Source organism: Streptomyces sp. NPDC005878 (assembly GCF_040629815.1).
GTDB lineage: Bacteria > Actinomycetota > Actinomycetes > Streptomycetales > Streptomycetaceae > Streptomyces.
The window spans coordinates 1-57671 of record NZ_JBEXWK010000023.1 but is presented as its reverse complement, the minus strand read 5'-3'; the positions used below and the strand labels follow the sequence as shown (position 1 = coordinate 57671).

Here is a 57671-nt window from a genome sequence, read left to right as displayed (position 1 = left end):
TGTGTCGCTTGGCTTGTCGCACCACGTTCTCGGCGGCGCGTACCACTACCCGACCTCACCCTTGCAACGGATCTCTACCCCCCTCAACCGGTACCACCCCCTCATCAACCCCTGAGGCCTGCAGTTGCAAGGTGTCGCGCAGTCGGATCCGTCACCCAGTCCGGCCGTTGGTCTCATTCCTGTCCCGCTTGCCCAGGGAGGGCGCCCAGCGCCCGAGCGGTGCGTCGGCGACGTTAGGAGCCGGCGCAGGGCATGCGGGGTGGGCTGGTCCAGGCCGCCAAGGGCCTGGCGCTGGGGGTCTGGGGGGCGAGTAGGCCCCCAGGGAGGGGTGCAGGGGGCAACGCCCCTTGCCGGGGTCGGGGGCTGGCCCCCGCGATGCGGGTCCAGGGGCCGCTCGCCCCTGGCGGGGTCCAGGGGCAGCGCCCCTGGGATGTACGGCGCGTAAGTCGACCGCCTAGAGATGCGTCGATTTCGCAAGCCGTGACGTTGCCCTTCGGATACCTCGGGTCCGCGCTGCGGACCGCTGCAACAGATCCCTCCGTCTTTGGTCCCGCTCGACGGGATCGCCCAGCTCAGGCCCGTTCTGGGGCGCTCTCGCCGCCAACTATCGGTTGCTGGCGGCGTAGGAGGAGCCTCTCTTAGTCCTTGATCGTTCTGCGCTGCCCACCGGACGTGGGGAGTGTGGACGTGAATCAGTACGGGCGGCGCGCGCAGCAGCACTGGCATGAGTTCCGGCCCGGGCGCATCTCGGAGATCGATGACCCCGAGGCCTTCTTCACCGAGCTGGGCACCGATGTCCAGGACGAGGTGCGGGTCCGCTGGACCGCTGGGCGTCTGAACGTGTCTTCCGCCGTGGGGGAGTCCTTCCTCGAGCGGGCCGGCCGTCTCCAGCAGCTGCGCCACGACGCCGAGCGCGAGGTGCTGCGCGAGCTCGTGCTCCTGCCTGCCGAGAACGACGTCGACCTGGGGGACGACCCGCACCTCAGCGAAGCCGAGGCGGCCGAGGAGCAGTGGCGTGAGCAGCACCTTCACGACCTGCTGGCCGGCCGGAGTCGGCCTGGGGACTTCAGCGCCGCGGAGCGTGAACGGCTTCGTGCGGGTGCTGTGCCTCGTCTGCTGGAGCTGACCGGGCTCTCGGATGAGGCCCTGTCCCGTCAGGGGCTGCTGTAGATGGCGGCCCAGGAGGGGGCGTTCCGCCCCGAGGACCAGAACGATCTCGCGCCTGCATCGTCGATGCCGCGGCTGGAGGCCAACCTCGCCGCGCTGCGGGTTCTGCGCCAGATCCAGGGCGAGGAGCGGGAAGCGACCGACGAAGAGCGTCGAGTGCTGGCCCGGTGGTCATCCTGGGGCGCTCTGCCGAACGTGTTCGACCCGTCCCGGGAGCGGACCAAGGCCCGTCGTGAGAAGTACGAGGCGGCGCAGGGGGAGCTGCGGGAGCTGCTGAGCGAGGCGGAGTACTCGGCGGCGCGGCGGACGACGCTGAACGCGCACTACACGGACGCGGCGTACGTGCGGATCATCTGGCGGGCGTTGCAGGCGCTCGGGTTCAAGGGCGGCCGGGTTCTGGAGCCGGGCTCCGGGGTCGGCACGTTCATCGGCATGGCCCCCGAGGGTGCCGAGATGACCGGCGTCGAGCTCGACCCGGTGACCGCGGCGATCAGCCAGGCCCTGTATCCGCAGGCCCGGATCCTGAACGAAGGCTTCGAGAAGTCGCGGGTCAAACCCGGCGAGTACGACGCGGCGATCGGAAACGTGCCGTTCCACTCCGCTCGGCTGACCGACCCCCGGTACAACCCGGGGAACTTCCCCATGCACGACCACTTCATCATCAAGGCCCTCGAAGGCGTGCGGGTCGGGGGAGTGGCCGCGTTCATCACCTCCACCGGCACCCTTGACAAGTCCTCCAAGGCCGCCCGAGCGGAGATGGGCGAACTCGCGGACCTGGTGTGCGCGATCCGGCTCCCCAACGGCGCGCACGCCGCGGCCGCCGGCACCGACGTCGCGACCGACTTGCTGGTCTTCCGCCGCAAGGCGCCCTCCCACAAGAAGCAGGGCGCGGCCTTCGCGAAGACCGAAGAGGTCAAGGCCGCCGACGACAAGCGGATGGACGTCAACGAGTACTTCCAGGCCCATCCGCGCAACGTGCTGGGCACCCTGGTCCCCGGGCGTGCCCGGGGCGGTAAGCACCGCCCCGAGGTCCTCGCCGGCAGCGGGGACACGGCTGCCCGCCTGGACAGGGAGCTGCAGCGGGAGATCGCGGCGGCCGTCGAGGCCGGTCTGGGGATGACCGAGAACCCGGCCCGGCGCGAGGAGGAGGTCCAGGGCCCCGACGCGCGGGAGCTGTTCGGCGAGAACGCCGAACGGTTCGACGGGCGGATCATCGAGTTGCCGGACGGCAGCTTCTGGTCGGCGCGGCTGGAGGACAGCGAACCGCACCCCTGCCCCAAGACCCAGCGCGACGAGCTGCGGGCGCTGCTGTTGATACGTGACGCGGTCTCCGAGCTCCTGGACGCCGAGACCTCGCCGGATGCCGATGACGCCTGGCTGACCTTCCTGCGCTCGACCCTGAACGCGCACTACGAGGCGTACGTCCAGAAGTACGGGCCGATCAGCCGGTTCACCCGACAGGAGCGTACCCGCAAGCTCACCTGGGACGACGTGCCCGAGGAGCTGTCCGAGCAGCTGATGGACGCCGCCCTGGAGGTGACGGGCCGGCTCGGCTCGAAACAGCAGGCCGCCATCGACAACCTCGGCGACGGCGTGATGACCGAAGCCGACCTGCAGGTCCTGCTCGGCTGGAACGCCACCAAGGCCCCGGCCGCGCTGCGCGAGGCGCTGGCCGCTGTGCAGGCGGTGCGCGATGAGATGCGCGACGCCGGCAAGCTCAAGGTCTGGGCGCGGGTCCCCCCGAACCAGGGCGGCTTTGCCGATGACCCGCACGCCCCGCTGGTGTACGCGCTCGAGGACTACGACGAGGAAACCGGCACCGCTCGCAAGTCCGAGATCTTCACCCAGCGCGTCGCCGCCCCGCGCACCCTGCCCGAGAAGGCCGAGACGCCCGAAGAGGCCGCCGCGATCAGCCTCGACCTGCACGGGAAGATCCGACTCGACGTCGTCGCCCGGCTGCTCGAGCTGAACAGCGAAGCAGCGGCGCGGGACGCGCTGTTCGGGGTGGTGTTCGAGGAGCCCCACACCGGGCGCCTGGTGCCGGCCGCCGAATACCTGTCGGGCAACGTCCGCCTCAAGCTCACCCAGGCCCAGGACGCCGCCGCTGTCGACCAGCGGTTCGTCGCGAACGTCGCGGCGCTCACCGAAGTGCAGCCCGAAGACGTGCCGCCCGGCGAGATCCGCGTCAAGCTCGGCGCCCCCTGGGTGGACGCCTCCTACGTCCAGGAGTTCCTGCGCGGCCTGCTGCGCGATGAGTCGATCAAGGTGGAGCGGGCCGCCGGGTCCACGTGGACGGTCGACTGCCGCAACGAGAACGACGTCATGATGACCGCGGTCTGGGGCACCCAGGAGATGAACGCGGTCCAGATCGTGCGTGCCCTGCTCAACCAGCGGCCCATCCGGATCGTCCCCAGCTTCCCCGACGAGGCGACCGCCGCGGAGAAGGCCCAGATCCGGGCCGAGGCGATGACCGCGACGACCGTCGCCAACAAGTACGCGGAGAAGATCAACGAGGAGTTCCGCAACTGGCTGTGGAAGGACGAGGAGCGCGCCGAGCAACTCGCCACCCTCTACAACACCCGCTTCAACAGCTTCGTCCTGCGCAACTACGACGACGCCCCGAAGCTGTCCTTCCCGGGCCTGTCCACCGAGTTCACCCCCCGCCCGCACCAGCAGGCGGCCGTCTCCCGCATCCTCAACGAGCCCAGTGCACTGCTCGCCCACGAGGTCGGCGCCGGCAAGACGCTCGAGATGTCCATGGGCGCCATGGAACTGCGCCGCCTCGGCCTCGCGCGCAAGCCCGCGATCGTCGTGCCCAACCACATGGCCGAGCAGTGGACGCGGGAGTTCCTGCAGGCCTACCCCGGTGCGAAGGTGCTGACCGCCTCCACCAAGGACCTGTCCACCCGCCGTAAGCGCAAGCGGTTCGCGGCCAAGGCCGCCACCGGCGACTGGGACGCGATCATCATGACGTACGGCGTCATGAAGGCGATCCCGCTCTCCGCGGCCGAGCACGAGAACTACATCGCCAACCAGCTCGCCGACTTCGAACGCGACCTCCAGCGGCGCCGCGCCGCGATCATCGCCAAGGGCGAAGACCCCGAGAAGGACGACACCGTCAAGGAGGTCGAGGGCAAGAAGCTCGTCCGCGAACAGGCCCTGCGCGCCCGGATGCGCTCGATCCGCGAAGGCGGCCTGTCGTGGGAGCAGCTGGGCATCGACTACCTGTTCGTCGACGAGATCCACAACTTCAAAAATCTGTACAACCCGTCCAACAACGCCGGGTTGAGCATTGCCGGGTCGATCCGCGCGACCGACCTGCACATGAAGCTGGAGTACATGCGGGCCAAGTACGGCGCCCGCGTGATCACCGGAGCCTCCGCGACCCCGGTGGTCAACAGCATCGCCGAGGCGTACGTGTGGATGAAGCTGCTGCGCCCCGACATCCTCGAAGCCGAGGGCCTGGAGAACTTCGACGACTGGGTCGCCAACCACGCCGAGATCGACACCAAGATCGAGATCGCCCCCGAGGGCGGCCTGCAGACCAAGTCCCGGTTCGCGCGCTTCACCAACATGCCCGAACTGCTCACCGCCTGGTGGGTGCCCACCGACGTCAAGACCGCAGAAGACCTCGGGCTGCCGGTCCCCGATGTGTACAAGGGCGGCCCGCAGATCATCAGCTGCCCGCCCACCAGCGTGAACGCCGAGATAGCCGAGAAGGCCCGCAGCCGGGCCCGCGCGATCCGCTCACGCGCGGTCGACCCCAGCGAAGACAACATGCTCAAGCTGGCGTCCTGGATGCGGCAGGCCGCCCTCGACCCGCGGCTGATCGGCTACGCCCTCGAAGAGGGCGAGCAGACGAAGATCTCGATCGCCGCCGACAAGATCGCCGAGTTGTACTTCAAGCACAAGGACGACGTCTACCAGGGCCCCAAGGACGCGGCGCCCGACGAACTGCCCGGCAGCCTCCAGTTGGTCTTCGCCGACCTGGGCACCCCCTCCAAGGACGCCCTCAAGCAGGGCAAGTGGACCGTCTACGACGGGCTGTTCATGGAGCTCGCCGCCCGCGGCGTTCCCACCGACGGCATCCGCTTCATGCAGGAAGCCCAGAGCGACCGGGAGAAGGCCGCACTCTTCCGCGACGCCCGCAACGGCAAGATCTCCGTCCTCATCGGCAGCACGGAAACCATGGGAACCGGGACAAATGTGCAGCGGCGCGCGATCGCCGTGCATCACCTGGACTGCCCCTGGCGCCCCGTCGACCTGCACCAGCGCACCGGCCGCGTCGTCCGCCAGAAGAACCTGAACTACGACCTCCAGCGCGAGGTCCACGTCTACAACTACGTCACCGAGAACAGCTTCGACGCCTACGTGTGGCAGCTCGTCCTGGGCAAGGCCAAGTTCATCCAGCAGCTGATGAGCGGCAAGCTCACCGACCGCACCATCGAAGACATCGCGATGGACCTCAACGAGTACATGGTCGAGGCCGTCGCCATGGGAGCCGGCGACCCGCGGCTGCAGGAAGTCGGAACCCTCCAGAACGAGATCCTCGGCATGGAGGCCGAGAAGCACGCCCACAACGCCGCCCAGTACGGCCTGCGGCACACCATCGACACCGAGACCCTGCGCGCCGAGCAGCTCGAAGCCAGCATCTCGCTGCTCACCACCATCCTCGGCGACGCCACCACGCCCGGCACCCGCCGCTCCACCCGCGACACCGACTTCTCCATGACCGTGGTGGGCCCCACCGGCACCACGCGCACCTACACCAAGCGCAAGGAGGCCGCAGCCGCCCTCCAGTTCCGGCTCGTCGACGCCATCGACGAGCTGCGCGGCCAGCGCAACCCCCCGCCGCTCCAGGTCGCCGAACTCGGTGGCGTGCCCATCTTCGCCCGCCTGGACTTCCTCGACCTTCACCTCGACTTCGGCGCCGGCCAGCCCGTACCCGTTGACCGCAAGAAGCTCACCGCCGATCCGGCCGCCGTCTCCGGCACGATCCAGTCCCTGGAATACCGCCTCGCCCACCTCGAAGACGACCTTGCCCTCGCCCAGGAGCAGCACGCCCACGCGCTCGCAGAGGTTGCCAACGCGCAGTCATACCTGGGCACCGTCTACCACGACGACGACAACCTCGTGGAGGCCAAGGCGAAGCTGGCCGCACTGATGGCCGAGCTGGAGACCGAAGCCCCGGTCCAGAGCAACGGGCCCGCCGGTGGGGTGCCCAGCTACGCGGGCGGCGCCGAGGACGGGGCGGTCATGGCCCGCTCCGGCGGGGGAGGCGGGGGCGGTGGACGCTCCCGCAGCCGCTCCGGGGCAGGCAGTGGCGGCGCCGGAGCGTCCGCCGACGGCCCCACGGCAGCCGACGAGAAGCAGGAGGACTTCCCGCACTACACCGACCGTCTCGGCACGTGGATCGCCGAGCGGCTGATGGCCGAAGCCCTGCGCGCGGTCGTCGAATCCCACCCCGACGCGGCCACCAGCCCCGGCGCCCGCAAGCTCACCAAGGCCCTCGCCCAGCTGCACGAGGAAAGCCGCAGTCTGCGCGAAAAGCGCCTGGCCGGCGAGGTGCTGGCGCCGACCGCCGCGATCGTGCCGCCCGAGCTGTGGCGCACCGCCATCGAGGACGCCACCAAGGCGCTCGGCAGGAACAACCCCATGGCCACCGACCTCAAGCGGCTCGGCCGCCTGGCCGCCCTGCACGAACAGCGGTGGACCGCCACCCTGAGCAGCCCCGTCGTGCTGGCCCAGTGGGAGGACTCCGACGAACCCCGCCCGGACCAGTCCGGCGCCGAGGACGGCCGCGAGTACGTCCGCCTCGACGACCTGGGCCTGTCCGCCAAGTACACCGTGGGCACCGAAACCCTCGCCGCCCACGCCCTGCTGCGCCGCCTCATGCAGGACAGCCCCGTCCTGCACGCCGTTACCAGCGAAGGCCGCCAGCTCATCGCCCGCCGCCGCGACAGCTCCCGCCTCGAAGCCGTCTCCAACGACGCCCGCCTCACCGGGCTGGCCCGCCGAGCCGCGCCCTCCGCCCCCGAAACCCCCGACGCCGCCGGGACTCCCGTGGCCGAGAACCCGGCCGGCGGCCCCGCGCAGGCACCCACCACGACCAGCACCCCGCCCGCGACAGCCCCGTCGACGGCGACCGGCGAGCCCGCGCCCGCCCCGGCCGCCACCGGCGCGCCCGCCCCGCCGCCTGCCGCCGTGCCCTCGCCCGCAACCGCGCCCGTCTTCGCCACCCAGCGGGAATGGAACCAGGCCTTCGCCGAGCTGGAAGCCACCGAGATCGACCTCAGCCGCGCCGCCGGCCAGACCTGGGACCGCGAGAACATCCCGCGGGCCTTCACCCAGCTACGCCACGACCTGTTCCAGGCGGTCGCCGCACACGAGGACCGCGACGGCCACGACACCGAGACCGCCCTGACCAACTCCCTCAACCAGGCCGAGCGGCTCCTGCGCTCCCTCAAGGGCCGCGACCGCGCCACCATGCAAGCACCCCTGAGCCACTTCACCCGCCTCGCCCGCACCTTCCTCGACCGGCACCGCGCCACTCTGGCCCAGCACGCCGGCGAGAACGACCTGGCCCGCACCATCGAGGCCCAGGCACGCGCCCAGTTCGAAGAGTTCATGGCCACCTGGAGCCAGAACAACCAGCCCCTCATCCAGGCCATCCGCGACGGCGACGAAGACGCCGTGCGCACCCTCGCCGCAGCCGACCCCACCGCCAACGCCGCCCCCGCCCCGGCCGGGGATGCAGCGGAGGAGCGCGCGGACGAGCCCGCCCAGAACACCGGCACGAGCGACGGCTCCGCCACCCAGGAGCGCTGGATCCTCGGCGAGGACCGCCCCGCACCGTACGCCACGGACAACGAGCACGACTCCGCTGCCCGAGCACGCGAGGCCCTGCACGCGCTGCACGACCAGTGGCAGGAAGACTTCGGACAGGAGCTGCCCGCCGAGCCCGGCGAAGAACTCGCGTCGGCCATCGCGGAGTTCACTGAGTCATGGGACCAGGCGCAGCAGACCCCCGCCGCGGACTGGGGCCTGCAGCTCCAGGCGTACACCCGGGTGCAGATAGCCGCCGAAACGCTGGCCGGTCAGCTGCACGGCGCGCCCACCGACCGCCGCGCCACCGCCGATCAGGCCACCGGCCGGCTGCGCCACCTCGCGCGCACCGCCGCCCTCCACGTCGACCGCCTCGCCCACACACCGCCGTCCTCCCCCGACGAAACGTGGCTGCGCGAGACGGCCCGCCGCTTCGAGACGCCCTATGCGGACGCGGCCGAGGTCCAGCAGGCCCTCGACGCTCTGACCGAGGCCGCCGCGCAGCCCACCACGCCCAACGGATTCGAGCGCACCGAGGCGCAGAGCACTCTGCTGAAGGCTCGGATGGCCACCGCCCGGATCCCGGGCGGCGCGGCCGCGCACCTGCACGCCCTCTACGGCCTCGCCCGCGCCACCGGGACCACGGACCTGACCCGCGCCACCGGCAAACTCCCCACCCACCTGGGGCGCCTGGCCCGCACGGTACTCACCGACGCGGACCTGGCCGACACCCTCCTCGCCCCCGGCCCGCGCCCGCTTGAGGTCGCCGCCCGCGACCTCGACCCGGCAGCGCCCTACGCAGACACCGACGGCCGCTACGACTACGAGGAGCTGGAGGGCTACTACGGGCCGCACGGCGGCACCGTCGTGCGCAGCATCCGCAACCAGCTCAGGCCGGCCAAGGCGGCCACCGAACGGCGCCTGTCCCAGGTCCTGGAGGACCTCGCCCGCCGCCCCCTGACCGCGCCCGATGGCCACATCGACCCGGCCTGGCCCCACCTGCTCGACGAAGCAGCCCACCTGGCCCGCCGGGTGATCCGCGAACACGAGGACGAGGGCTACCACCACTCCCGCAGCAGCGACTTCCGCGACTTCGCAGCCACCGCCACCCACCAGGCACGCAGATTGCACTCCACCCTCATCGAGACCGACGGCCGACTCGACGACGAGCTGGACGCCCTCACCCAGCAGGCACTCGCCGACCCCGAACTGCTCGCCTCGGCTCGCATCCCCGCCCACCCACTCACCAGCCACGCCCCAGTGCCGTTCGCACCGGCCCTGCTGGACTGGCTGAGCGCCCGCGCCGAGCAGATGAGCCCAGCCCTGCGGCACACCCTGCACGCCGACTTCACTCCGCGCGGCTTCACCGGCGCCTTCGCCCGCCTGGCCAACACCGTCGCGCAGCACGCCACCGAAACCGGGCCCGCACCCACCGGTGGCCGGCTCCCGGTCCCGCCGCAGTGGCAGCAGCACGCCGAACTGATCGACCAGCTCCTGGACGCCGCCGCCCAAGACCCGCACACCGTCGGTCTCACCGTCAGCAACGACCCCAACGAGCATGTCGACCTGTTCCGCGACTGGATTCTGGACCAGGTCATGGACGAGGCCGACCGTGCCGACGACGACGCGCGCAAGACCGCGCTGCTCCACGCGTTCTTGGGTGACGACGCCGCCCTCGACCTGCTCGCCGCCCACGTCACAGCGCAGACCGCGCAGAGCGCCCGGCTGGCCCTGCAACCGCAGGACGACACCCTGTATGCGGTGCAGCTCGGCCATGAGGTGTTCGTGTGCCGCGGCGCAGAGCTGCACGACCGACTCGGCGCCGACTCGGGCCTGCGGATCTCCTGGCAAGGCGACGGCCCGTGGGTTGTGTGGGCGCGCGAAGGCGGCCATTCCGGCACCCTCCAAGCGGTGCCCGCGCAGGAAGATGCCGCCCGGTTCATCTCGATGGCCAAGGGGCTGACCACCAGCGACGCCCGGGCGCTGCTGTCCAACCACCCTGACAGCTGGCCCGGCCTGTTCGGCCACGACATCGACACCGACACCTTCAGGGCACTCATCGAGTACGCCGCGACCCCGCAGGCGGACACCGACACCCCACTGCCGGACGCCGCCGTGCAAGAGCCGGACACCGGCACTCCCGTGCGCGCCGACCAGGCGGGGGAGTGGTCCCTGGAGATCCTTCACCCCGCCCCCTTCCCAGCGGGACCGGAGGCTGTCCAAACCGCCGACCAGCTCCTGTCCGACCTCGGGCAGTGGCTGGCCGAGCACCGCGCGCTGATCGAAGACGTCACGCCGTGGCACGCCCAGGCCACCGAGGACGCCCTGGCCGCCGCCGCCGCGAGCCTGCCCGAACCGGGCCAGAACGGCGGGCCGGCCGAGCACTGGCGGGCCATGTCCGAGGCCCACCAGCACCTGCTGCTCCTGCGCGCCGAACTGACCGACAACGGCGAAGCCCGCCCGCTGCACCAGGCCCTCACCCAGCTCACCACCCTGCTGCGGCACAGCGACAACTACCTGGACCGTGCCGCCGCCCGCGGCATGCCCGAACTGCGCCGCTCCTCCCTGCGCCGATCCGCCGGCCAAAACGCGTACACGAGCCCGCAGCAGGCGGCCACCGCTTTGGCTGGCCTGCAGGCCGCCTGGCGCGAGTGGGCCGAGGAGGTCGGCTCGATCGATCAGCTCCCCTCGGCGGAGCGGACTTCCGTCATCGCGCTGTCCGCCCTGCTGGAGACGCCCCGGCCCGGCGCGACCCCGGCCGGCTGGGTCGCCCTCCTCGACCAGGTCATCGACATCACCCGCCCGCGGGCCGAGGAGGTCTCCGACCGCATGCTCGGCTGGCAGGCGCTGGACAGCGTGGCCACGGACATGCGGCGGCAGTGGACCGCCACCGTCGTCAACGAGCCCGACCTCGCCGCGGCCGCCGCGCGCCAGAGCGGCATCCTGCAGCTGACGCGGCCCGAACTCGATCCCGCCAATCCCCCCACCAGCCACGAGGACTTCGCCGCACGCCACAACTACCTCATCCGGCTCGCGCAGCGGGCGACGGAATCCGGCGCGCTCACCCCCGACAACTCGGCCGCCGAGCGCACCCTGCTGCGCCTGCTGGAGCACCTTGCCGGAGAGCACGGCGACCTGACAGAGGGCGTCTCGCCGGTCCTGCCCGCCCTGTGCCACCAGATCAGCGACCTCACCAAGCAGGTGTGGCACGAGCAGTCCGAGGAGGGCCAGTTCGGCCACGGCGACCTGCTGATGACCCTGGGCAGCACCGCGGCCTCGCACGCCAAGCGCACCCAGAGCCTCGTCGACGAAGCCGACCCGCACCTCCAGCGCGAAGTCGAGGCCCTCACCGCGCAGGCCCGCACCGACCACCAGCTGCTGTCGGCGATCCACTACCACGCCTCCTCGACGGCCGAGGTGCCACAGGCGCCCGCCCTGTGGGCATGGCTGGAACAGCGCGAGCAGGACATGTCGCCTCGCCTGCGCCGCGCCCTGCACAGCGACATCGGACCCATGGGCGACTTCGTCGGACTGTTCGGCACCATGTGGCACACCCTGCGCGAAGCCGCTCCCGCTGGCGCGGCAGCAAAGTTGGCCCCGCTTCCCGCCGCCGGCACCGACCTGCCGGAGCGGTGGCAGCCGTGGGCCGAGCAGGTGGCTGAGATCGCGGACGCGGCCAGCAGCGACATCGACCTGCGTCTGCGCTTGACCGGCAGCCTGGGCGATGACGCGGACGACCTGATCAGCCGCTTCACCGAGGCACATCTCGCCTCGCTCCAGGACCATCTTCCGGCCGGGCTGCTGAGGCTGTACTTCGGCGCCGACGACGCGCCGACCACCGCTGCCGAGCTCCTGCACACCTATCTGGTCCGCGAGGTCACCGCGCGCCTGGACACCGCGACCGCAGCCCCCGGCGCCCCCCTCCCGGCGGCCGCGCTGGCTGCCTGGCACCTTGCAGACCCGCAGGGCGTGGGGGAGGGCGAGGAGCCCTACCCCGACCAGGCCGCCGCCCGCACCGGCGCCTTGCAACTCATCGCCGCGCTCGGGGAGTTCACCCGGACCTGGAGCGGATCCCAGTACGTCAGCGAGAAGGCGCTCAAGGACATCGCCGACGAAGCGGCCATCGCACTGTGGCAGGACGCGACCGCCGAACAGATCGGCACCCACCCGGAGGCCGCGCGCTGGTGCCGCACGCTCGCCGACCTCGCCCACGCCTTCGCCATGCGCCTGGACGACGACGGGATCCACGACCCCAGCATCAGCAACCTGGCGGCGGCCTCCTACGAGCACGCCGCCCGCATGCACGTCACCACCGAAACCCTGGCCGCCACGGAGGAGGAGACCTGGCCCAACGGCGCCGAGGATGGCGAGCAGCAGCATGCCCGCGTCCAAGCCCAGACCATCGCCACCCACCTTCCCGCCTCGCACCTCATGCGGGCCGCCGGCTCCGCGACCTGGGACGACACCGTCACCTACACCGCGGCCGAGCTGTACGCGCTCGCCCTGCGCACCGGCGCCCAACTCCCGGTCTGGGACAACGGCGTCCTCACCGTCACCGGGAGCGACAGCGCGCCGCTCCTGTTCACGCCGGTGGGCGAGACAGCCGGCGACACCATGCGCCTGGCCCTGCGCCGCCCCGTCGGCGCTCCCCTGGAAGAACGCAACCAGAGCTTCGAGGCCACCCTCACCGAGCCGATCACCATCGAGGCCGAACTCGACGAGGCCGGCGCCGCGCTGTATGCCCTGCACAAGGACGCGGTGCGCCACCTGCGCACCGTACTCACCGACAACGAGACGATCACCGCCTTCGACCAGGCCCTGCCGTTCATCGGCGGCGCTAGCCACTGGCACGAACAGGCCGCCCAGGCAACCGAACTGGCGGCGCGCACCGCGCAGACGCTGCGCGCAGTCGAAGAGGTGATCGGGCGGCACAGCGGGCGCCATACGACCCAGCCTGCCCATCACGCCCTGCGCCTCGTCCAGCAGGCCGCGGAACGGCTCGCCGAGCACCTGGTGCCCGACCGCGTCAACGCCACCGGCGAGACCTACCCGGCCGAAGAGCTGCAGCAGGACCGGGACCGCATCACCGCCCTCGCCTACCTCCTTGACCACCTGCCCTTCGACGACAACATGCCGGCCGAGGCGGGCCACGCCCTTGCCGCAGCCGTGCGCCTGCGCGACGGGCACCGTGACGTCGGTGGACTCGCCGGAGAGATGCACCGCCACCACAAGGTCGCGGAAGCCGCCAAGACCGTGCTCAACAACAGCGGCCCCCAGCGCGGCTTCTTCGCGCTCGCGCTGCACAACCTGGCGCGCCACCACGTCGACCGGATTGCCAGCCATCTGCTCACCCTGCCCGCCGACGCAGCTTCCGCCGCCCCGGCCGCCGCGAGCGTGGCCGTGCCGCCGGGCGCGCAGCCCTACGCCGATGCCGCCCGCGGGCTCGCCGCCCAGGACAACCTTGAGGAACTGGTGCGCGACGCAGTCCTGGAAGGCCAGCGGCCCCTCACCCACGGGCATGCGCCCATCGTGCTCGCCCACCTGATGCAGGCCCGCGAGCACGGAGTCGTCTACAGCGACCACCAGGCCCTGGCCGCCTTCGCCGAACAGGCCCGCGAACAGGCCCACCTGCAGCGACTCGACAAGACCGGCGACGGGAGCGCGCTCGAGGCCGCGGCCCAGGCCGCCGAGAGGCACGCCGGGAACCTGGCCGCCACCGAGCGGGACGCCGACCCCCGACTGCACCTCGCCCTGCTCGAACTGCGCCGCCGGGCCGAGAACGATGCCGCGCTCGTCGCCCACGCCGAACCCGGCGCCGAGCCCGAGGCCGCCCGGCAGGCCGCGGCCGACTGGCTGTCCGGCACCGCTTGGCAGCACGACCTGCCCGCCGAGCAGATCACCCTGCTCAACGACCTCATCGCCCGCAGCGGGGCAGACGTCCTGGGCGACGGACCGCTCGCCGCCTGGTGGCAGACCCTGAAGGCCACCCGCCCGGCCGCCGTCACCGCGGCACTGCAAGCCGAGTTCCCCGGCGGCACGGTGCGCCGGTCGATCACCGCGTTCCGCACCCGGCGCGCCCCACTGCTGGACCAGATCGAACAGGTCCTGGCCCTGAACGCGGTCCGCGAGAAGCTCGCCAGCCCGCACACCGACGACCTCGGCGCGGCGGCACTGCGCCGCCCGGCGCGCAGCCTCGCCCGCAACGAGAACCTGAACGATCGCGAGAGCGCCTACCGGGCCACCCTCGACGTGGCCCGGGCCGCCCGCTACCTGGCCGAGCGCGCCGCTCACCACAAGCTCCCGGCCGCCGACCAGGAAGTCATCGCCGCGCTGGCGGCGTCCGCTCAGGAACTGGCAGCCGACTGGATCGCATCCGCCGACGAGCCCCGCATCTTCCCCGACGGCGCGCAGGCACCGCTGTGCCCGCCGACGGCGGCCACCGCCCCCACCGGCACCGTCACCGAGGCCGAACGCGCCATCGCCCAGCTCCTGGACGCCAGCGCCCTGGTTCCCGCCGCATGGGGCGGCGGCGGATACACCCTGGCGGCGAACCCGGACGGGACCGTCGCCATCACTATGACGATGATGCCGCTCGAGGCGCCCAACGTGCGCGATGCCCGCATCTGGACCCTGCACGACCTGGGCTGGCAGCCCGTCACCGTCGACGAGAACAACCCGCGCAGCGCCCACAGCGGCGAAGCCCGCCACGTCACCGTCACCCCGCCCCGCGGCCTGGACGCCGAGCGCCACCACCTCGCCACCGAGGTCCGCGCCGTCCTGGACGCCCACCGCCGGCGCGGCGACCGCACCGAAACCTTCCAGGTACGCCCGGCCACCGAGCGGGACTTCCCCGGCGCCGCCACTACCGCGGCCGTCATCGCGACCGGACGCCTCACCCTCGACTCCGACCTCAAGCGCGCCGGATACACCACCGAACGCCTCGGCGCGCGCGCCGTGGTGGTGCGCCGGCCCCAGGGCGCGGTGCCGATCGGACCGGACAGCCCCGCCCACACCACCCGGCCCGACGCGGTGCGCCTCGCCGCCGTGCACGCGGCCCTGCTCCCGCTGCACGCACACCTCACCGACCTGCTGTCCGCCGTCCACGACACACACCCCGGCCTGACCAACCTCGACGAACTCAAGGCCCTGGACGCCGAACTGGCCGCGCTCGATGAGGACTTCCCCCTGGCCAGCAACCCACCCGCCGTCCTGGACCAGTCGCCGCGCCGCCACGCGCTGCAGGACACCGCGGTCTACGGCCTCCTCGACCGGCTGAAGCGGGAGGCATCGCCCCGCAACGAGGCCCTCGACCGTGCCCTGGTCGACGTGCACGGGCAGGGCGCCGACCGGTACGTCCACGGTCTCGCCGGCGTACTGCAGCACCTGCTGCACGAGTACGCCAGCGGCCGCGACGACTTCACCCGCACCCGGCTCACCAACCCCTACCCCACCTGGGCGGAAGAGCAGCGCGCCCGCACCGCCGAGGCCACCGTGTCCCCGGCGGCGGCCGTGGAAAGCGCCCCGCCCGTCCAGGACGCGACACCGTCCGCCGAGCCGTCCCCGGCGGCGGAGGACGTCGCACGCGACGCGGCCCCGGGGCCGGTGGACGACCAGCAGGGCGCCCTCCCGCCGGCCGCGGGCGGGGGCGCCGGTCGCGACAACACACCGCCGCCCGCTCCCGGCGGCAACGACGAGCCGGACCAGCCCGACGACCAGGCTGCGCCCCAACCCGCTCTGGCCGACGGCGGCTCGGCCCCGGCCTTCACCCGTCTCAGGGAGATCAGCGCGCCGCGCCGTGCCCTCAACCAGGCCGTACGGACCCTGGCCGCCACCGACCACTTCAAGGAGCGCGCCGCCCAGGACGGTCCCGAGACCGCGCTGAGCGAGGCCCTGGCCACCTTCACCCGGGTCTCCCTGAACAACCCGACGGAGTTCCACACGGCCGTCGAAACCCTCCAGGCGGCCGTCACCTCCGTCAACGACACCTGGAGGAACACCGGCGTGCCGGGGGAGGCCGCCCAGGCCCTGGCCGAGCTGGTGCGGGCCGCGAACACGTTCACCAACTCGTGGCGGGCCACCGTCGCCTCGGCGGACTGGGACACCCTCTTCAAGGGAGCGCCCCGCCCAAGCCTTGTGCAGCCCTCCGAAGCCGCCGCACCGGCAGCCCTGGAGATCAACGATGCCGCCGTGCCCGGCCTCACGCTGGCCGAGCAGCACGCCGCCATCCGCACTGTGATCAACACGTTCGGTGCGCTCGGTGCGAGCGTCTCCCCGCCCACCGAGCGCGGATCAGGGCTCGCGGCCTTCGTGCGGCGGATGGACGACCCCACCCAGTGGCGGGCCTGGCGCGAGGAACTGGTCACGTCCGGCCGCGGCCTGTGGCTCGGCGGCCCCCACCTGAGCGAGGACCTGCGCGAGCTGGGGCGGCTCGACCCCGCCCCCGACGGCATCCTCATCACCACCCAGGGCGGCCGCAACCGGCCCACGATGCGCCTGGTGATGCGCTGGGAGGAACTGCCCGCCTGGATCCACCTGGGGCTGGACGAGCAGACGCGCCACGAACTCCTGGACGCCGACGAGGCCTACGTCACCGCCCTCGCGGCCAGCACCGACAGCAGGGTCGACCGGAGCCGGCTGAGCACTGCCGAGCAGACCATCTGGAACGCCCTGCGGGCCGCCGGTACACCGACCGCCCAAACCCTCGCCGCCTCCTGGAACCGCTACCGAGCCGACGCGGTGCCCACCGAAGCGGACGCACTGTTCGATCTGGACTCCGCCACCCCACAAGACGGCCCCTACACCAGCCTCGCCGAGTTCACCCGCGCCACCGAAGAAGTGATCACCGCAGCTTGGGCGCTCACCGCCCACCCGCAGTGGCCGGCCGCCGACCCGCGCGCGGCGCGGCTGCACGAGGCGAGCGCGGCCGTGCGGGCCTCCAGCCCTACCACCATTACCCCCTCCGACGCCGTCCGCGCGATCCTGTCGCTGGCCCGGGCCGTGCAGGACCACGACGTCCTTCAAGTCCCGGGGCCGCCGGACGTTCAGGGCCTCTTCGCATCGCTTGCCACCCTCGCCCGTCAGCATGCTGACCGGGTCGCGGCCACCGCATGGAGCGAACAGGCATGGCGGCACGTGTTCCCCAGCGCGGGGGAGATTTGGTCCGAGGACCCCTTCCTGCTGCCCCGCCTCGGCTACCCGGACCCGCGCCGGCGCCCGCTCGCCGCCGCCCCCGTGGAGCAGCTCGGCGAGTACGAGGCGTTCGGCAACCAGGACTACGAGCAGCTCACCCACCGCGGCCACCCCGACCGGCTCGCCTACCGAGTCCCGCACACGGACGGCTTCACCGTGCTGCAGGAGGGCAACTGGAGCGGCCCCGCCTACACCCTGCGCGCCCCCGACGACACCATCGTGGCCACCCTCGTCAAGGAGGGATCGGGCTGGCACACCGTGATGGGCCACCAGCTGCCCGGCCACACCAGCGAGCCGCTCACCATCCTTCCCCCGCAGCCGTACGGTCCGGACAACTTCCACCACGCGGTCCTCAACGCTCTGCGCGTGTGGGCCCAGGAGACCGGCCAGCCGCTGCCCGGCCACCCCACCTACCCCGACGCCATGCGCGTGTCTTGGGCTTTCGCCGAGCTCGAACCCTTCACCAACGCCCTGCACACCGCCGCCCGCCACACCTGGCCGCTCACCTACACCCAACAGCCCGCCCTCACCCGCGTCCTGGACGCCCTGGAGCAGATCCAGGCACACGAGCGAATCCAGCTCGACGACAACCAGCTCCGCAGCAGGGCCGACGCCATCGAGCACCTCGGCGCCGCCGCGGCCGCGCTGCGCACCCAGCTCGAGAACGAGTACCTGCACGCCAGCGACCTGTACGGGCTCGTGCGGGTGCTGGCTGGACACGCCCACGAGATGCCGCAGCGCCTGCGCACCTTCGCCGACAGTCGCACCACCCCCGCACCCGAACCCGCACCTGCTGTTACGCCGACGCCCGAGACGGCAGCCCCTGCACCGGAGGCCTCGATGACCACCGCCCCCGCACCCGGCGACGACATTCCGGTAACGGAGGGCGGGGTCTGGGAGCCCGATTACCCGGTCCCCGCCACCGTCGAGGAGCTGTGGAAGACCGCCCGGGCCCGCGGGTGGAGCATGACGCGCGAAACCATCCCCGGCAGCTACAGCACCGACCGGTTCAAAGTCGTCCTGGAGGCCCGCACCGTTGTCGGGCACTGGAAGTTCGGCCTGGAATGGGGGCTGCGAAAGGGCCGCTACGCCGCCGACAAGGAGCGGTCCTGGGCCTGGTGGCCCGATGGGCGCACCGGACCGCGCGGTGGAGAAGTACACCCGACCGTGGCTGATGCCCTCAACGCCATGCGCCGCTACGAAGCCGTCCCCGCCCTGGCCGAACAAGACTCGCCTGGCCCTGCCGAACAGGCCGCTGCGCAAGCTACGGATCAGGTCGCCACGTCGTCCGCCGACCCGAGCAGCGAGGCTGCATCGGACGTCACGCCGGCCCCGACGGCCGACAGCCGCTACGCCACCCAGGAAATCGAGGGGATGCCCGGCTACTGGTGGCGCGAGGAGCCTCCCCGAGCCACCGACCGCTACACAACCGAGCGTGTCACCGTCGGCTTCGGAGACGAAACGATCGGTGAGGCACACGGGCCCGGGTGGCAGGGCAGAACCGGCTGGACGATCCCCGACGGCACCGAGCCGGTGCACGGCGGGCAGACGTCGGCGGAATGCGCGAAGCTGCTCGCCACACGCCACCAGGCTCAGCAGCAGGCCGCACCCGTGGCTGCGGCTCCTGCCACCGTGTCTGGCGGGCAAACGGACGAAAGCCCCGGCATCCCGTTCGACGCGCAGGAAATCACCGGCATGCCCGGCTACTGGTGGCGGCTGGAGCCGCCACGCGAGGGCGCCCGCGACGACGTTGAGCACATCACCGTGGGCTACGGCAGCGAGCAGATCGGCCACGGGCACGGCCCCAACGGTTGGGACGGCAAGACCAAGTGGACGGTCGCGGTCGGGACTGACTACATGCCCGGGGAGCGCACTCCCTTCGCGAGCGCCAAGAAGATCGCCGAACGCCATCAGGCCCTGCAGGAAGCCGCTCAGCTCACCGGTCCCCGGCCCGCGGAAACCGTGTGGATCCGCCACGACCGCGAGCACGGCGGGGAGAACCGTACGTGGGTGTTCGGTGTCGCCGACACCGACAAGGACGCCCTGGCCGCCCTGGAGGCGGAGGACTTCATCCGCAAGCCCAGTGCAGGCGCCTGGGTGCAGAACCCGCGCATCCGGCCCGAGACCCGGGCCTACAAGACTGGCCTGTTCGTCCGGCGCATGCTCAAGCACGGCCGCTCCATCGCGGTCCACTACCACCGCGACGGCGCGCCCGCCGACACCACGCTGCCCGAACTCGACGTCACCCGGCGCAGCGAACTCGACGCGCTCACCGAGGAGGAGCGCAGGGACTGGAGCCCGATCGAGTTCCAGGCAGGAGACCAGGTCCTCCTCAAGGGCTTGCACAGTTGGTGGCACACCGTCACCGACGTCCAGCCCGGACAGCTCACCGTCGAGCTGGAGAGCGCCGACTACGGCGACGTCCTGGCCCGCCGTCGCGGCCAGGACCTGCTCACCGCCGCCGACCCGGTTGGTGAGATCACCACCGCCCGCCCCGGCACGCGCAACCTGCGGGGCGAGTCTCCCGAGGTCCTGGAAGCCGAAGAGGCTCGCCTGAAGCTGCCGTTGGCCGACACCGCGCACGCTCCCTTCGTTGAAGCCCGCCGCGCCCAGGTCACCACCGAGCGGGAGCGGGTCTCGGGCAACCTCGCGGCCATGGAGAAGCGGCGTGCCCGCCTCCAGGCGGTCCTCGGCAACCCCAAGGCGCTCAAGGAACACGGCGGGAAGCTCCTGGCCAACGAGTGGGGCGAACCGCTCGGCGCCGTCGTCAAGAGGGAGTCCATCGAGAACCTGCCGCGCCTGCCCAGCGCGTACAAGTTCTGGTTCATCGACCTGGACGGCAACCCCCTTATCCCCTTGGAGCGCAAGGGCGATGCCCAGGGCGACGCGATCCGCCGTGAGGACCGGCTGAGCGGCAACGCGCCGGCCGGCTGGCGGCGCAGCTATTGGTCTCAGGTCGAGCCCGGCACCGTCATCCGCTTGCCCGAGTCCCCTGAGAAGGGACTCTCGCCGGAGAACTGGTCCCAGCCGCTCACCCTGACCGGCATGCACCGCGGTGCCGACGGCTCCCTAACCGTCGAGGGCACCCGCGACGGGCGCCTCGTCCGGCACGAGTTCAACCGGGTCCACGCCCTGCCGGGCCCGCTGCGGGAGGCGGTCGGACAGTGGGCGGTGCGCCCCGAAACCGTCGTCGCCCGCGCCGCCCGCCCCGCGCTGATCGAGGCCCTGCGGCACACCCACACCAACATTGTGCTCCCCGGCAGCAGCCTCGAGCTCACCGACGCGCTGGACGCCGTCCGCAACGCACTGGCCGCGCTCTACGCACGTCCCACCCCGATTTCCGCCCTGCGCCGGCAGATCGCGGACGCCCGGGATGCTGCCGCCCGCCTGGCGGCCGACGCCGAGCGGACCGGATGGCCCGAGGTGGCCCAGCGGGCCCAGGCAGCCCACGCGGTGGCCCAGCAGTGGGCCGACGCCTTCGAGGACGTCGAGACCTCCGCCCAGCAACTGCAGGGGATCAGCACCGCCCCGGCACCGGAGGCGGAGCCCGCCCCGGAGCCTGCGGCAGTCGCACCCTCCGCAGCCCCGCCGTCCGCCGAGCAGACGCCGGTCGGCCGGTCCTGGACGCAGATGCGCCCCGAGGACTTCGACAGCGCCCCGGCTCCCGCCGCACAGGACAGCGGGGCAGTGCCGGAAGGCCAGCTGAACCTCGACACCTCCGACGCCGGCCTCCCGCGCGAGGACAACCAGCCCGAGAGCGAGGCCGCACCGGCCGACGGCGTCTCCGAGACAACCGCACAGGAGCTGACCCAGCCGGACGAGCCGGCCGCCCGCACCGCCCCGGCTCAGGAGCAGGCGGACGACAAGCCGGTCTCGGTCTATGACGCCATGCGGCTCGGCGGCCAAGAGGTAGCCCGTGCCCTGCTCGCACGCGTCACAGTCGGCGAACTTGCGGCCGACGGCCAGTTCCTGCGTGCCCCGGTGCTGCTGGACGGTGAGGCCATCGGCTCCGTCGTCACCCGCCCCGACGGCGGATACGCTGCCACCACCATCGAGAACTGGACGACGAGGCATCCGTTCGAGACCGTGGCCGGCGCCGTCGCCCAGGTTGTCCAGTCCTACGACGAGTGGGTGGCCACCGGCCAGGAGCGCCAGGACCGCGCCCGCGCACTCGGCCTCGACCAGCCGCCCGCCGTAGCAGAGGGCGAACTGCCTGAGAACGCCGTACCCGTGCCCGGCTACCCGGGATACCACCAGGTCAGTGCCTACCCCGGCACCGTGGTGTACGGACCGGGCAACAGGAAGATCGGCTCGGTCGAGAACCGCACTTACAACCAGGGCAAGCACAAGACCCTGTACGGCGAGGACAGCCCCATCAAGGGCCAGGACACCATCGAGGGTTCCGTCCGTCACCTGGTGCAGGTGCACGCCGAACTCAACGACGTGCCCGACAACCAGACGTGGCTGAACGTGTGGATCGAGCACCACCCCGACCACACCAACGTATGGGGAGCCTCTGAGCAGTACCGCGAGCTCGTCTCCGCGCTCGAAGTCGCCGGCGGCCCGCGCGGCTTCAACCGGCGCAACGGGGTGGACGTCGCGCACCGTCAGCACGGCACGTCCCAGCACAGCATGCCGAAGAACCTGACGTACGAGACCCGCACCGAAAAGGTCAACGCGTTGCGGGCGATGCTGTCGGCTCGCGGCCGCGACATACCCGTCTTCGAGAGCCTTGAGGCCAAGCAGGAAGCCGAAGCCGCCGACAGGGCACAGACGGCTGCCCCGGCCCCCACGGCACTTGGACACGCGGCCGGCGCCAGTGAGGAGGACGGTGCGGCACCGACGGCGCAGAGGGAGCGCCCCGCCCCGGTGCGCGGGCCCTCTGGCCAGACGCCCCAGGACGAGGCTGCGCACGGCATGGCGATCGAGGCGATGGACATCGACGACCTCGACGAGACCCTCGATGCGCTCAGGGACGCCACCGATCCGCTGTCGCTGGCCTACCGGCTGCGCGCCGAACGGCGCCGCTGGGCCCTGCTGCGCCAGGAGGCCGAAGACTGGGTCCCGCAGCCGGAGTACGACGCCGAGGGCAACCTGGTCGAGCCGTCCCGTGGGCAGATCCTGCGTGAGCGGGCCGACGGCTACCGGCTCAACCCCAACGAGGCCCAGGGCGCCGTCACCAGCGTGGACGACCTGCCACCCGCGAAGCCCGGCGGGTACAGCGATGCCCGGTGGGCGGAGATCGTCGCGGCCGCCGCAGCGGCGGAAGAATTCCCGCCCACCGCTGAGCAGGACATCATCATCGAGGCCGCGGCCCGGCGCGGCCTGGACCTGCGGGTGATGGCCCTGGCCGGCACCGGCAAGTCCACCACCTTGAAGATGCTGTCGCGGCGCATGCCCGACAAGCGCATCCTGTACCTCGCCTTCAACCGGTCGGTCGCCGACGAAGCGATCGAGGCCCAGCAGCGCGGCGAGTACAGCGACAACCTCACCCCGACCACCGCGAACGCCTACGCCAACAGCATGGTCGACGAGGCCCTGCTGACCCGGCTGAACTGGCCGAAGCTCAACGAGCAGCAGATCGCCGACCGGATGCGCTGGCGCTCCCGGATCCCGGCCGGAGGCGAGTCGCTGACCCCGCAGCGTGCCGCCTACCTGGCCAATCGGCTGCTGTCGGAATGGGTGAAGTCCGCAGACAACGACTTCGCCGTCCACCACCTGCCGGACGGCATCTCGCACAACCGGGATGAGATCTTCGCCGCGATCCGGCCCCTCGCCGAGGAGATGTGGGACAACCTCACCGATCCGAAGGCCATCGACAAGGACCGCGACCTCCCGCTGTCCTTCGACCACACCGTCAAGATGTGGGCGCTCTCCGGCCGGGTCCCCGACACCGACGTGCTGATGTGGGACGAAGCACAGGACGTCAACCCGGTCATGGAGTCGATCGTCGCCAACGTCCGCGAAGCCGGCATCCAGGTCGTGGCGGTCGGCGACAGCAACCAGGCCATCTACGGCTTCCGCGGAGCGACCGACGCCCTGGGACGCCTGCCCGCGGACGCGACCGCCACGCTCACCCAGACCTTCCGGTTCGGCGATGCCGTCGCCGACATCGGCAACCGCTTCCTGCGCCTGGGAGGCACCCGCATGCGGCTGGCGGGCTGGGACCACAAGTCCTCCCGCCTCGAAGAGATCGACGCCGGCGACGAGACGATGCTCATCGCCCGCACCAACGCGGGCGTGGTCCTCGGCGCCGTCGAAGGCCTGCGGGCGGGCCGCAAGGTCGCAGTGTCCGGGGGACTGGCTGACCTGCGTAAGTTCCTCGAAGCCGCGGAAGCCCTGCGCGAGGGTGAGCGCACCAACCATCAGGAACTGGCCCGCTTCAACGGCATGGCCTGGGACGAAATCCTGGAGACCGCCGAGAGCGAGCCCGAGCTCAAGCAGCTCGACTCCATGTTCAAGCTGATGGAGCGGCACAGCGAAGAGCTCGACGCGCTGCTGGAGTCCGTGCGGATGCCGCGCCCCTTCGTCGAGGACGACGGCGAGCGCCTTCACGTCAAATTCGCCCACGGAGACGGCAACTTCCGGACCACGAAGGAGTGGCTCAAGAGCAAGGGCGTCGGCTTCGGATGGGACGGCGACGCCAAGCGGTGGACCTTCCCGCCGCCCAGGAAGCCCGCCACCTCCGCGACCGAGACCCAGCGCCGCCAGCTGCGCGAGCGGGTCGAGCAGTACATCACCGACCACTACACCGCCCCCGCCAGCGACAACGGCGGGCAGGTCGTCGACCAGTCCGCGCCGCATGACCTCCTGGTGTCCACCGCGCACAAGGCTAAGGGCATGGAGTCGCCGCGCGTCCGGATCGCCAGCGACTTCAGGGGCCCCAAAGAGAGCGCCAGCGGCGGCATCGACTGGGACACAATTCCCGAGGACGAGGAACTGCGCCTGGCCTACGTCGCGGTCACCCGCGCCACCGACATCCTGGATGCCGGCTCGCTCGGCTGGATCTTCGACGTCACCCGCGACGACGACCCGATGCAGGAGCCGGACGGCATCTACCGGCGCGCATGGCAGGTCGACGACTTCCAGCCCGGCAACCGCCTCACCTTCTGGAGCGAGGACGGAGAGAGTCTCCTCGACGGTCATGTCGCGGAGATCGACGGCACCGCGCTGATCGTCCGCACCGAGGACGGCAGCGCCCAGACGGTCGTCACCGGTCAGATCGTCCGCCGTGACGGGCAGGACCGCCCTCTGCTGCCCGTGGCCAGCGACGAGGAACTGGACGAGGCGCTGGCCAGCGGATTCGTGCCGCTGACGGCACCGAGCCCGAACGGCGCGGCCTCACCGGACCCGCAGATCTCACCCCGTCCTGCCGCCGCGCCCAGCGCCGGTGACCAGGCACCGCAGGCACCGAACACGCCGTCCTCCGCAGACGGCATCGTGGAGGAAGCCGCCGTGAACACACCGGACGCGACCGAGCAGCAAGCTCAGAATGCGCCCAACACTGCAGACGGCACGACGCAGACGGCCCCTGACCGGGAGACGTTCACCGCGCTCAAGCCGCCCGAGACCAGTGCCCTGACCCGGGCGGACGGCACCCTGTGGTGGGGCGGCCGGGCAGCCGGACGCAACAAGGCGATCACACAACCGATCCTCGTCCGGCTGAAGTTTGGGCCGCGTGGAGTCGTCGACGTCGAGGACGCCGTCACCGGAAAGCACGTCGACCGCATCCGCACCGGAACGCCGTTCTTCGCCGCCGCCCCGCTCCTCAACGAGCAGCAGGAGCCGTCCACCGCCGTGGAGGCCGGCCAGGACGCCACCGTCGACGGTGAGCAGGCCCCCGCAGCGGCGCCCGCCGCCACCGATGACGCGGCCCCAGCGGCCGAGGCCACGGCCCCCGCTGCGGCGGCGCCGTCGTACAAGGTGATCGCCCAGGCCACGGACGCCGGCCGTCGCTGGGCCGTCGTGGACCGCACAAGCGGAGACGTCGTCTGGATCCGCAACCAGGACCAGGACCCCGCCGAAGCCGTCTTCGCGGCCAAGGAAGACGCCGACCGCATACGCCAGCGTCTCGGCAGCGAGCCCGGCCTGCGTGTCCCCGCCCCCCAGGCGGCAACCCTCGCCCCGGACACCAGCAGCGCGCAGCGGCATGAGGCGGGCCCGGCCCTCGCTCCGGTTCTGGGCAAGGTCATCGCCAAGGACACCCGCGGCACCGACCAGCTGGTAAAGGTCCAGGTCGGCGACGAAGCCAGCGGCCTGCGGGTCTACGTCGCCTGGAACCCCGTCGGCGCCGACCAGGTCCAACTCCACCAGTCGGTCTACCTCTCCGGAACCCTGGGCGCGGAGACCGCCTTCCACGGACGGCTCGAAACCTCCGTCGAGGGCGGCACGGTGGAAGGCGAAGCCGCCGCCCACGACCGCCGCAACCTCACCCAGCCCGCCCCCGAGGGCTGGATTCCCGCCGACCCGAGCGCCTCTCCCACCCTCGACGTGGGCCAGCAGGTCCGCATCCTCGACCCGCACCACCCTGCGCACGCAGTCGGCCAGCCTGTCACGCAGCAGCTGTACAGCACGGTCACCGTGGAGCTGGCCGAGGCCGACAACAGCTCGTACGCCGGAACCAGCGCGGACGGCCGCGTCCTGGTCTTCTCCCGCGACCAGGTCGTCGCAGTACCGGGCGACGGCACAGCCCAGCCGCAGCAGACCGCCCCGACTCCGGCGCCAGTCGCCGAGCAGGATGCCGTCGCACGAGGCGTTTCCGCCGCCCTCCTCGCCAAGCTGCGAGAAGTCCCCTACGCCCAGCGGGCCGGCCGGTGGACGGCCGCCGACCTCGAGCCGCGCCCGGACGGCACCCGAGTCGAAGTCCTGCTGCGCAAGAGTGGCGAGTGGGCCCAGGCCGTCGAGGTCGGACCGCACACCCTGCGCGACGAGCGCGGCCACTTCCACGGGTTCGAAGAGGTACTGGCCTGGCGGGACGCCACCCAGCTCGTCACCCTCCAGGACCGCCCCGAGCGCGCCCCCCGCCCGGGTGCGGTGGCACCCGTGCTGGTGCAGGACCGCACGCCCAAGCCACCGCTGTTCTCCAGCCCGCCGCAGGGCTTGAAGTCCGCCGAGCTCGAGAGCCGGGCCACCGCCCTGGACCAGTGGCTCAACGCGTACGCGGCACAGGGCGACAGCGCAGACAGTGTCCGCGCCGTCGAGCTGCGCGACGCCCTGCGTGCCGAGCTGGAGCAGCGCCGCCTGCGCCAGGTGGATGCCGAACAGCTCGGCGGCATGGACGCCTTCCGCCAGGACCTGGCCGACCTCACCCTGGAGGCGGCCGATCCCGGCGGCGCCCGGGGCATCCTGCGCAACGGCACCCGGCTCGGCACCGTTGTGGCGAGCGCCGCGGGCCACCACTTCGTCCCGGACGGCCAACTGGCCCTGGCCGAGGGCACCGCCTACGCCAGCCCCGAAGGTGCCGCGGTCGCGCTCAGCCGCTTCCTCGCCGGCGTCCCCGAGAACCAGCCGCTGAAGGCGCCCGCAGGACCCGCCCCGATTCCGGCGCCGCGCTTCCTCCTCACCCCCGAGGAGAAGAAGGCCGATCCCACGGCCGACTCCAACATGCTGCTCAAGGCCCACCTGAGCAGCGTCGTCCACTACAAGGCCGACCCTGACCAGCGCAGCCAGCAGATGATCGTCGAGCTGTGCCGCAAGCACGGCAAGACCGAAGCCGGAACCCACCTGAGCTCCGGCGGACGACTCGCGATCATCACCGTCGCCCCCGAACGCTACGAAGTGCGGGCACCGGACCGGCTCACCAAGGTCTTCGGACCCTGGGGCGAGCAGATCAAGACCCGCGAGCGGGCCAACCGGATCGCGGACGCCCTGGAGAGCATCCGCGACGAACAGGGCCGCCCCTTCCCCTGGGACATGCCCAACCCCACCCTCCGGGCCCTGCCCATGAAGGCCCTCCACTGGAAGGACCAGCACGGCCACGACATCAAGCAGGCGATCCTGCACGCCCTGGTCACCCAGGGCCTCGACGAGCGGGACCGGCGCTACGCCAAGGAGTACTACCAGAGCACCGGCCGCCGCCTGACCGCGCCTGCTCCCCAGACCACGCCCCGGCCCGCCCCCGAGCTGACCGACCCCTCCATGCCGGCGCCGGGCAACTTCGTGATCACCACCGTGAAGAAGGTCCTCGGCGAAGTGGCAGCAGCCGACGGCACCTTCTGGTGGAAGGGCGAGGTCAACAACCCGCAGGCAACCCAACTGCGCTCCAACCTGGAACCCCTGGACGTCCCAGTCCTGGTGCGGATCGAGGAATCCGCCGATACGAAGGGCGCGAGCATCGGCTGGGTCCGGGTCCTGGACGCCGCCACCGGCAACCAGATCCAGAACATCCGCTCCACCAGCCACGTCATGGTCGCCACCCCGCTGGCCCCCGCGACACCGGGAGGGGAGACGGGCATGGTGCAGCGGCGCTTCGCTTCCCTCGGCCAGGTCCGCACCCACCTGATGGCCGCGAAGATCCCCGGACTGAGCCCCGGGCGCCGCACCGAAGTGCGCAAGCTCGCCAAGGACCGCGAACTGGTGGAGCTCACCGACGACGGCCAGTTCGCCATCCGCCGCAATGGCGAGACCTTCGAGGTGCTCCCCGCCGGCAGCGGCCTGCCCTTCGACGGCCTCCTGCCCGACCTCTACCTCAGCCCCGAAGCCGCCCGCGACCTCGCCGTCACCCCCCAGCCGCTGGAGGGGCTGCCCTCCCTGGAAGAAGCACGCGACTTCGCCGGCCGCCTCACCGAGCTGCGGACCAGCGACGGGGAGCCGATCGACTGGAGCGACCCGCAGCTCGGCGCACGGCTGTCCGCAGGGGAGTTCGTCCACCTCAACCACACGATCCTGGAGGAACGCGCCCACCACGACCGTGCGCACGACAACGCCAACTCCCCCAGCGACGCCATGTGGCAGCTCTTCGAGAACCAGCCCCAGCGCCCCGAGCAGGACACCGACACCATGCGCTGGGCAGACACGCTCACCCCCGGCGACTGGGTCTGGCTGAGGATCAACGACGAGGACAAGGCCTGGGAAGTCATCCAGCGCACCGACACCGAGTTCGGCACCGCAGCGATCACCCTGGACGACGACAGCACCTGGCACCTGCCCCGCAACCTGCCCGTACAGCACCCGGGTCAGGACACCATCCTCGACGCAGACGGCGAGCCCATCGGCCTGCGCCTGGACGCCGCCTTCGTCCTCAACGACGACGTCATCGAGTTCGCCCTCGATGCCGACGGGACACCGCTCGCGCCGAGCGGCGCCGCGGGGACACCCGCCGCCGGCACTCTTCGGATCCGCGGCCGCGCCATGGTGACCCACAACCACCCTCATGGCGGCGGCGAGCGGACGTACTTGATGGACGCCACCATCGTCAACGGGGCGGACATCCAGCCGGCCTCGGTCGAATTGAAGGCCACGGCCTTCGAACTGCCCGAAACGGTCTACCGACTCTCCCTGCGGGCTCCGCTCGCACCGCAAGAGGCACAGCCGCGACCCACCGCTCTGGCCCGGCCGACTGCTCAGCCGCGCACCACACCCGAGCCGGAAGCAGAAACCGGGCCGGACCTGGACGCGGAACTGGAGGCGGAGCTGACCGACGAGCTCAAGGCTGAGCTGGCCTCGGAATTCGAAGCTGACGCCGACCATGAGGTTGACTTCGAGGCGGAGCTCGCAGCTGTGCTGGGACTGGCAGCCGAGCTCGAGAACGAGGCCAGTGCAGATCTGGAGACCGACCTGGAGTCGGAGCACGAGCCGGTGGCCGACCCGGAGATCGAAGCCGACGACCTGGAGTCCGAGCACGAAACGGATCTCGAACCGGAAACCGAGACGGAACCTGAGCTGCACGAGGAAGCCGAGCCGGAGCCGGAGCTGCAAGAGGAAGCCGAGGCGAAGAACGTCACGGAGCTGCCCACCAGGCTGTCCGAGGGCGAACAACTACGCCGCGACCTGCTGCGCCTGCTCCACGCCCCGGACGCACCCACAACGCCCACCGAGCACGCGATCGTCGGTGGCGCGCCGATGTACGTCCGGGTCACACAGAGTCCCCGGCACGGGCAGGTCGTGCAGTTCGGATTCGATCCAAACGCCCCCCGCGCAGCAGCGCAGTTCACAGCCGCAGAGCTCGAAGGCGCCACGGGAGAGCAGGTGCTGCGCGGCGTGCTGGCCCGCCTTCCCGCATCCCAGCGCCAGCCGAGCCCGAAGGATCCTGGGCCCATCGTCCCCAACCGGCTGCGCGAGGACCTCCTGAAGCTCATGGACGACCCGCACGCGCCCAGCGTGCCCACACTCCAGAACACCATGAGCGCCCTGAATCTGTACGTCGCGGTGACCGGTCACCCGCAGCACGGGAACGTGCTGCGCTTCGGGTTCGACGCGAAGGCCGCGCCTGCCGGGCTCTTCACTCGAGACGACCTCCACGGTGCCACCAGCGCCAAGCTGGTCCAGATCGTGGAGCGTTACGGGGAGGCATTCGTTCAAGATCGCCTAAACGCTGACCGTGCACGCCAGCTCCGCGACCGTCTGCAGGCCGGAGCCCGCCAACGGCAGATACCCCAGCCGTCCTCCATCACCGCGCTCTCCGGACGACCGCAGCAGCCGCGCCCCGACGAGCCGGGACGCCCGGTCGCACCGACCGCCTCCCCGAACCGGTGACCGAGGGCACGGACCGCCTGGGGGGAGCGGCCACGAGATTTCTGCGCCGCGAATCCCCCCAGGCGGGAGCGCCGCAGGGAGGCCGCGCCCTCGAACACCCGTGATCCCTAGCGTCGAAAGGCACTTGATCTGTCCCAGGGACTGCAGGCGGCCCGGCCGCCACCCGTGATCTTCAACGAGGTGACGAATTGGCCACCGCCCCGGAGGAATTCCCGATCCCGCCCCGCAGCGCAGAGGGCGGCTGGGGAGACCAGGACGCCCCCTCCGCGCTTGATTCTGCCGCTGACGGATGGACGGAAGCGGACGACGCACCCCGGGTCCTTCCACCCGACGCAGGGTGGGCCACGGAGGAGGAACCGCCGTCGGGGCTGGCTGTGCCCGGTGAGGCCCAGGGCTGGTCTGCCGCGGACGATGCTCCCCGGGTGCTCGCCCCAGAACAGGCTGCCGAGGGAACTGCCGCGCCCCCCACGGTGGGCCGTGAAAGTGGCTGGTGGGGAGACGAAGACGCCCCCTCCGCCCTCAGCCTGGGAGACGCGGGATGGGCAAGCCACGAGGACGCCCCGCGCGTGATGGACACGGCTGCGTCGCAGCCGGCATCTCCTACTGCGGGCGAACCGGTTGGTTGGGCAGCGGCCGAGGAACCGCCGTCGGGACTGGCGCCTGTTGACGCGGGTCCGGGCTGGTCCGCAACCGACGATGCCCCCCGGGTGCTCGCCCCTGAACTGACCGCCGAAGGAGCGACCGGGCCTGCCGTGGGCACGACCGCTGCCGAGGCATGGGGCCAGGAGGACGCGCCCTCCGCTCTTGATGCTGTCGCGGAGGGATGGGCGAGCCACGAGGACGCCCCGCGCGTCCTGGACGCATCTGCAGCAGCGCCGGTTTCCCCGAGCGCACCTGATCCACGGTGGACGGCGGAGGGAGAAGTGCCGTCGGGCTTGACCCTTCCCGACGCGGCCCCCGGCTGGTCCGCAACCGACGACGCTCCCCGGGTGCTCGCCCCTGAACTGACCGCCGAAGGAGCGACCGGGCCTGCCGTGGGCACGACCGCTGCCGAGGCATGGGGCCAGGAGGACGCGCCCTCCGCTCTTGATGCTGTCGCGGAGGGATGGGCGAGCCACGAGGACGCCCCGCGCGCCCTGGACATGTCCGAGGCGCCGCTGTCGCCTCTGACCGCGCCGGGAACCGGCTGGACGGCGGCCGAGGAACCGCCGTCGGGACTGGCGCCTGTGGACGCGGGTCCGGGCTGGTCTGCCGAGGACGACGCACCTCGCCCGCTGGCCCCCGAGCACGACGCGGAGGGAGCAGTCGGCCTCACCGCCCCGAGCAGCGGGGCCGGCGCATGGGGTGACCAAGACGCCCCCTCGGCCCTCGGCGCGGTGGCCCAAGGGTGGGGGAGCGATGAGGACGCCCCGCGCGTCCTGGACGCATCCGCAGCAGCCCCGGTTTCCCCGAGCGCACCTGATCTACGATGGACGGCGGAGGGAGAAGTGCCGTCGGGCTTGACCCTTCCCGACGCGGCCCCCGGCTGGTCCGCAACCGACGACGCTCCTCGCGTACTGACACCTGAACACGATTCCGCGCGCGGCGACGGGCGCAGAACCGTGCCGAGCCAGGACAGGCGCACCGACTCCCGTACCGCAGCCCAGCCAGACGGCCGTACCGCTGCGGCGGCTCCACGATCCGCCCCGCGGAGTCCCCGGAGCAACGCGGGCCGGAAGGCGGACGCCGATGCCCGCGGCGACCCAGACACCCCCTCTCTCCCGACTGCTCCCGGAGCAGGCAGTGCCCCTTCCGGGAGGACGCCGTCGCAGCCGCCTGCCGCAGCAACCAGCCCGGCAACGGAGGCACCGGCCGCTCTAGCTCCCGACCTCGGCGCGGCATCCACTCAACCTTCCAACCCGGAGATCAGCGAGACAGGCTCCGGGCGCCAAGGCCCGTCGGCCGAAGGCCCCACCGTGCTGCCCGCGTACCCATCTGCCGAGACGTGGGGAGACGAGGACGTTCCCTCCGGGATTCTCGACGGGTCCGAACCGCAAGACGAGCCTGCCTCTGAAGCAGTTGCCCCCGCCGCGCAGGCCTCAGCAGCGTCCGACGAGCCCACAATGACCCCCGGATCGGTACGTGCCGAGGGTGAGAGCGCGGAGGACAGCGCGCCGGTCCCGGACTTCGAGGCGGACACCCCACAGCCAGGTGTCCAGGAGCAGACCACGCTGTTCGCCATGGCACAGCCGGATCCGGACTCCGCCGCTGGCCAGGACGCCACCAACCCGGAGCCGGCAGCCGCCGAACCAGAGGAACCGCTCCCGCGCTACACCCAGGAACGACATCGGGACCTCGCCGACATCGCACGCGGCAACATCACGGAAGTTGACGGCGAGTTCATGCAGCGCGTGCCCCGCCGCTCCGTCCGCCCCGCGAGCTCACCGCAGCGCATCAAGGCCCTCCTGGACGAAGGACTGGCCGAGCGCGTCGGTGCGCAGATTCAGCTCTCCGAGCGCGGGCACGCCTGGTACGCCCGCTACGACCTTCCCGTGCCCGGTGCCCCCCGGGACATCGAGACCGTCGACCAAGCGCCACTGCCACCCATCAACTACGCACCACTGGGTGCCCTTCCGGTGCCCGAGGAGAGCGGGAGGGCCCCACTGCCACCCGCCCCCGCGCCCCTGCGGGACGACTGGCACAAGACCGGCACGCGGACCAAGAAGGAGATCGAGGAAACCTACGCCATGGCGGCCGAGGCTGCCGCGCGGGCCGCTCAGTCGACCGCCCGTGACGTCGCGGACCTCACGGCGGGCCCGGATCGCGCCTACTGGACCTACCAGTATCCGCTGGCCCAGTACGACGAGAACGCCGCAGCCGCTCTCGAGACGCTGACCGACCCCGTCGCCTACGAGTACGCCGCCCGTGCCGTACTGAACCTGCGCGCCGCTCTGGAGGAGGCAGGAAAGGAAGCAGCCGACCACTACGTGAGCAACGTGCGCAACCCGCAGTGGAAGACCGCCAAGGGCGTACAGGCGGACGACGTCCACCGGGTCCGTGTGCGTGGCATCGTCATCACCTACCTCGACGCCGTCCGCGACCACGCAACAAAGTACGGCCTGCACGCTGAGGCGATCCTCAACGTGCTGGAAGACGCGGCCGGTTGGGCGGGAGAGCTGGTCCCGCTCGGCAACAAGCAAGTCAAGTTCCCCCGGCTTCCCGCGGCGGAACATGTGGCCGAAGCCGCTCAGCACGTGGCCAACCAACTGCGGGCCTACGCGCTGGGGGAGACCGACACGGTCGACACCGCGGCCGACCGCCGCGCGACCTGGCGCCCCCTCGAGTCCCGGCCCACCCCACCCGCACCCACCGGTGAGGCACCCGGCCCGGTTCCCGGCAGCGGAACCCAGATCGAAGCACCGGCACAACCCGTCCCGGCTGCGTCCGACCAGGTCCGCTCACCTGCTGGGACGCCCGCGCCCGCACCGGCGCCTGCGGAAGACGGCGGGCCGCTCGAGCCATCGGCTGCAGGGCCGCGAAAGACCACCGCGGAGTCGACGTCCCCCACGCGCGACGGCGCCTCCGGCAGCCAGACGGCAGCACCCTCTGCGGCCGACGCGCGCACCAGCAGCCCGCAGCACAACCACCAGAACAAGGTCGAGCGGGAGCAACCCGCGCGCGGAGAAGAAGCACCGCCGCCGTTGGAGCCGGCACGCACTGACGACGCTGGCGCTCCTGAACCAGCCCCCGACGTCGCTCCGGCCGCCTCGAGCGAGGCCGCGACCGCGGTGGCGCAGGCGCCAGACGAACCGGTCGCGCCCGCGGCCGCCTCTTCCACGGCCACGCCAGATGCGGCCGCAGGACGCACAGCCGACAGCACTCAGGACCCCGGGCGCGCCGCACCTGTGCCGGCCGAGATCACCCCCGCCGCCAGTGAAGCGGACGAGGAGCCACCCGGCGTCGATCACGCCGCCCCGGAAGAGCAGGTCGCGGATGAGGTCGACGACCGGGCGCAGAGCACAGGCCCCGAAATCGGGAGCAGCCCGCACCCCCAACCGGCCGCCGCACGTCAGGAGGGCACCATGGCCACCAGTGCACCGTCGAACTCGTCCGCAGTCGAGCAACCACTCGCCGCCGACCTGCAGGCGGGCACCGAAACTGCCGCGCCCTACCCGGATGCCGCCGCGTACACGGCTGCCCACCAGGCTCTGCTGCGCGAGCTCGACCAGCACGAACAGTGGCTGTCGGACTCCCCGGCTGCCTCCCGGGCAGCAACGGCTCTGACCGACGTCGACACCCTCGGCGTGCCCGGCCTCACCAACTTGCTCGCCTTGCAGACCGTACTGGGCGCGGACGCCGACGACAGCGGCCAACGCGCACAGTTGGCCCAGCGGTTGGGACACCACATCCACTGCGCACAACTGACCCTGGCGAAGATCTTCCATGGGCAGGCGGCGCGGACGACCGACACGGCAAAGCTCCGCGACTTGCACCAGAAGGCATTTCAGGGGCAGTTCATCTCCTTCGTCCAGCAGACCGATGACGGCGAGATGGAGCTCGGCCAGTACATCCAGCGCCGCGCCCAGCAGGTCGCCCCGCAACCCGACGGCACACCTGACTCGACCGAGCCGACGCCCGAAACGGCACAGGAGCCCACCACGATGGCCGTGGACCCCGACGACGACATCCAGATGCCCATATTCGAGCTGCCCGGCGAGATCCTCATGACCGCCGAGGAGGCCGCGCCGCGTCTGCTCGCCCAGGTGCAGGCCCAGCTGACCGGCGGCGCCGCTGAGGTCGCGCTCCTGGCCCACATTCACGGCCGCCCGGTCTACGCGCTGGTGAATCACCAGGCCGAGACGCCCGTGCTCATGCTCGGGCTCACTGCCGTGGACGAAGCAGGCAGCGCGCGGGCCGTCACCCTCCCGGCCGTCGACCTTGACACGGTCGACGCGCAGACGCTGCTGGCCGCGGTGACTGCGTGGATGAGCGCGAATGACGGCGGCGGTCGGTCCGTCCTGGACTACATCCCCACCGCTCCTGGATCAGCCCCGGGCCAGCCGGCACCCGCCGAAGCGCCCCAGGCGACCCCCGGGCCCGCGACCCTCGCACCACCCGCGTCGGCGCCGGACACCGCTGAAGAGGCCGCCGTCCCGCCCGTTCCCGCGGCACAGGGGCCCGTGCCCGCCACCGGGGAGGCAGAGCACAAGGGCTCCGACGGCCCCGCCGCGCAGCCCGCGGCGCCCTCGCCCGCCGCACCGGACCAGGAGGCCGTGACGGAGCCGGAAACGGCAGGGGTTGAAACCGCGGCCGCCGCCACCGAGCCGGACGCCCGGGCGCGCCCGGGCAACGAGCACCAGCAGCAGGACAACACCATGCAGACGGGGCCCACCGCCATCCCAGCCGAACAGCCCGGACCCGCCCCAGCCGACCCTGTCGACCAGCTCACGGCACTGGCCCGCAATGCCCTCACCAACCTCGGTGTCACGCTGGAGGCAACCGGAGTGCTCACCGCCGAGCGGACCGTCGTGATCACTCTGGAGACCAGCGGAGACGCTGATCGTGACCGCGAGCTCGCGGATAATCTCCGCCCCGTCCTGCACGAGGCGGTCCGCCAGCACCCCGACAAGACCCTGGCCGCCTACCGCATCGACTTCCAGCACACCCCCCAGGTAGGCCAAGGCGCCCTGCAGGATGACTCCGGCGCTCAGACCGGTGTGCCGCGCGAGCGGCTGATCGCCGCCAACAGTGCGGCCGCCCAGATCTTCGCCGAGCGGCTGCGCAGCGATCCGAACGCCGAGCTGTCCCGCACCTACCTGACCGACGAACGCCAACTCCCTGCCGAGGTCCAGCAGGAATGGGGCCTGGGCTACGCCCCCAGCGACCGCGGCGCCGGCCGCTGGGACCTGCTGACCCGCGAGCTGATGGCCCAGGGTTTCAGTGAAGCCGAACTCCTTCACGCAGGCCTCGCCACCACCAGCAAGCGCGGCACGCTCATCGACACGTTCACCGACCGCATCATGTTCCCGATCCACGACGAGAACCAGGACATCGTCGGCTTCAGCGGACGGCGCGTCGACCGGCCGGGCGAGACGGAAGAACAGGCCAAGGAACGCGGGGGACCGAAGTATCTCAACACCTCGAACGACGCGGAGCTCTTCAACAAGAGCGAACTCGTCTTCGGCCTCCACCACCCCGCCCAGGCCGAAGCCCTGGCCAGCAGCAGCGGGCCCCGGGTCAGTGTCGAGGGCTACCTCGACGTAATCGCCGTCGCGCGAGCAGCCGCCACCCTGCCGATCGAGCAGCGTCCCGTGGTCGGCGCCCCGATGGGCACCGCGTTCACCGAACGCCAGCTCACCACCCTGCGAGGCCTCGACACCGACAATCCGCGCCCCCACATCATGTTCCTGGATGCGGACGACAGCGGCCGCAAGGTGCTGCTCGACAAGTGGGACCTGCTGGTGAAGGCCGCAGGGCCCACCACGGTGACTGCCGCGCCGGACGCCAAGGACGCGGCGAAGCTGTGGGAAGACGGCATCGACGCCGGCGGTGACGGCGCCGCACCCGTGCTGCACGCCCTGGAGCAGCACCAACCGCTCCTCGACGCCACGGTCGAAGCGGTCCTGATGAAGAACGCCGACGAGAGCGAGCGAGCCAACCACGCCTTCGACTCCACCAGGTTCTTCCCGCGCACCCGGGCCATCGCCGCCGAGGCCGCCCGCTATATCCATGAAGCGGTCCAGGCCGAAGCCCCCGACGGCACGACCGCGCTCGAGCAGGCCGCGCTCAGCTGGGCGAAGCGACTCCACCAGGAGTGGAAGATCCCCGGGCACATGACCGCCACCGCCGTACTCCTCGGCCCCGGCAGGCACCACGAGGACTACGAGAACGAGGTCTACGAGCAGGCCCTGGACCTTCTCGCAGCCGACACCGAGGGCTACTTCGCGGACGACTCCCACGTGCGCAGCCGCCAGTCCGCCGCCGAGGCGACGTCCGTGCCCCCTGCGGCGACCTCACCCGGGGCCGCTGGATCCGAGGCGCCCCGTCCCGGGCAGTGGCCGTCCGGGACCCGCGCCAGCGGCCCCGTCACCGCGCCCAGCCCTCAGCCCGAAGAACCTGCGCCCGAGCAGCAGCCGTTGGTGCTCAGCATGATCTTGCCCTCCCCGGTCGAGGGGCGGCCGGAGGTCGAGTACACCGACCGCACCACCGCGGCGTACGCCCTCCATGCGGCCGTGCACGAACGCCTCGGTCAGCACACCACCGAGAGCCCCGAGCCCAACCGCTTGCCCCAGCCGCTGAAGCTGGGCAGCGTCTACGGCGTCGACCTGAGCACATCCGGCGACGACCAGACGAGCGAGGACCCCACCGTGGTGGTGTGGCTCGGAACGGCCCGGTCCGACTCACTGCGCATGTCGTACAGCCGCTTCACCGACATGACCGGCCCCGAACTGCTCGCCGCCATCGAGTGGCGCGCCGCCCAAGCCGCCGGACTCCTCGGCACCCCCTTGAGCCCGACCTGGCGTACAGCGGTGCGCAGCATCCTGCCGGCCGCATTCCCGGCCCAGCCCACCCCCGCCCAGCTCGCCGACCTCCTCGACACGATCGCCCAGGGCCCCGACGGCAGCGCGGAGCACACCAGGCGCCGCGCCGAACAGGCCCTCTCCGCGTACACGGCCGGACACCCGGACCTGGCCCTGGACGTCCTGGCAGCCGACGATCACATCTGGGTCCTGCGCAACGACGGCTCCTGGACCCAGGAAGAGGCCACCCAGCAGACCTGGGAGGAACTCGACAACCGGTTCAGCCAGGAGGCAGCCGAGCTCACCGACATCAGCCGCGCCGCCGCCGAGCTCCCACCCGCCGACGAGACACCGCTGGCGGCCGATCTCACCGTCGCCCACCACAGTGCGCACGAAGCCCTCGCCGCGCTGCGCCCGTACTCCATCGGCCTGCCCGGCACCATCTACGAGAAGATCACCGACCTGGTGGCCCAGATGGATGCCGGCGAGCCCGCGCTGCGCCGACTGCACGGCCCCGGTGGCGAGCAGCTGATGAACCGGGCCAAGAGGTGCGCCATCCGCATCCTTGAGGGACTCGCCACCGTCGCCTCCAAGATCCGGCTCACCGGTCTGGGCAACCGCCTGGAACGCACCATTGCTCGTCTGCGCGGCCAGGACCCGGACGATCAGACTGTCCCGCGCGCGGTGCGTACCGACCGGCGCATGCAGGACCTCTCCCACATCGAACGCGACCTCGAACGCCGCATGGCATCCCCTGCCACCTCGCTCGCCGAGCGCGGTGAACTCCAGGAACAGTGGATCATCAACCGGGCGCGCTGGCGTGCCCGCTACGAACAGCTCAACGGCCAGCCCCCGGGCGGCGACTTCTTGCCCGACAACGGTCTGGTCGCGGGCGCCCCGCCCGTCCCGAACCTGGTTGCCGCGCACGAACTGCTGCTGGACCGGCTCGCCGACCGCGTCGCCGAACTGCGTGACACCGACCCGCACACCGGCGAGGACGCCAACCCCTACGAGCCCACCGCCGACCTTCTCAACGGTGTGGCCTGGGCCTACCAACAGCGCCTGATCGGGATCGTGCCCACCGGAGTTGACCCGCAAGGCCCCATTCTCCCGGCCCAGTTGCGGCAGGCCGCCCTGACGGTCACCGCCCACCAGAACGCCTCCCCACTCACGCTGCGGCGCACCATGAACGTCACCGCCGAGCGGGCCGACCGGCTCCTACACCGCCTGGAGGAGCAGCAGATTCTCGGCCCCTACCGGGCCGATGCACCGCGCACCGTCCTGGCCCGCGCCGCCGACATCGACACCCTCCTCGCCCGCCCCGCGACCCCGACCGGCCCCCGCACCCCACCCGACTCCGTGCCGAATACGAAGAGCCCCGCCCCCACGCCGGCGGACGCTCCGGAGGCAGCCGTCGACGAGCTCGTCATGACCAGGCTCCGCAAGCTCGTCAGCAAGATCATCGCCGACAAGGAGACGCGCAGCGCGACCGGCGGCGAGCCCGACCCGGCCGATGGCACCGCGCCCGCATCCCGTGTGCGCAAGAACCTGCGCAAATCCGCACACCAGGAAGCCGAGGACAACGCCCTCGCCGCAGGTCATTCCACCTCACTCGCACAAAGCCAGTCCTGACGCGGAGACCCTGATGACGACACCGACCCCACTCCAGACCGAACCGAAGTTGTCCACCAACGTGACCCCGGCCATGAACGCGGAAGCACTCGAACGGTACGCGCGCCTGGTCAACCTCCAGCGCGGCATGCGCAGGGCCCGGGCGCTGGACGACGCGGCCGCGCCTCCCGAGGCGGGTCCCCGCGATCTGGCGGGCCTCGACGCCGCGATGGCCGCCGCGCAGAACAACCAGGCCTACTACTTCAGCCACCCCGACTGGCACGCCATCCGCGACATCCGCCAGCAGGTCGACGACGTCCTGGCGCGCCTCAACCAACAGGCCGAGATCACCCCCCAGACCGCGGTCCAGGCCGCGAAGATCACCACCCTGGCGGCTAGCCTCATCGCCCGCCACGCGGCCAAGGTCAGCGGTCACCTCGACAAGTGGGAGCAGCGCAATACGGCGGGCGGGCAGGCGATGCGCACTCTCACCCGGGTTGCCGAGGACCATGCGGCCCGGGCCTCCGGTCTGGACTCCGTACAAGCCCTGGACAGTCCGCGTCTGCTAATGGCGCACGTCCACAGGCTCAACAGGGAGCTGCGCAGGGCCGAGCCGGACGACCCGGACACGGACCTGGGCCTGGACGACGCGGACGACCCCGAGCTGGAGAGCACCCTGTCCACCGGTGCCAAGGCCGACCCGGAACTGGCCGAGGCCTCCCAGCTGATGACTGCCCTGACCGAGATGGCAGGCCGGGCCCGGCGCGCCGGCCACCGCCTGACCCTCGACGTGCGCCTGCACGGCATGGTGGAGACCGCTCAGCTCCGCGGCTTCGAGATGATCTCGGGGATCGCGCGGGCCGTCATGCGGCGCTACGACGACCAGGGACAGGGCACCTCCGGGCGCCGCAACATCGCCGCCATGGTCTTCCACTACGCAGAGCAGCGTCTGGAGCGCATGCGCGGCTCCCTCGGCGCGGAAGAGCAGCGGGACTTCGGCCACTACGAGGAGCAGCCGCCCGAGCGGTACATGGACACTCTCTTCGAGGAGTCGCGTACCGTGGGTCAAGAACTGCGCGCGAAGAATCTGCGGCCTCAGGACCGCCCGGAGCTGCAGATCCGCTTCCTTCTCGCTCAGAAGGAGATCGCCGCTGCGGGAGCCGATGGAGACCAGGAGTGGGGCACCCAGGCGGTCTTTCCTCCCAGCGATTTCGTAGCCGGCCTGCAGACCGACAATCCGGTCGAGACCCGCCTTGCGCTCATCAAGGCGCTGCGCCGCCAGGTGGACACCAACCCCTTCGACCGCAACGCCCAGTTCCTCAACAAGGTCGCCGACCGCCTCGCCCAGGAGATCGCCGGGCCGCCCGAGCTCACCGCCCAGGCCCTGGAAGCGGAGCTCAACGCCGACCAGGTCCGCGCGGTGGCCGCGCACATAGTCGAGCAGGGCACAGTCGCCTCGCCGCTTGTGCTGAGCGAGATCACCGAGCTGAACCTCACCCACGCGCAGGCCGAGCGGGCCCTAGCCGTGCTCCAGACCCTCAACGTCGTCGGCCCCCCCAACGGCCTCAAGCCGCGCGAGACCCTCACCGTCTCCCGCAACGACTTGCCTGGCCAACTGGAGTTGCTCGAGCAGCGCCTGCCGAATCTGCTCGAACTCCAAAAGGGCGCCGAGGCCATCTCCGCATCCGCAGCGCCCGAGGCACCGGCGCCGGCACCGGTTGTGCAGCCGGAAGCCACCCCGGCGCCCGAAGCCGCCGCCCCCGCGCCGGCCGAGCCGGAGCAGAAGCAGGCACCGGCCGCACCCACGCCATCCGCGCCCGCAGAGCCGGCCCCTGCGACGGCAGTGCCCGAACTGCCGCGCCGGGACCGCACGGCCGAGCGGCGGCACCCGGGCAACCTCACGGCCCGCCCCACCCCTCAGGCGGAGGCCCCGAGCGACCAGGACATCGCCAAGCTGTTCGAGGGCCAGGAAGGCCGGGTTCTCGAGGCGAGCCAGAAGCTGATGGCCGGGACCGAAGCCCGCGCCGCCGCCCACCCGGCACCCCCCGAGAGCGCGCCGGCCAAGGCCGCCAGCGTGGACGAGGCGCAGCACAACGCCCAGCAGGCCCAGCAGAACGTCGGCGTAGGCGTGCGCTGACCGACCCACCCACCCCCGCACGAGAGGACGCACCGCATGGACGAGGTACGGCTCGAGGAGCTCCGACGGCTGGCGAGGCTGCGCGAGCAGCAGGATGAAGAACGCCGAACGAGGAAGATCGCGGCGGATCTGCGTCTGCAGCAGCAGGAACGCCAAGCCCAAGACGAGGCGCATCAAGCCGCGGCGTCTCCCGCCGAGGAGCAGCACTACACGCGGCTGCCCGGCCCCACCTACACCGGGATCCGGTGACCGGGGTGGCCCGGGCCGACGCCGCAGGCCCGGGCCGCCCCCGTCGCGCATGCAGCCGGATCAGGCGCGGCCCCCGCTCGACACCCAGCGCGCGATGCCCTCATAGGCGTCCAGCGTCCGCGTGTGGTGCGGGCCGAGCAGTTCGCGCAGCTCCTCGCCGAGATGCTGGAACAGCGTGATGGCGGCGCGCGCATCGCCGCACCGCCCGGTCAGGTCAGCCACCACCATCCACTGGGCGATTACCTCCGGATGGCTGGTGGCGTCGTGCTGGCACAGCAGTTCGTCCAGGCGCTGCCGGGCAGCACGAAGATCCTCCTCAGTCGCCGCCGCGTCTTCGGGGGCCGCGCTCTGCGCGGGCCCGGCCTCGGGCCGGTCCGGGAGCGGGCCACAGAGTGCCGGCTCTCCGGCGTCGATCACGGAGCGCAGAGCCTCCGCAACATCTCCCAAGTCGAATGAGGAGTCCTTGGCGATCACGGTCTGGAGGCTCTCGACCTCGGTCAGCAGGAGGGTGAGACGGCCGAGCACCGGCCCTTCGCGGCGCAGAACCCTCTGCGTCAGGTCCGGCCAGTCGTCCCGACAGGCGAAGGAGACGCGGGCCGGTGTCCCGTCGGCACCGGTGTGCACCACCAACGGCGACAATCCCGTGGGACGCGGACGCAGAAACTGCCGCGCGGCGCGCTCGACAGGCGGCCACCAACTAGCCCGTTCCGTGCGCCGGGGCGCCACAGCCTCATCCTCCAGGACGGTGGCGTCCGCGAAGACGAGCCGAGGCCAGGAGCGGACCGCCTCACGGGCCTCGTACTGGTCGAACCAGACCTGGATCACCGCGCCGTGCAGAGCGTTGGCATCTCGGACACCGGTATCCATGCGCAGCGCGGCGCGGACCTCCCGCACGAGGTGGTCTGCCGCTGGGTCCTGCTCCATGAGATCTCACCTTTCCAGGGTTGAGGACGGTAACGAACGCGCCCGGTCGGTGGCCGGGCACGAGAGAGTTCGGCCACTGCCGTCAGCCAGGGCAGCGCCACAATCGGGAGAGGCGGCTACCCCCGCCCCGGCAACGGGCCAGAGAGCACGGACCGGGCAGCACCGTGCCTCGATCGGGTGGGCAACATGCGTTCGGGCCGAACGCAGGGCAGCGCGGCGCTACTCTCGGCGGGCACGGCCCGGGTGGACCGTGCCAGGGGCGTAGGGAGGGGCTGCTCGTGAGGTCCGGTGCGTCGGCGATGACAGCGGCGGACGGCGGCACGGCCGCAGCTGCTTCCGCGAGGCCCGCTGCACAGCCGGGAGAACTCGCCGCCTGCGCCGCGGTGTTCATCCCCTCGGACCCCCCGCGCACAAGCCAGGTCGCGTTCTGGCGCCCCGACGGCCTGCCGGTCCCGGCGGCCGCCGACCGGCTGACGGTGGTGCGCCCCCACGGGGTGTCGGTCCGTCGCCGGGTGGTCGAGGCCCGCCTGATGCCGGTGCAGGACGCACTCGCCCTTCTCCTCGACGCCCGGCGCACGCCAGGAGCCGATCCGGCGTCCGCCTTCTGGGGGGCGGCCGCAGTCGTGGCCCTGCAGCTGATCGGCCGGGGCCGGCTCCTGCCCGGCATCAGCCCCAGCGGCTTCGACGCCTGGCGGATCGGTCCACTGGACCGCGACGATGTGGTGCGCGTACAGGAGCTGGCAGCCGCCATGCCCCCCGAGGCTCGCGCCGAACCGCTGCCCGGCGACGGCCCCCTGGAGCTGCCCCAGGCAGAGCCGCTGGTGAGGGCCTTTCTGAACGCCGTCGCCGATGCGCTGGCACGCACCCCCGCGGGCACGGTGGCCGTGGGGGAGGAGACCTGGACCGCGCACGCGCCGCACACGGTGACCGGGCCGCCGCTGGAGTGGGCCCAGGACCTCGCCGCCGGGTTGGACGCGGGTGTCGGCATTTCCCTTCGCATCGAGCTTCCGCGCCCCGACCTGACGGCGGGCGGCTGGAACATGGTCGCCGAGGAGCGGCTGGCGGCGGTCGTCCAGGTTCATCACCTGGCCGACGGCTCCCTCGCCGACGCGGAAGACATCTGGTCCGGCCGGGCCACGGAGTGCCTGTCCGCCCCGGACGTACGCGCCCAGGCACTCCTGGTGCTGCGCCGGGCCGCTCGGGCCTGGCCTCCGATGGGCCGTCTGTTGGACATGGCCGCCCCGACCGCCCTGGAACTGTCCGACGACGAGGTCAGTGACCTGCTCGGCGACGCGGCACAGACCTTGGCGGCTGCGGGCATCCCCGTCCACTGGCCCAAGGAACTGGCCAGAGAACTCCTTGCCCGCGCCCTCGTCGAACCGGCCGAGAAAATGGCATCCGATCTTCCGTCGCTGCTGTCGGCCGAAGCGCTGTTGTCCTTTCGCTGGCAGTTCACCCTCGGCGGCCGGGAGCTCGATCAAGCCGAACTCGACCGGATCGCCGAGACCACCCGTCCCCTGGTGCGGCTCCGCGACCAATGGGTGGTGATCGACCCGCGCCTCCTGGCCCGCGCCCGCGACCGAGAAACCCGCGAACTCACACCCCTCGAAGCTCTCGGCACCGTGCTGGCCGGCAGCGCGGACATCGCGGGCGAGCGCGTGCCTGTGGCCGCGCGAGGCTGGCTCGCTGACCTCACCGAGCGCCTCGCTGACCCCGAGGCGACTGCCCGCCGCACCCCGCTCCCTGCCCCGGCGGCGCTGGCCGCGACCTTGCGCGACTACCAGGTGCGCGGTCTGACCTGGCTCAACCAGATGACGTCGCTCGGACTCGGCGGCTGCCTCGCCGACGACATGGGCCTCGGCAAGACGATCACCCTCATCGCCCTGCACCTGCACCGGGTGAGCATTCCGGGCCTGGCGGGGCCGACTCTTGTGGTCTGCCCCACCTCGCTGATGGGCAACTGGCAGCGGGAGATCGAACGGTTCGCGCCCGGCACCACGGTGCGGCGCTACCACGGCACCAAGCGCAGCCTCGACGACCTCGACACCGACACCGGCTTCGTTCTGACCACCTACGCCACCATGCGCCTGCGCCAGGCCGAACTCGCCGAACCCGTCTGGGGCATGGTGGTGGCCGACGAAGCCCAGCACGTAAAGAACCCATACTCGGCGACTGCGAAGGCCCTGCGCACCCTGACCACCCGCGCCCGCATCGCGCTCACCGGCACCCCCGTGGAGAACAACCTCTCGGAACTGTGGGCGCTGCTCGACTGGACCACTCCCGGACTGCTCGGCCCGCTGCGCACCTTCCGTGCCGAATACGCGCGCGGGGCGGAGAGCGGTGAGGACCCCGAAGCTGCCGGCCGTCTGGCTGCGCTGGTTGCCCCGTTCCTGTTGCGCCGCAAGAAGTCCGACCCCGGCATCGCGCCCGAACTGCCACCGAAGACCGAGACCGACCACCCGGTCAGCCTGACCAAGGAGCAGGTCGGACTGTACGAGGCGCAGGTCCGCGAGACCATGGTCCAGATCGAGCAGAGCGACGGAATGGCACGTCGCGGCCTGGTCCTCAAGCTCCTCGCGGCGCTGAAACAGATTGCCAACCACCCGGCGCAGTTCCTCAAGGAGGACAAACCCGGCAGGACGGCGGGCCGCTCCGGGAAGCTCGACCTGCTCGATGAGCTCCTGGACACCATCCTCGCCGAGCAGGAAGCCGCCCTGGTCTTCACCCAGTACGTCGGCATGGGCGATCTCATCGCCCACCACCTCACCCGCCGTGGCATCCCGGTCCAGTTCCTGCACGGTGCCACCTCCGTCGCCCAGCGCGAGGAGATGGTGCGCCGCTTCCAGGACGGGCAGGCCCCGGTCTTCCTGCTCTCCTTGAAGGCCGCCGGGACCGGCCTCAACCTCACCCGCGCCGGGCACGTCATCCACTTCGACCGGTGGTGGAACCCGGCCGTGGAGGAACAGGCCACCGACCGCGCCTACCGGATCGGGCAGACCCGACCCGTCCAGGTCCACCGGCTGATCGCCGAAGGGACGGTCGAGGATCGGATCGCCGAACTCCTGCATGCGAAACGCGCGTTGGCGGACGCCGTACTCGGGGGCGGGGAGACAGCCTTTACCGAGCTGAGCGACGCCGAGCTCGCCGATTTCGTGCAGCTGCGGGCGGTGCGCCGATGAGTCACACCCCTGAAAGCGGCCGTGACCGCCACCGCGTCTTCGCCCCACTGCCCTCCGCCCGCGGCCGCCGTTCATTCGCCGACACCTGGTGGGGCAACGCCTGGGTCTCCGCCTTGGAGGGCCCCACCCGCTCGGCTACCGGACGCCTCGCCCGCGGACGCACCTACGCCCGCGCCGGGAACGTCCGCGAGATCACCATCACCCCAGGCCGCGCGACCGCCCAGGTGCGAGGCAGCCTCCCCACCCCCTACCGCACTTCCATGGAGATCCCGCAGCTCACCGAGAGGCAGTGGGACGCGCTGCTCGACGTGGTCGCGGCCAGGGCCGGCCACCTCGCTGCCCTTCTGGACCGCGACATGCCCACCGCCTTGGCCGAGGACGCCGCCCAGGCCGGCGTACACCTCCTGCCCGGCAGCCGCGAACTCGTCCCGTCCTGCTCATGTCCCGATGACGGCTACCCCTGCAAGCACGCGGCGGCCCTGTACTACCAGGTCGCCCGTCTTCTCGATCAGGACCCGTTCGTCCTGCTGCTCTTGCGTGGACGCAGCGAACCGGAGCTCATGGCTGAGCTCCACCGGCGCAATGCGGCCCAGGCCACCGCTAGCACGATGCCTGCCGCTGCCACGCCGCGCGGGGTCTCCGCCCGCCAGGTGTTCGCTGCGGCGCAGGCCGGTCTCCCGCCACTGCCCGATCTACCATCGGCCCTCGACCAACCGGGGCCGGTAGGACTGGCTGTCGGTCCTGCTGCCTCTGGTTCCGGAATCGATGCGGTGGGCCTGGAGTTCCTGGCCGCTGACACTGCCGCCCGGGCGGCAGCTCTGCTGCACCGGGCCCTCCTGCCTCTGGGGGAGCAGATCACCACGCCCGTACTGAGCGTCAGCGATGACGCCGCCCGGCTCGCTGCGGCCGACCCGCCGCTGTCGGTCTCGCAACGGCTGGCCTGGGGCACCGGGCGTACACCCACCGCGCTGGCCCGGGCCGCCGCGGCCTGGCACTACGGTGGCGCCGCCGCACTCGCCATCCTTGACGAACATCGAGACATCGACCCGCTCTTCCTGCGGGCGGTACGCGAAGAAGTCCGTCAGAACTGGGAAGGCGACCACGCCCCGCGCCTGGGGGTCGACGGATCCTGGCTCACGGTGGTCGGACACGATGCCCAGCTCCGCTTGGGCACTGATGGCCGCCACTGGTACCCCTACCGCAAGAAGTACGGCACCTGGTGGCCTGCCGGATTTCCGCTGCGTGACGTGATCGCAGTCCTCGGCGAACTGCTGGCGCCAGATCCGGACTAACCGGCGGGATGGCCCCTTCGCCGTGGCCACCGCGGGGCAACTGGCGGTCGTCGTGGATTACCGACCACAGCGCGGCACGTCAACTCGCGTCCCACCCCGTCACATTCCGTATTCCGGCGCGGATGTCGCTCTTCGGCGCGGCCGTGCTCGTTCCGGTTAAGGGCGCTCCGGTCACGCGAAGAGGCGCATGGCCCAGGCCAGCACGACCAGGACCACGAGGCCGATCACCACTTGGCCGCCAGTGATCGTTCGGGCTCCATCAGTGGGGGAACTGCCCCCGTGCTGTGCGGCGCTGTGCGCCTCGAGCGCGGCGCCGGGCCCTTCCGGGCCGTGCGGGTACGCGCACTTGCACACGGCACACCAGAACATCGGGGACAAGGGTGCTCACTCCCTTTCAGTCAGGCCGCCGGTCGGCCGGCGCACGCTCCGGACGAGGGCCCGGAGCGTCCGCTGGTGGACCGGTAGGCCGCCTACTCGACGAGTAGGCGGCGGGTAGGTCAGCGGTAGTTATTGCAGGTCAGAGGCTTGGTAGGTCGGTAGTAGGCGGATCAGGTTGGACCCAGGAGTGGATAGGGGAGTGAAGGACTGAGGAAGGTCATCGGAGTGCACGCCGGGCCGGTTACGGGTGGCCCCGCCCTTATCGGAAGCGGGGGCCTTGACCCCATCCCGGATGGTGATCTCATGAGCCTCCAGCAGGGCCCGCACGTCGGCCATACTGGGGCCCACTTCCCCCTCCTTCTGGAGGCTCAACCACAGCTCTCGGAGGTGCACCGCGACACCGCTTCCGGTGGGCTTCTTGATGCTCTCACGCACCCACTCGTAGACCCGGATCCGCTCCCGTTCGGCTTGCTCCTCGAGGGAGAGAACCGGCACTTCCCCACCGGCCGGATCGGCTTCCGCTTCCCCACTCCCCTGGTCTTCTTCCTGATCTTCAGGCGATTCCGCTTCTGCTGCTGCGGTTTCCTCCCGTACCTCCCTGTCCTGTTCCTCTTCGTGTTCATGCACTGCGGGGACACCCACGACTCCCCCGACGATCCAGGCGATCACCATGAAGACGATCACCACGCCACCGCCTCCACGCGCCACGTCCACCGGGTGGTCAACCACCCACGACGCGGCGTCCACCACCGCGGCGCCGATCATCGGGAACACGGTCTTCGTCACGAACATGACGCCCATCCCGGCGATCAACGCCCCACCGAGGATGATGTCACCCGTACTGGACTTCGCCGTCGTGGCCGTCTTCTTCTTCGCCCCCTTCTTCCTCCGGACGGGCTTCCGGCCGCGCCCCTTCGCCGGGGTCTTGGCCTGTGCAGCGTCCCCAGTCTCTCCGGTGGCGGACTGCGCCGGGGCCGACTTCGCGCCTTTCCCATTCCGAACCTGGCCGAGAACCAGCACCCAGCCGCGGCGGGTGAGGGTCCAGGTGCCGCGGAAGATGACCACGGTGCCGATCCTCATGGTGGCCAGACCGGCGCGGTTGAAGAAGTGGTGCGCGCCGAGCTCGGGCCGGGTCATGAACCGGGGCCGTGGCCCCGTGGCGCTGTGTTCCGCATCCTGTAGGACCTCGTGCCACCACGCCCGAAGGCGTGACGGCGTGGCCGCCACGCCTTCGTTGCTCTCCGCCATGTCGTCGACCGTCACCAGGTCAACGACATCCGCCAGACCGTCATCGCCATCATCAGGGTCCGGTTTGACCAGGTTGACGGCCATGGTCAGGCCACCACCGTTCCGGTCAGGTTGCTGATCATGTGCGTGAGGGTGGCGAACAGGCCGCCCGCTGCGGTGTACAGGGAAGGCAGCATGAGTGCCAGGACACCGTTGCGGAACTTCGACGGCTTGAGGCCGTACACGAGCAGTGTCACCAGGATGGCGACGGCGCCCGCCCCGAAGTTGGCCCCGTTGCCGAAGCTGGACTGGATCGCCTGGGACAGGCCTCCGCTCATGTCGCTCAGGAAGGCGAAGGTCTCGCCGGCCTGCGCGTACAACTGACCCGTGACGAACGCGACTACGATCACGCCTTCGTGGCTGAGCTTGACCTTCCAAGCTCCCCGGGCGCCAAGGATCAAGAAGGCCGTCATCACGACCGCGCCGCCGGTGAAGCCGATCGCTCCGAAAACCTGATTCACTTCTCTGCCTTCTCATTCTCAGTTGGTACCGAACAGGAGGACCGCCACGGTGGCCGTGGCGGCAGGAACATGGGCGGCCCAGATGACGCCCTTCCAGGGCCACTTCTCGCCGTAGTGGCCGGCCCAGCCGCGGACCATGCGGTAGGCGACCTGGAGGCCCAGGGCGACGCCGCCGCCGACGACCCAGGCGGGCCGGGCCATCTGCAGGACCGTGATCAGGCCCAGCGAGGAGACGAAGAGGACACCGCCCCACTTCGACCGCGTTGCCAGGCCCAGGACCCCAAGGCCCAGGGCGCAGCCACCCACGGGTGTGGCGTACTGGTCCGCGTGGGTCATCAGGTTGGTGACCCAGTCGTCCAGGTGCAGACCCCAGCCCGCGCCGTATGCGGTTCCGGCGAAGACGACTTGGCGGCCCCGGGGGTTGTCGACCAGGCCGCCGCCATTTACGGTGCCCGCGATGACCGGGCCGGCGTTCTTGACCGCGGCCGTGAACCCGCCCGCTGCGGATGGTGCCGGTGCCTCTTTGTCGTCAGCCTCTTCTGCGTCGGGCTCGTCGGGGTCACCGTCCTGGACGGCGTGATCCTTCTTCCACCAGGCCCAGATCTTCTTCGGCTCGTGCCTCTCGTCGTGGTCGCCGCCGTCCGCATCGTCGGCGCCGTCCTCTGCAGCAACCGGCTGGTCGGGGGCGGCGGTGTCCTTCGACATGGGCGGCGTTGCCACCGGGGCGGGGCGCCGCGCCGGGACGTTGCCGGTGAAGGTGTCCTGGTCTGCGGCGTCATCCTGATAGACGTCGGTCCACCAGTCATCCGCTGGCCGGGCTGGGGCGGGGGCCGCGACGGGCGCGGGCTGAGCGGCGACCGGGCCGGGCACGGGTTCTACCGGACGGTCCACCTCCAGGTCCAGGTCGACATCGGGCATGGTCGCGGCGGCGTCGGGTGCCGGGTCTGGCTCGGCGGTCGGGGCCGGGATCGACGGCGCGGTCGACGTCGCCAGGACGTTGTCCAGGTCCGCCAGGAAGTCGTTGACCTCGCGGACTGGACCCCTCGTCGACTCCTTCTCCGGTGCCTCGCCGACGGTCGGGGCCGCAGCTTCTACCTGATCGGTGCTCATGCCGCGCGCACCCCCCACCGCGCGATCGCGCGGACCATCGCGGCGCGCGCCAGTATCTCGTCGGGGCCCGGCGCCGTGGGGTCGCCGCCTTCGATCACGGTCAGGGTCGGTCGGCGCGGAGCCCAGTCGAATCCAGCGGGCAGCCGATCTCCGACCACCTGGCGGACGTCGACGGACTCGCGGGCGGAGCCGCTCGGGATGGACCGAGGGTCGATCGCCGGGATCCGGGCCCTGTAGTACGTCACCGTGCGCGGCTGGTCTGCATCGTTGAAGCGGGAGAAGGCGAGGGGGCGCCGCAGCATGGGAAATCACTCCGTGTTCTCTGGGGGGTTGTTCTGAACGTGTGGGTGGCGCGCGGGCTTCACATCGGGTGAAGGCCGGATGCGCGGTACTCCAGGGGGTCGTGGCCGGCGGCGGTAGCTGATCTCCCTCCCGCGGTCCCCTTGGGGGCGACGAGGGCACGGGATGACCGAGCTACCGCCGCCGACTACCACCTACTGGCGGCCTACCGGCTACGCGGAGTTAGCAGTGGCGGGGTCCGTCCGGCGCTCCGCTTCGGCCAGGACGCGGGCCGCGAAGTCCGCGTCTTCGGCCATGGCCTTGTCGGCGTCGGCATACCGATCGCGGCCCCAGGTCTCTCCGCGGCCGTACCGCGCGGCGAATTCCTTCCGGGTCGGTGCGGCGTCCAGGAGGACCAGAACTGCGGCCTCGAAGGTCGCTGCCTCGATCTGCTTTCGCTTCGCTTCCGCGCCCCGGACGTCGTCCGCTTCCGCGGTGCGGGCCTGCGGTACCGCGGAGAGCTTCCGCGCTTTCGCGGGCGTTTCCGCGACCGGAGTCGCGGCCGTTTCTGCGGTCGCCGCGCGCCGCGCTTCCGCGGCCTTGCGGCGCTCCTCCCGCGCCTCTTCGTCGGCCTTGATCTGCGCCTCCGCTCGAAGCCGCTCCGCTTCCGCGGCGGCTTCTGCCTGGGTCCGCATGGCCGTGGCCTGGGCTTCTGCCAAGATCCGCTGCCGCTCCAGCTCGGCTTCGTGGGCCTTCGCCACCGAGGCGAGCCGGGCGGCGCGCTCCGCGTTTTCGGCGTCGATCCGGGCCTGCTGCTCCCGCGCTTCCTGCGCCGCGCGCGCTTCCTCGGCCGCCGCGATTCTGCGGCGCTCCTCGTCTTCCGCGTCGGCCTTCCTCCGCGCTTCCGCGTCCGCGCGGGCCTGAGCCGCGCGCCGCGCTTCCGCCTCGGACTCGGCGCGGATCCTCCGCGCTTCCGCGTCGGCCAGGTCCCGCGCTTTCTGGGCTTCGATCGCCGCGCGCTTCTCTTCCGCGGCCAGATCCGCGGCGCGCTTGCGCTCCGCTTCCTTGTCCGCGCGCTCGGCTTCCGCGCGCCGTCGGGCCTCGTCAGCGTCGGCCTTTCGGCGCGCTTCCTCCTGGTCCTTCCAGTCACTCAGTGTGTTCAGGTGGACGGTCTTCCTGCCCACCGCGAATTTCCGGTACCCGGCCCCCGCCTCGGCCAGGAAAATGACCAGGACGGGGATGACGGAGTGGAGGAGGAGGCCGGCCGGGTCCGGGCGGTCGGGCCATCCGGTGAACACCGCGTCCGGGTACAGCGAGCCCCAGCAGTTCATCAGCCAGGTGGCGAGGCCGGCGAACCAGCGCAGTGCGAAGGGCCAACCGCCGGGGCGGTAGCCGTGAGTGGACAGTTTCCCGTCGATGAACAGGGCCGCCAGGAGCGACACCGACACGAGCGGGTCGAGCATCCATGCAATGGCCCAGTGGACGTGGTGTTCTTTCGCGAACACGGTCACATTCACGGCGGTGAAGATGAGGCCCCCGACACCCAGAATCACCAGGACCGTGGTCACCAGGCGTTCGATCCGTTCCAGGTCAGCGATTGCCTTCCGCGCCTTGTCGGCGTCTTCGGCGGTCACGACCCGTACGGCAGGCGGCGGGGCCTTGGTTGTGGTTGGCGTGGCGGGGGCCATGGTGCGGATCGCTCCTCAGCGCTGTTGCGGGGTGGGGGTTGGTTTCGGCGGGGTGAAGTGCGCCCCGGGGATGCGGTATGGCTCGTCGGCCGGGACCCTGGCCTGCTCGCGGACCGCTTCGACCAGTTCGTGTACGTGGTCAGCGTTCGGCTGTGCGTCAGTTGTCATGTGCTTCCGTCCTGTTCGGCTTGTCGGGCTTCGGAGACGGTCGCCGCTCTCCTCGGACACCGGGCCGGACACTGCCGCGATGCTCGACAGGGCGGTCCGGGACGCGGGATCTTCTTCGGACCGCCAGATGTCCCGGCGCCCGTGGTCGAAGTGCGAGGCGAAGAACCCTCAGGGGTGCTCCCCCAGGCAGAACAGTTGGGGGAGTAGGCGGTCGGGGCGTCGTGCGAGGGGCACGACGCCCCGGCGCCGCAGCAGGGGCTAGGTGGCCGACCGGCTCCTGGGGGTGGAACGCACCGGGCGGCTGCGGTGCGGGAGGTTTCGAGCCTGCGGCACGGGCCCCGGGCCCGGCACGCTTCCGCTGTTGAAGTAGGCGTCCCAGTCCATCTCTCGGACCAGCCGCAGACGAGGAGCCCGCGACGGGACGACTCCTCCGCGGGGTTCCGGAGCCGGTCGGTTGCCGGAGTTGAAGTAGGCGTCCCAGTCCCATGCGACGAGGTCGCCGCTGCTGGCGCGCTCGATCTGCTCGCGGCTGTGCCGGGCGAGCTGAGCGCCCGTGGCGGCTTGCCGGATGCGCTCCATCCGTCGGGAAACGTCGGCGATATGGTTCTTCACTGCTGCGTCCTCCAGGTCGGTTCTGGTAGTTGCGTGGCGGTGGACCGGTGTGTCCGCACCGATCCGCGCCGGTCGTCCGGGCGGTGTGCTCCCTCGCAGGGATGGCCTGCCGAGCCGGGCGGCCGGGGCCGTGCCCGACCCCGCTTTCCTCGGGGTCGGGCACGGCGCCTGGCTGTCCGGGGCAGCGGATCGTCCGCGCCGCAGCGGGCGGGGCGCCGTCCTCTCAGGCCGAGGCCTGGCGGGCTCGGTTGCGGGCGGCGCGGCGCCGCATCGCGCGGCGCTCGTCCTCGCTGAGACCGCCCCAGACGCCGGAGTCCTGGCCGGACTCGAACGCCCACTGCAGGCACTGCTCCATCACGGGGCAGCGGCGGCACACGGCCTTGGCTTCCTCGATCTGCAGCAACGCCGGGCCCGTGTTGCCGACGGGGAAGAACAGGTCGGGGTCCTCTTCGCGGCATACCGCGTTGTGTCGCCAGTCCATGGCGTACCTCCACAGGTCGTTTGCTGTCGGGTGGACTCCGGCGCGGGCAGGCGCCGGATCTGGTGGGTGGGTCGTGCGGGTGCACGTGGGGTGCGGTTGGCGGGGTGGCTGGGCCACCAGCAGCCGAGGCCGTCGGTGCGCGCCGAGTTGAGCGGCTCGGGAGCACCGGCGACGTTGGTTGCTGGTTGGTGCACGGCGATGCCGCGCGGTGATCTCTGGACGCGAGGCTGCTTCCCCCGGGGAGATCCGCCCGGGCGTCGTTGCAGCGTCAAGGTCAGTCGCGTCGTTCCTTTGAGCCGGTTGCGCGGTACGTCGTGGGCGTGGGCCCTTTCTCGGCCGGCTGGTCTCCACTCGCTGCAGCTGGCGGACCACGGCTCTCGATGTCGGGGTCACGGCTGTTGTGCGTGCGGTGGATCGCGCTGTGCAGTTGTTGGACGTTGTCGGCGTCGCCGCAGGACTATGCGGTCGTCCGACGTAGTGGTGCAGCCGCCTGCCCGGCGTGGTGCCGCATCCCGTACTGCTCGTGGGGCGGTTGGCGCCGCAGGCGGGGAACCGCAACCGCCGCTTCTGGCAGGCGTGCTGCGCCTGGATGTGCAGGCGCAGCACGCCAGTAGAGGCGGGCAGTCATGCAGCCCCTGGTTGCTGGGCCGCTCGGTGCCGATCACAGCTAAGCAGAAGTTCCGTAAGGAACTCAAGAGGTTCCGTAAGGAACTTTACGCCGCTATGGTTCACGCGCCAGTGTCTGGCTTCGTCACACGCCGTTCCGCCCCGTACGATCAGGGTCCGACTGGAGAGCTGGGAGGAGCGGTATGACTGACGCGTCGAGCGCGCAGCGCGTGTTTGTGGACATCGCTGACCAGCTCCGGTCGGACATCGCGCAGGGCGTCTACGCGGACGGTGAGCGACTGCCCGGCGAGGACGGGCTCGCCGCGCACTTCGGGGTGTCGAGCCGGACCATCAACCGCGCCGTCGACCTCCTCAAGAACGACGGGCACGCCATCGGACGGCGCGGATCCGGTGTGTACGCGCAGACCCCGCTGGCGATCAGGTACGAGCCCTGTCCTGATCCCGCCGAGCCCCAGGGGAGGGCCGGCGCCTGGTCCGCGGGCGAGCCCCGGGCATTCGACATCGACCTGATCGGTGTCACCTCCATGCAGCCGCCTGCGGGAGTCGCATCCGTCCTGGGACTCGGCGCGAAGCAGACAGCCCTGACCTGGACGGCACGGTTCTCCGTCCAGGGCCGGCCTGTGATGCTGACGCGCACGTTCGTTCCTGCCGAGCTGGTCCCCGCAACCGGCGCGGCCAAGGATGACGCCTCTCCGCGCCGGTTGACCGTCTTGCTGTCCGACCTCGGGCTTTCCCCCGCGGAGGGTGTGGCGGAAACCCGGGGCAGGGCTCCCTCCGGAGAGGACTGCGACCTTCTCGAGATTCCCGTCGGACGCTTCGTGCTTGACTCCCGCGTGACCGTGTGGGACGCACAGATGCGCCCGCTGGCCGTCGAGCAGACCGTGATGGACACCGCCGCCTTCGTCGTGGCCCACTCCATCAACCTCGGTGAATCCCGGTAACTGGGCCCCAGCCGACGGCTGTACACCACCGACGGACGTCCGGCCCACGCGGCCAGTGCCCTCGGGCAAGTGGGGCCTGGGCGCTGCCCCTCGAATGACATCCTGCGCAACACCTGCACGACTGCTCCCTTCGCTCCCACCTGTTAATCGCGTAGCAAGCAGCCTGACGAGAAGGAAGATCGCCAAACAAGGTCCACGTGGATACTCGCGGTGGGTACACTCAGCGATCGCCACCGGTGCAGGAGTGTGCCCATGCAAGAACAGGAGCAGGTCGCGATCCCGGAGCGAATCCTCCGCGATCCCCAGATGATTGAGGCGTGTAAGTCCCGCGACTTCACAACCCTGTTCAGCATCGTCCGAAGAGCTGGGATCTATCCCTCACAGATCGCGCGCGCATGCAAGATGACGCCCAGCCGCGTGGGCGAGATCATCGCCGGGCGGCGAGCCATCGAGAAGATGGAGCTCATCGAGCGCGTCGCAGACGGACTCCACATCCCCGGACGTCTCCTGGGCCTGGCTGACCGCCCCTGGGAAGCCTCGCCCAACCCCCCTCAGCAGCCGAGCAGAAGAATCGATCCTGCAAGATTGCCAGTCCGTGCAACACCACCCGCTCCGCCCCCGCCTCGCACCCCCGAGCTACCCCTCAATGAGGAACAACGTGCCCTGCAGCGCGAGTTGGCGGCCGCCAGCGCCGCAGACGCGAGCGTCGCCAAGCTCTTCGCCCTCCAAGTCGACGGGGTACGGCAGCTCGATCGCCGACTCGGCGCCGCCCAGCTTCTGCCGGGGCTGCAGACCCAGGTCGACCACATGGAGTCGCTGATGCACTTCAGCGCCGCCCCCGGGGCCCGCACAGCCCTGGCGGCCGCGCTCACCGAGGCCGCCACGCTGGCCGGATGGCAAGCTCTCGACCTGGGGAACTACGTCCAGTCCTGGAAGCTGCACGAGACGGCCAAGTCGGCGGCCCGCGAGGCCGGATCACCGGCCCTGCTGGCCCACGCCACCGCGCAGCAGGCCTACGTGCTTCTCGACCTGGGCCGTGTCCAGGAGGCGGTGCAGCAGGTGGAGCACGCCCGTGCCGAAGCCGACGGACGGCTCCCTCCGCTGATGGACACATGGCTGCACGCAGCCCAGGCCGAGGCGCACGCGGCCGCCGACGAGGACGTCGCCTGCCGGGCAGCCCTGGACCGGGCCGACGCCGCCCGCCCCCGCGACCCCGCCGACCCTGCTCTTCCGTTCCTGTTCCTGGCCGGACCGCACCTCGACCGGTGGCGAGGCAACTGCCTGGCCACTCTCGGCGCGGACGAGGCGCTGCAGGACCTGACGGCCGCGCTCGAAGCGATGGACGGCTTCAACCGCGCCGAGGCGGGTGTGCGTTGCGACCTGGCCGTGGTGCTGCGAAGGCGCGGCGAGCTCGAGGAGGCACGCCGACAGGCGGGTCTGGCCCAGGAGCTAGCCCTGGTCACACACTCCGAGCGTCAGCGGCGCCGCATCGAGAACATCCTGCAGACGGTGTAGACCGCAGGGCGATCAGTGGTCCTGGCCCTTGCGGGTCGCAAGGAGGTACAGGACCGCCACGAGCGTGCCACTGTTGGCGATCTTCCCCTCGGCGATCAGACCAAGCATGTCGTCGAGCGGGATCCAGGCCACGCGCTGCGCCTCGTTCACCTCGGTCGGCTCCGCAACCTTCCGCACGTCACGGGCGATGTAGATGTCGTGCGGGCTCGTCACCATGCCGATCATCGGCTCGAACGAGGCCACGTGCTCGAAGGCGCCGTCCACCACGAAGCCGCTCTCCTCCAGGAGCTCGCGCTTGCCAGCCTCGTCCGCGGACTCGCCGGGGTCGAGGAGGCCTCCCGGCAGCTCCCAGTTCCAGATGTCGGAGGGGAAGCGGTGGCGCCACATCATGTACACCCGCTCGTCCTTGTCCACCATGGCCACCACCGAGGCCGCCTTCAGGACGACCTTGTGGTGGTCGAACCGCGTGCCGTCGGGCGTCTCCACATCGCAACTCGTCAGCCGGATCCACTCGCTGTTGTAGATCAGCGTCTCGCCGTGCACCTTCCACGCGGTGCTCCGGTCCTCCAGCGGCATGGCTCCGGGGGGTGGCACGGCCGCCTCGGCCTCTGCTCCCTCGGTGTCCGAGAGGTTGGCCTCCTGGCCATCAGCGGCGGGGTGATCGTCAGTACGCACGTGAGTTCCTCCGTGGGGTGGTGCCGTCAGCGTATGGGGCCCAGATGCCGCAGGTCACGGGGACCAGGGCAGGCCGATGCAACGCACAGGACGTCCAGGTATCTCGCCCTGCGCGTCATCAGTCTCACCACCCCACGGCCGTCCGCAGGCCCGATTACCCACCGTGGATATCCCAGGTGACCTAGATTGCCGTCCGGCACCACCCGATGATCGAACCGTCGCCGACTGCGGATCCTGCCAGGCGCGCAGGCCGGCGTAGGCATCACCTGGCGGAGTGGCCGACAACCGGCCGCCCGAGGGCCAGCGGCCCCAGATCGGCGGCCAGGAAGTGGGGTGAGCACGGTGGACGGCCTCTCGGAGACCAACCACCGTGCAGGGAAGGGTTGCAGCGCCATTTGCCAGCCAACTACGCAACGACGACCTGATGTTGGTGAGGATGCGCAGTGCGGGAGAGATGGCGTAGGCTGCCCATCGGAAAGATCTCTCGTCGGAGAGACGCCCCCGGCCTTGAGCAAGCACGGGGAGCTGCAAGCGGGATCGCGGAAACGATGCCTCTGCTGACCGCCACCTTCACCACTCAAGAGTCAGGATGCCAGATGTGATCGAGGTCGAGGAGCTGCGGCGCACCTACGCCGGAGGCTTCGAGGCCGTTCGTGGAATCTCCTTCTCCGTGGCGCGCGGTGA

At 71.3% G+C, this 57671-nt stretch carries 19 protein-coding genes; 9 read left to right on the top strand and 10 right to left on the bottom strand.

Going from position 1 to position 57671, the window contains the following annotated elements:
- The first annotated feature begins 687 nt into the window (after positions 1-687).
- From ABZ404_RS27980 to ABZ404_RS27960, 5 genes are all read left to right on the top strand, one after another.
- On the top strand, positions 688-1170 hold the full coding sequence (locus tag ABZ404_RS27980) for a hypothetical protein (RefSeq protein WP_358837035.1): 483 nt from the start codon (positions 688-690) through the stop codon (positions 1168-1170).
- Positions 1171-29874 carry a UvrD-helicase domain-containing protein gene (locus ABZ404_RS27975; protein ID WP_358991020.1) on the top strand — a complete coding sequence of 9568 codons (28704 nt, stop codon included), beginning with the start codon at positions 1171-1173 and terminating at the stop codon, positions 29872-29874.
- Between the two features lie 2102 nt (positions 29875-31976).
- Complete coding sequence (locus tag ABZ404_RS27970) at positions 31977-39005, top strand: toprim domain-containing protein (protein ID WP_358991017.1); 7029 nt, start codon at positions 31977-31979, stop codon at positions 39003-39005.
- A gap of 13 nt (positions 39006-39018) precedes the next feature.
- On the top strand, positions 39019-41121 hold the full coding sequence (locus ABZ404_RS27965; protein WP_358835357.1) for a hypothetical protein: 2103 nt from the start codon (positions 39019-39021) through the stop codon (positions 41119-41121).
- A 36-nt stretch (positions 41122-41157) separates the two neighbouring features.
- Positions 41158-41370 (top strand): hypothetical protein, encoded by a 213-nt coding sequence (locus tag ABZ404_RS27960; protein ID WP_358835356.1) that lies wholly within the window; start codon positions 41158-41160, stop codon positions 41368-41370.
- Positions 41371-41430: 60 nt separating this feature from the next.
- On the opposite strand, the gene ABZ404_RS27955 is transcribed toward ABZ404_RS27960, so the two are convergent.
- Positions 41431-42294 carry a hypothetical protein gene (locus ABZ404_RS27955; RefSeq protein ID WP_358835355.1) on the bottom strand — a complete coding sequence of 288 codons (864 nt, stop codon included), beginning with the start codon at positions 42292-42294 and terminating at the stop codon, positions 41431-41433.
- Between the two features lie 299 nt (positions 42295-42593).
- On the opposite strand from ABZ404_RS27955, the gene ABZ404_RS27950 reads away from it, so the two are divergent.
- Positions 42594-45473, top strand: a complete 2880-nt coding sequence (locus ABZ404_RS27950) for a DEAD/DEAH box helicase (RefSeq protein WP_358835359.1) — start codon at positions 42594-42596, stop codon at positions 45471-45473.
- Entirely contained in the window at positions 45470-46765 is a 1296-nt protein-coding gene (locus ABZ404_RS27945; RefSeq protein WP_358835354.1) for an SWIM zinc finger family protein, read from the top strand. Before ABZ404_RS27950 ends, ABZ404_RS27945 begins: the two co-directional genes overlap by 4 nt.
- Before the next feature lie 507 nt (positions 46766-47272).
- On the opposite strand, the gene ABZ404_RS27940 is transcribed toward ABZ404_RS27945, so the two are convergent.
- The 8 genes from ABZ404_RS27940 to ABZ404_RS27905 all read right to left on the bottom strand — a co-directional run bounded on the left by ABZ404_RS27940 (position 47273) and on the right by ABZ404_RS27905 (position 53229).
- Positions 47273-48475 (bottom strand): hypothetical protein, encoded by a 1203-nt coding sequence (locus ABZ404_RS27940; RefSeq protein ID WP_358835353.1) that lies wholly within the window; start codon positions 48473-48475, stop codon positions 47273-47275.
- A 2-nt stretch (positions 48476-48477) separates the two neighbouring features.
- Positions 48478-48891 carry a hypothetical protein gene (locus ABZ404_RS27935; protein WP_344436784.1) on the bottom strand — a complete coding sequence of 138 codons (414 nt, stop codon included), beginning with the start codon at positions 48889-48891 and terminating at the stop codon, positions 48478-48480.
- Positions 48892-48909: 18 nt separating this feature from the next.
- Positions 48910-50001, bottom strand: a complete 1092-nt coding sequence (locus ABZ404_RS27930) for a hypothetical protein (RefSeq protein ID WP_358835352.1) — start codon at positions 49999-50001, stop codon at positions 48910-48912.
- On the bottom strand, positions 49998-50303 hold the full coding sequence (locus ABZ404_RS27925; RefSeq protein WP_358835351.1) for a hypothetical protein: 306 nt from the start codon (positions 50301-50303) through the stop codon (positions 49998-50000). Before ABZ404_RS27925 ends, ABZ404_RS27930 begins: the two co-directional genes overlap by 4 nt.
- Positions 50304-50513: 210 nt before the next feature.
- Positions 50514-51914, bottom strand: a complete 1401-nt coding sequence (locus ABZ404_RS27920; protein ID WP_358835350.1) for a hypothetical protein — start codon at positions 51912-51914, stop codon at positions 50514-50516.
- Positions 51915-51983: 69 nt separating this feature from the next.
- Positions 51984-52136 carry a hypothetical protein gene (locus ABZ404_RS27915; RefSeq protein ID WP_358835349.1) on the bottom strand — a complete coding sequence of 51 codons (153 nt, stop codon included), beginning with the start codon at positions 52134-52136 and terminating at the stop codon, positions 51984-51986.
- A 258-nt stretch (positions 52137-52394) separates the two neighbouring features.
- Complete coding sequence (locus ABZ404_RS27910; protein ID WP_358991014.1) at positions 52395-52748, bottom strand: hypothetical protein; 354 nt, start codon at positions 52746-52748, stop codon at positions 52395-52397.
- Between the two features lie 223 nt (positions 52749-52971).
- Positions 52972-53229, bottom strand: coding sequence for a WhiB family transcriptional regulator (locus tag ABZ404_RS27905; RefSeq protein ID WP_358837410.1), 258 nt, complete (start codon positions 53227-53229; stop codon positions 52972-52974).
- An 809-nt stretch (positions 53230-54038) separates the two neighbouring features.
- On the opposite strand from ABZ404_RS27905, the gene ABZ404_RS27900 reads away from it, so the two are divergent.
- The gene (locus tag ABZ404_RS27900; protein ID WP_358837411.1) at positions 54039-54797 is read left to right on the top strand and encodes a UTRA domain-containing protein; all 759 of its coding nucleotides are present in this window, start codon (positions 54039-54041) and stop codon (positions 54795-54797) included.
- Positions 54798-55472: 675 nt separating this feature from the next.
- Entirely contained in the window at positions 55473-56312 is an 840-nt protein-coding gene (locus ABZ404_RS27895; protein ID WP_358837412.1) for a hypothetical protein, read from the top strand.
- A 12-nt stretch (positions 56313-56324) separates the two neighbouring features.
- Here the strand turns inward: ABZ404_RS27895 and ABZ404_RS27890 are convergent, their stop codons facing one another.
- A complete protein-coding gene (locus tag ABZ404_RS27890) occupies positions 56325-56987 on the bottom strand; it encodes an NUDIX hydrolase (RefSeq protein WP_358837413.1) in 663 nt (220 codons plus the stop codon).
- Between the last annotated feature and the right edge of the window lie 684 nt (positions 56988-57671).

What these genes read in the sequence shown, in the direction of transcription:
- ABZ404_RS27975 (WP_358991020.1), top strand. Translation starts at nt 1,171, where the DNA reads ATGGCGGCCCAGGAGGGGGCGTTCCGCCCCGAGGACCAGAACGATCTC.
- ABZ404_RS27970 (WP_358991017.1), top strand. Translation starts at nt 31,977, where the DNA reads ATGACCCCCGGATCGGTACGTGCCGAGGGTGAGAGCGCGGAGGACAGC.
- ABZ404_RS27965 (WP_358835357.1), top strand. Translation starts at nt 39,019, where the DNA reads ATGACGACACCGACCCCACTCCAGACCGAACCGAAGTTGTCCACCAAC.
- ABZ404_RS27960 (WP_358835356.1), top strand. Translation starts at nt 41,158, where the DNA reads ATGGACGAGGTACGGCTCGAGGAGCTCCGACGGCTGGCGAGGCTGCGC.
- ABZ404_RS27955 (WP_358835355.1), bottom strand. Translation starts at nt 42,294, where the DNA reads ATGGAGCAGGACCCAGCGGCAGACCACCTCGTGCGGGAGGTCCGCGCC.
- ABZ404_RS27950 (WP_358835359.1), top strand. Translation starts at nt 42,594, where the DNA reads ATGACAGCGGCGGACGGCGGCACGGCCGCAGCTGCTTCCGCGAGGCCC.
- ABZ404_RS27945 (WP_358835354.1), top strand. Translation starts at nt 45,470, where the DNA reads ATGAGTCACACCCCTGAAAGCGGCCGTGACCGCCACCGCGTCTTCGCC.
- ABZ404_RS27940 (WP_358835353.1), bottom strand. Translation starts at nt 48,475, where the DNA reads ATGGCCGTCAACCTGGTCAAACCGGACCCTGATGATGGCGATGACGGT.
- ABZ404_RS27930 (WP_358835352.1), bottom strand. Translation starts at nt 50,001, where the DNA reads ATGAGCACCGATCAGGTAGAAGCTGCGGCCCCGACCGTCGGCGAGGCA.
- ABZ404_RS27925 (WP_358835351.1), bottom strand. Translation starts at nt 50,303, where the DNA reads ATGCTGCGGCGCCCCCTCGCCTTCTCCCGCTTCAACGATGCAGACCAG.
- ABZ404_RS27915 (WP_358835349.1), bottom strand. Translation starts at nt 52,136, where the DNA reads ATGACAACTGACGCACAGCCGAACGCTGACCACGTACACGAACTGGTC.
- ABZ404_RS27905 (WP_358837410.1), bottom strand. Translation starts at nt 53,229, where the DNA reads ATGGACTGGCGACACAACGCGGTATGCCGCGAAGAGGACCCCGACCTG.
- ABZ404_RS27900 (WP_358837411.1), top strand. Translation starts at nt 54,039, where the DNA reads ATGACTGACGCGTCGAGCGCGCAGCGCGTGTTTGTGGACATCGCTGAC.